Origin of the sequence: Mucilaginibacter angelicae (assembly GCF_042434235.1) — a bacterium.
Taxonomy (GTDB): Bacteria; Bacteroidota; Bacteroidia; order Sphingobacteriales; family Sphingobacteriaceae; genus Mucilaginibacter; species Mucilaginibacter angelicae.
The window spans coordinates 1-57,671 of the sequence record NZ_JBHLTS010000067.1 but is presented as its reverse complement, the minus strand read 5'-3'; the positions used below and the strand labels follow the sequence as shown (position 1 = coordinate 57,671).

The following is a 57,671-nucleotide window of genomic DNA, read 5'->3' as shown; positions in this document are numbered from 1 at the left end:
AGACGTGTACCATTTGGCAGCGAATAACAGCCGTTGCCCTCATCCTTGAAAACAACCTGTGCTTTGGTTAGTTCGGCTTTTACCAAATGATCATAACCGTTACGCACGCGGATAAACAGATCGGGCTGGCAAAAAAATGATTTCAGAAAAGCTTCTTTATCAATCCCCTCCGAAAGCTGGCTGCTCCATGGGAAAACATCTTCCAGTTTAAAATCGGGGTAGGCGGTTTTTACAAGGGCGAGTTTATCATCGTCATTAAAACCTACACATACGGCCCATTCAGGCTTAAAGTTTTGCAGGTAGGAGTTGGTTTGGGTATTACATAAAAACTCGGCAACCAGCAGGCGCTCATCCTCAGGCAAATTTGGCAACGCCCTGCCCAGGCGAAAGTAGTTATATACCAACCTGTTGGCAACCCGCCTGTCGGTTGAGCCCATTTGTTTGTTTTGCCGGTAAAAGCCGGGTAAAAATTTACTTAGTGGCGTATCGGCAGGGTATTCACCCAAAATTCGCTGAAACGTTTTAAGCTGGTTTATGGCCTTCATTCTACCTGTTTTAACTCAAAGTTAGTGTACATTAATATATTTACGTGGGTGTTTATCCAGCCCAGCCCCGGTTTTTTTATAAAATGAAAGCTGTTATGCAGGCCGGTAAAATCGGTTTCATTTAATGAGGATAAACCTTTGTCGGCAAAAAGCTGCCTGCCAAAGTATAAGCCCTCATCAAAACCCTTAATGGCGTATTCGGTCGGTTCAACGTGATAAGCCCGTCGATAGTTACGTAAAAATGTTATTGTTGCCCCAGCTTTGTAATTTATTTTTTCGGTTGAGGTGATATATGTATTCAGGCGCTGTAAAAGCTGCGGTTTCAGGAAGCTGAATTTGTCCCAGCTTGGGTGCCCAAACACCATAACGGGGTAATGTTTGTTAAGGGTATCTAACGAGCGCAGGGTTACACCTAAAAAGGCCTGGTCGGTAGCAGGGATCACAAAAACATTCTTTTCGGTTTTGGAAAGCTGCTGCAGCAGGCTGCTCAGTTTTCCGCGTATAACATATACGTTGATAACCTTTACCTTCTTTTTGCTTAAGCTGTCAATAGCTTTTTTAAAATTAACTGCGTAATCATTTTCCTGGTTAAAGCCCGAACGCAGAATGAAGACTTTTTTAGGCTTAATTATTCTGTTGATATACTCAGCGGCTCCCCATGCATGATATTCCAGCGGTGGGATAACAGTGATCAGGTTTTTACTGTTGATAGTAGCCGGGTTAGCAGGCGACAGAGGCGACAGAATAAGGCCTTTTGAATAGGACAGCGCGCCCGAAAATGCTTTTATCCCATCCGGGAAAACAGGGCCCACTATCAAATCGCTTGAGCGAACAAACGGGTTTAAAGCCAGATCATGCGCTTGCATAGCCTCATCCCTTGAGTCAAAGATCTGCAGCTTGTAATTATTTCCGTAAGCGGTAAGTGAGTCAAGTGCAAGTTTAAAGCCCAGGTAATATTCAACAGCCATATTAGCCTGGCTCAGCTGTACAGGGCTATATTTTTGAGCCGGATTTAAATGTTCAAGCCCAAAAGGCAGGATCATGGCAATAGTAGCCACCTTTTGTTCCGGGGCTTTTACAGGAGGTTTATCTGCGCTGTTATCTGGCTTTTTTACGGTATTATCAGTTGGCTTTTTTACAGTAGTTGCTACCGGCCGCGTTTTTGGTGAACACGCGGCCAGCAGCAAGGCTATGCAAAAAAACGCTAACCACTTATTCCCACTCAATGGTGGCCGGTGGTTTTGAACTGATATCATATACTACCCGGTTAATTCCTTTTACGTTGTTGATGATCTCGTTGCTGATCTTAGCCAGCAGGTCGTACGGTAAATGGCACCAGTCGGCGGTCATCCCGTCAACCGATTCAACGGCACGCAGGCAAATCACGTTTTCGTAAGTACGTTCATCGCCCATTACACCTACCGATTGCACCGGTAAAAATATAGCGCCGGCCTGCCAAACTTTATCGTAAACCCCGGCAGCACGTAAATTGTTTATATAAATTGCATCAGCTTCCTGTAATATCGCCACTTTTTCGGGTGTGATATCGCCCAGGATCCTGATAGCCAGCCCCGGGCCCGGGAAAGGGTGGCGACCTAAAATATTTGGATCGATGCCTAAAGCTTTACCTACTTTCCTTACCTCGTCTTTAAACAAAGTGTTAAGCGGCTCAACAACTTTAAGCTTCATAAAATCGGGCAAGCCACCAACGTTATGGTGCGATTTGATAGTAGCCGATGGGCCTTTAACCGATACCGACTCAATAACATCGGGATAGATAGTGCCCTGACCAAGCCATTTCACATCCTGAACCTCGTGCGCAGCATCATCAAATACTTCGATAAACACGCGGCCGATAGCTTTACGTTTCTTTTCGGGATCGGTTAAACCGGCAAGCGCGTCATAAAAACGTTGCTTGGCGTCGATACCTTTTATGTTTAAGCCCATGTGTTTGTATGAATCAAGCACCTGCTCAAATTCATCCTTACGCAAAAGGCCGTTATCAACAAATATACAGTGCAGGTTTTTGCCGATAGCATGGTGAAGCAATACCGCCGCAACCGATGAATCGACACCGCCCGATAAACCAAGCACAACTTTATCATCGCCCAGTTTTTCGTGAAGAGCGGCAACAGTGGTTTCAATGAACGAATCGGGTGTCCAATCCTGTTTGCAGCCGCAAATATCAACCAAAAAGTTTTGCAGCAATTGCTTGCCATCAATACTGTGGGTAACCTCCGGGTGAAACTGGATGCCGTAAGTTTGGGTGCCTGTTACCTGGTAAGCGGCAACTTTAACGCTATCGGTGCTGGCAATTACCTCAAAGTTATCACCAATGGTAGCAATGGTATCGCCATGCGACATCCACACCTGTGATCCCCCGGGAACATCTTTAAATAAAGGATTATCCTGGTTGATATATTCGAGATTGGCGCGACCGTATTCGCGGGTGCTTGATGGCAATACTTCGCCGCCATGAAAATGGGCAACGTACTGTGCGCCGTAGCAAACACCTAAAATTGGGCGGGTGGTATGGAATTTTTCAAAATCGAAATGAGGAGCATTTTCCTGCCTTACAGAATAAGGACTGCCTGAAAGGATGATACCTTTTACAGTGCTGTCAATTTCGGGATAATGATTGAAGGGGTGGATCTCACAATAAATATTGAGCTCCCTGACACGGCGCGCTATAAGTTGGGTGAATTGCGAGCCAAAGTCAAGAATGAGGATTTTTTCTTGCATGGGCAAAGATAGGATTTTGATACGAGATGTGGGATATGAGATTTGAGAAATTCTGAACCGGAATTTATTGAATTAGGTAATTGACAGCATGCTATGCAAATTCAATAAATTCTTTAATTCAATAAATTCGAGTTCAGACAATTTAACTTGCGCTCATCTGTGATGAGTGCTTAAAATGGTTTCGCATTTGTAATGTGAGTCGCGATGCAATCGCTGAACCAAGTTAAGCACTCGTTGCAAACGAGCGCAAGGCTAAAATTGAACTTATTCTGAAAATTCTTTAATTCTGAAAATTCTGATTCAGACATTCTGATAATTCAACATCCAGTTAATGCCGTACTTATCGGTAAGCTCTGCGAAGTACGCTCCAAAAAACATATCGCTTAACGGCATACTTACCTTCCCTCCGGCCGAAAGCTCTTTAAACAAACGCTCGGTTTCTTCACGGCTTTCGGGTTCAACGTTGATGTGCATGTTGTTACCGGTTTGCAATTTAAAGCCCATGCTTTCCGGCGCATCGGTTGCCATCAGCACGTGGCCGCCCATAATGGTAAGTTCGCCATGGATGATCAATTTCTTATCAGCTTCGTTCATCCGGATCTCAGCTGGTAACTCTATATCACTAAAACGTGTAAGTTTTTTGCCGGTGAACTCGCCCTTAAAAACCTCTTTATAAAAGTTTAAAGCCTCTTCGGTATTGCCCGGGAAGTTTAAGTAAGTGGTAACCCTTGCCGCGTTGTTTGGCTTCAGGTCTTTCCTGATCTTGAAACCAGTGCTCAGGTAATGATCCAGGTTGCTTAAGCCGGCAGTGAAACCTTCCTGGAAGCCCATGCCAACAATGGTTTGCATCTCCTCCACTTTATCAAAATAAATATCTATGTTAACGATGGTGTGCTCGCCATTCTCAACAAAATTTTTCTCCCAGTTCATGACAGGAAAACTTGTATTTGTTACACCGTTTTCATCACTAAATGAAACTGCATTGGCAATCTTTTGCGGAACTACGATAGTTTTATATTCTTCCTTGCACCATGTTGGGTGTTCTGTGTGTTCAGGGCCAACCATCTGATACAGCCAGTAACCGCCTTCCCTGAAGTCCATAAATTTAGTTTCAGCGCGATATGGCTTAGGGGCCCACCACTGATCCAGGATCTCGCTTTCGGTCCACGCCTGCCATACTAAATTGATCGGTGCGTCAAAAGTTCTTATCACATTTAGCTTTTTGTTTTGCAGGTCTTGAGTAAATACAGCTTCGTTGTTTGTCATGATTGTTTGTTTTTTAGGTTTTGTAATACGTTATCTAACTGGCTAAAACGGGTTTCCCACAGCGCGCGGAACTGATCCATCCAAACATCCACTTCTTTCATTTTTTGAGCGTTAAAATGATAATAAATTTCGCGGCCGGTTTGTTTCTGGTTAACCAACTGGCATTCGCTCAGGATCTGGATATGTTTGGATACAGCCTGACGGCTGCTTTGAAAATGTTCGGCAATTGCGTTGGGCGTCATAGCCTGCAAAGCCAGCAGACTGATAATGGCCCTGCGGGTAGGATCGGCAATGGCCTGGAATACATCTCTTCTCATAAATTTTCTATTTGCAACCGTTCAATTGCAAATATATGTGCAATTAATCGGTTGCGGAAATTTATTTTGAAAAAAGTTCTCTCACTGCGTCATTGCGAGGAGCGAAGCAATCCCCTATAAACAGGGTCGCTATGCAAGGCCGCTCTGTAAAGTAGGGGATTGCTTCGTTCCTCGCAATGACGGGTGAAGAAGCCTTGCACCTGCGAGACTTATCCCCGGTTCAGACAATAAAAAAAGCCGCCCTCATCAGGCGGCTCTTCTCATTAAATATAAAAACTATTAAACACTTTTCTCTGCTTTAACAACCATGTGGATGCTCATGGGTTGTTTATTCATCTCTTTTTGGATCCTCGCACTTGTCGCATCATTATGATGGTTCAGGTGAGGGGCAATAACCAATGAAACTATCGACATTAACTTAATAAGGATATTCATGGAAGGGCCTGAAGTATCTTTAAACGGATCGCCCACGGTATCGCCTGTTACTGATGCTTTGTGCGGTTCGGATTTTTTGTAGAAGATCTCGCCGTTGATCTCACATCCTTTTTCAAATGATTTTTTGGCATTGTCCCATGCACCACCGGCATTGCTTTGGAAAATGCCCATCAGTACACCTGATACGGTAACACCTGCCAATAAACCACCCAACACTTCGGGGCCAAAGGCAAAACCAATAATAATAGGGGTGATCAGCGCGATCAAACCAGGGGCAACCATTTCGCGGATAGAAGCTTTGGTTGAGATAGCCACGCATTTTTCATATTCGGGTTTACCCTCGTAGGTCATGATACCCGGAATTTCGCGGAACTGGCGGCGTACTTCTTCAACCATGGCCATAGCGGCACGGCCCACTGCCGAGATACACAAAGCCGAAAAGATGAAAGGGATCATCCCGCCAACAAACAGGCCCGCCAGTACGTCGGCCTTATAAATATCAATATGCTCAATGCCTGCAACGCCCACAAAGGCGGCAAACAGCGCTAATGAGGTTAACGCCGCCGAAGCAATGGCAAAACCTTTACCTGTAGCAGCGGTAGTATTACCAACGGCGTCCAGGTTATCGGTACGGTGACGAACTTCTTCGGGTAGGCGGCTCATTTCGGCAATACCACCGGCATTATCCGCAATCGGTCCGAAAGCGTCGATAGCCAGTTGCATAGCTGTTGTTGCCATCATGCCGGCAGCCGCAATGGCTACGCCGTATAAACCGGCAAAATGATATGAACCATAAATACCCGATGCCAAAACAAGGATAGGCAGCACGGTTGATTCCATACCTACCGATAAGCCACCTATAATATTGGTAGCATGCCCGGTTGACGACTGCCTGATAATGCTCAATACCGGGCGTTTACCCATAGCTGTATAATATTCGGTGATGATTGACATTAGGGTACCTACCACTAAGCCAACTACTATTGACCCAAAAACGCCATTTTTGGTGAAGGGTACTACAGTAGCTTTTACAACACCGTTAACTTCGTCACGCACCATGTGAAATTCGCCTGACGGCAACATCCATTGTACAACAAAATAAGTAGCAATAGCAGTTAATATAATTGACGCCCAGTTACCTATGTTCAGCGCATTTTGCACGCTGTCGGTTTCTTTTTTAATTTTTACAAGTGATGCGCCAACGATTGAAAATATCAATCCAAGACCGGCAATAACCATCGGTAACAATACCGGGGCTATACCGCCAAAATTATCGTGTGATACAATTTCGCGGCCCAGTACCATGGTAGCCAGCATGGTGGCTACATATGAGCCGAAAAGGTCGGCGCCCATACCTGCAACGTCGCCTACGTTATCTCCTACGTTATCGGCAATGGTAGCGGGGTTACGCACATCATCTTCAGGGATTCCTGCTTCAACTTTACCTACAAGGTCGGCACCTACGTCGGCCGCTTTGGTGTAAATACCGCCGCCAACACGGGCAAACAGCGCTATGGATTCGGCCCCTAACGAAAAGCCTGCAAGTACGTCAAGCGCTTTTGCCATAGCCTCGCCGTTAACGGTACTGCCTGCTACCTTAACAACATAAACCTGGTAAAAAACAATAAAAAGCGATCCCAAACCAATGATGGCCAAACCGGCAACACCCAGACCCATCACGGTACCGCCAGTAAAGGATACCCTTAGCGCTTGCGCCAAACTGGTACGCGCAGCTTGTGTGGTACGCACGTTAGCTTTGGTAGCAATACGCATCCCCAGGTAACCTGCAAAGGCCGATAGAAACGCGCCTATCACAAATGATATGGCTATAACCGGGCTTGAAGTGGCAACCGTTGTGCCCGACCATGCCAGTAATAACCCGGCAACAGCCACAAAGCCGCCAAGCACTTTCCATTCGGCACGTAAAAAGGCCATAGCGCCGTCGGCTATGTAACCGGCAAGTGTGGCCATATCGCCGTCACCAGCATCTTGTTTGGTAACCCAGGCCGCTTTAATGGCCATAACAAAGATCCCGATGAGCCCAAAAACAGGAATTAAATAAATTAAGTAATTGTTCAGAAAATCCATATCACAAATTTAGTTTAGTAAGTAGGTGCCATTTGGTTTTAACAGCGATTAATAATTGGTATTGCAAAATAGTAAATTTATTTATTTACAATGCTCAACCCTAATATTAAAGTTTTTTGAATAGTTTAGAGATTTAAACCCTAAAACAATATATGGCGAAAAACTCATCGCAACCCAAAATGAAACACGAGCTGAGCTTGCTGGATGGTACCATGCTGGTATCAGGCTCCATGATAGGCTCAGGTATATTTATTGTTAGTGCCGATATTACCCGTAACGTAGGCTCGGCCGGCTGGCTTATAGCTATCTGGATTATTACCGGCTTCATGACCCTTACCGCCGCCCTCAGTTATGGCGAATTAAGCGGTATGTACCCAAAAGCAGGCGGACAATATGTTTATTTAAAAGAGGCGTACAACAAGCTCGTTGCGTTTTTATACGGCTGGAGTTTTTTCGCGGTGATCCAAACCGGTACCATTGCTGCCGTAGGAGTTGCCTTTAGTAAATTCACGGCTTATTTAATACATCCGTTTAGCGAGGATAATATATTATGGAAGCTGCAAACGGGGGTAACATCAACCGGCGATCCAAAGTTTTTTACCATAAGCGCTGCACAGGTAGTATCTATTATATTGATCATTATCCTTACTTATGTAAACACACGTGGTGTAAAAGGCGGAAAGCTGATCCAGACCATTTTTACATTAACTAAGCTCATTAGCTTATTCGGGCTTATTGCCTTTGGCTTGCTGGCCTTTAAAGCTGATATATGGCACGCCAACTGGACAAACGCCTGGGATTTGCATAACCTTAATAAGGATGGCAGCATTACCTCCCTTACTACCGGTACCGCCCTTGGTGCTATAGCCGCAGCTATGGTAGGTTCTATCTTCAGCAGCGATGCGTGGAACAGCGTAACCTTTGTGGCCGGCGAAATGAAAAACCCAAAACGCGATGTGGCTTTAAGTATGATGTGGGGAACTATCATAGTAACCTTTATTTACGTTATGGCCAACGTGGTTTATACCGGCGTATTGTCGTTACATGAAATTACTATTGCCGACAAGGATAGGGTAGCTGTTGCTGCTTCGCACGTTATTTTTGGTAATATCGGCACTTATATAATTGCCATAATGATCATGATATCAACGTTTGGCTGTAATAACGGTTTGATCCTTTCGGGGGCAAGGGTTTATTATACTATGGCTAAGGATGGGCTGTTTTTTAAGCAAACCGGCAACCTCAATAAATTCGGCGTGCCGCAGTTTGGGCTGTGGATCCAGTGCGTAGTTGCTTCATTGCTGTGCCTGAGCGGCCGTTATGGCGATTTGCTGGATATGATCTCGTTTGTGGTAGTTGTATTTTATGTGTTAACCATATTGGGCATATTTATTTTACGTGCAAAAATGCCGAACGCCGAGCGACCTTATAAAGCGATAGGGTACCCCATTTTGCCTGCCCTGTATATTATTATGGGTATAGCATTTTGCATCCTGCTGCTTATTTATAAACAAAGCTTTACACTTATCGGGCTTGGAATTGTACTGATAGGTTTACCAATATATTATATTTCGCAACGGAACGTTAAACAAGAGGATGAGGCGCTTACTGGTAATTAGTTTTTTACTTATAGCAGGAACTGCCAGGGCACAAAACCTGCAGCAAAAAATATCAAATGCTTTTAACCGTTTGCAGGCCGATAGTCAGTGCAGTTATGCATCGGTATCATTAACCGTACTTGATGCTAAAACCGGCGAACAGGTATTTGGCGGCAATCCTAATATGGGTTTAGCCACGGCTTCAACGCTTAAAACCATCACCAGTATTACGGCATTTAATATTTTAGGTCCCGATTTTCAGTATCAAACACAATTAGGTTATACCGGTGAGATGGGTGCGGACGGCACCCTTACCGGCGATATCATTATTAAAGGCGCCGGCGACCCAACCCTGGGCAGCTGGCGCTATGAACAAACCCGGGAAAGCCATGTACTTTCCCTCATGAGCGCGGCATTGCAAAAGGCGGGCATCAAAAAAATAAACGGCCGCATCATTGGCGACGATAGTATCTTCGGTACACAATCTATCCCCGAAGGCTGGATCTGGCAGGATATCGGCAATTATTATGGGGCCGGCACATCGGGCCTTTGCTGGCGCGAAAACCAGTTTGATATTAAGCTTCGTACCGGTGTTGCTGGCAACCCGGTTGGTATAGCCCGTACCGTGCCGCTGATGCCGTATCTCAGCTTTAAAAGCGAGCTGATTAATGGTTCGGCAGGCTCGGGCGATAACGCTTATGCCTTTTTGCCGGTTGGCAGTAAGGTAATGTACCTGCGGGGCAGCTACGCCATTGATCAGGATAAAAAAAGTATTTCGGCTGCCTTGCCCGATGCTGCTTATGATGTAGCATTGCGGCTAAATGATACGCTCAGGAGCCTGGGCATCACCATCGGTAACGAACCTGAATCGGCCGCCACATTAAGTGCCAAAGGTTTGCCTTTACCGGTAATAGCCAAAAATCTGACTACTATTTTATCGCCGCCTTTAAGCAGGATAGTTTACTGGCTTAACCAAAAAAGTATTAACCTGTATGCCGAGCAATTGCTTAAAACCATAGCCTGGGAACAAGGCCGCAAGCCTACAACCGCCAACGGTGTAGATGAGGTGCAAAAGTTTTGGGCAGCCAAAGGGATAGATACGAGGAGCATAAATATTTATGATGGCAGCGGCCTTTCGCCCGGCGACAGGGTAACCACGCTAACGCTGGCCCGCATCCTGCAATCGGCAAAAAAGGAAACCTGGTTTGCTGATTTTTATACAAGCTTACCTGTTTATAACGATATGAAAATGAAAAGCGGCAGTATCAACAACGTGTTGTGTTATGCCGGTTATCAAACCAAAAACGGCAGGGAGCTTTGTTTTTCTATCATGGTTAATAATTTCAGCGGATCGGGCAGGACTATAAAAGAAAAAATGTTCAGGGTGCTGGATGAGCTTAAGTAGCCCCCTGAATGAGGAGTTTTAATATTTAAACCTAATTACTTATACAATTAATGAAAACCTGCTTTACAATACTGCTGATGCTATGTAGTGCTGCATTATTTGCGCAATCAGCCGAAAAGCTTTACGGTAATTGGATCAAGGTGCGTACCATTTATAAAGATGGCAGTGAACTTAATGATTACGACCTGATAAAGTATAACTATACAAAATTTAGCTTTAGTAAACCGGATAAATGCACCATAGCATTATCATATGATCAATGGGGCGAGCCTGTACATTTTATGCTTGGTTTTGATGAATTGTTTATAAAAAATGATAAGGAATTTGTATTAAACCAGCTTCATATAGTAAAATTTAGTGCTGATACCATGATACTGATGCAGCAAAATAACGGAAGCTGGGATGATCCGGCCTGTATCAAGTTTTATTATGTGCCCGAGAGCGCCTTTCAGAAAGCTAATCCATTAACTGCAGATGATATTGTATCGGTAAAAGGGACTGATACACTTTACAGGGCAAGTGAAAAATTATATGCCGGCTTTAATGGAGATGCATCTTTTCATATGCTGGAACAAAGCGCGCTCGGTGATTTGCATGGCGAAACACCTTTGAAAAACCACTTTTTGGCAACCTTTATCATCAACAAGGATGGTACAGCTGATAGCCTTAAAATTGTAGAAGGTATAAACCCCGATTTTGATAAACAGTACATAAAAACATTTTTAAAGTTAAAAAATCACTGGGTACATGCAACGCACAATGGTAAAGCTGTAAGTGTTCAGATGAAGGATGAGTTCAGGTACCTGTCATCGGCGCCTGATTTTTTTGAAAGGGCTAAACCCGGTATGCTGGCCGATGAGGAAATGAAAGCCGGTAACTACAGTTTGGCGATAATAAATTATACAAAAGCTATAAGAAATAGTCCCTATGCAGGTGAGTACTATTACAAAAGGGCATTTTGTTATTTGGCAACCGACGATGCTGCAGATGCATGCAGTGATCTTCAAAAAGCAAAGGAACTGGGAACTTATGCAGCCAACGGTTTAATTAAACGGTTTTGTCAATAACTAAAACAATGTACTTTATAATTTGGCGTTTTTATAGTTAGATTTACTGTTATAAGCCTAATTATGAAAATCTTAACCTTAACACCTCATAAGCCAATAAGTTATGCTCCCGGATTGATAAGCCTGGTATTATTACCTGTGTTTTGCATGCTGTTTTTGTATCAGCATAAAGTATTTACGCCGCGAAACTGTATAGATGTGGTAATGTTTGACCCTTCATGGCCCCAATTGTATCCCTCAAAATATCAGTTTAAATTTCCACCGGAAAGAAGTTATATCAACGTTAATTTAACAGGAAATACCGGAAGCGATAAATCCTTACTTGATTTTGCACGTTTGGAGATCAGGGGGATGCTTAAAGCAAAAAATACTACACTTGGTGTCCGCTTCCATTTCGGCAATAAATCGCAGTATTGGACTTTCGTGAACGCACTCGATATTTGTTATACCGAAAAGGCATTATCATGGATAGCTTACCAGGATAATATTTACGTTTTATATGTAAAACCCCGATATTAGTATCAGTTGAAGAATATATAAACCAATGAAAAAATTCAATGTCCCCCTGGTATTGCTTTTGATAGTATTAATGGTTGCCTGCAAAAGAAAAAACAGTTCAAATGATGATGTTCAATCTGTCAAATTCAAATTTACAGAGCTTGGCCGTGAAACCCAGTTCAGGATCACCTGCGATAAGTTTGACTATTATTTCCCCGAAGGGAAAGAAAAACACTTTGATAAAAAGCCGGGGATTGATAGTGTGATGCAGTTGCTAACAAGCATGAAAACGGTAAGCGACGGTACGGAGCCGGATGTAAGGGGAAAGATCTATATTACCCATGCCACTAAAGCTGTCGACACCGTATGTGTTGGCGTTAAAGCACTCAGTTACAAAGGTTCAATTTATGAAACACCACCGGAGTTGCTGGTGTTGATACAGAAGTAGGTTTTTTCTTATTGAGTTTTGAATGGAAAATGCTTTCAGTGACTGTAATGTTGAGTAGGTAAAATCCATGGCCTTTGAAGGGGGAAAATGACATTTAGCCCTTTGTCATGCTGAGTGTTTAAATCCATAAGGCTCTGTGCAATGACATCTCCATCCGTCATTGCGAGGAACGAAGCAATCCCCGACAGGCAGGTAAAAGGCTTTTTTCTATGGACTTAAATCGTCGCGCTCTTGGCCGCGCGGGGCCAGATACTTTTGTCTTGACACAAAAGTATCCAAAAAGTCAAGTCAGCAGGTAGGCTTCTTTGCCCACAAGCCTTTGCCCTGCAAACCGGGCAGAACCACGGGCTGCAATTATTTTGCCCTGCTGCGCTCACACTTTCCCAATGCTTCTGCAAAAACTTGCTATGCCCCTTCCTGCACACAAGGCCTCCATTGTTCTGCCCGCTTTCGCCCGAAGCTTACCTGCTGACAGGAACATTCTTTATTTATCATGTCATGGGTAGGTACGAAGCATCTTCTTCGCCCTGCATAGCGCCCATGCTTGTTGAAGAAGATTTTTCGTACCTTAGGATGACAAAGAATTATGGGTTCAATCAAATCCATAAATAAAATATTCCCTTTACTTTACCTCATCCAAAACAATACCCCTGCAGCCTTTAGCGCAAACACAGGCTTTACCTGCACATTTGTTTAATTGCCACAAGTCCAGGCAGCGAATAGTTTGATTGGCGGTTTCCTGTAATGCTTCGCTGATATGAGCGGCGTGTTGTGGAGGTGATGAGGGAACATTGGCCAGCTTAATACCAAACTGCGCTGCAGCTTCCTTATCAATATGATCGGTACCGGACGAACGGGTGACAATATATTTAATACCGGCTGCCGCAAGCTTTTCCATTACATCGGCAGGCACCTCGTCATTAACAGATATAATAGCTGCTGTTTTTCCCTGGGCAAATATGGCAGTGTCAGGATTGAGGTTGTTTGATATCAGCGTAATCTCATGTTTTTTACGGTTGGCTATCGCCAGGAATTCTTTTTCAAAGGGCTTAATGTTGTAGGCTATCGCTTTCATCCGTGATCTGTTAGTTGAACAAAGGCAAAGCTATCCTTAGGCCTCCATCCCGGGAATGAGCAGGATCAGCTAAAAAAGTGACGCCGGTCAGTTTTTCATTTTGGCAAGCCGTTCGGGCGAGAGTATCGTGATCTGGCTGCCTTTTTTATCAATGAGGCTTTCATCCTTAAAATCGGTAAGGGTACGGCTTACGGTTTCGGTTGCCACCCCGGCCATAGCTGCAAGGTCCTCGCGCGAAATTTTGAAATCCTCTCCCTGCTGTTTATGCAGGCGCATCAGCGTATCGGCCATTCTTTTCCGTACGGAGTTATAAGCAAGCTGCAATAGTTGTTCTTCCCTGTCGCGGATATGGTTGGAGAGCAGTTTGATAAACTCGCGGGCAACATCCGGATATAAATTGAGCAGGTTATCCAGCTGGTCTTTAGGGATCAGGCACAGCAGGCTATCCTCCATGGCTGTTGCCGTATCTGTATATGCCTCGTTCGAGAGCATGGCATTCACCCCCAGGTATTCTTCGGCCAAGTGGATGGCGGTCATCAGCTCACGGCTGTCGTTTGCCAGTTTAACGGTTTTAACCCTGCCTTTCAATATCAGGTACAAGCCATTCCCTTTATCACCATCATAATAAATAACCTGGTCTTTTTTAACCAGGCGTGCCTTGCGCTCACCAATAATGCGTTTCAATTCGGCGAGGCCGTTGCTTTTTGATACAATAGAACTCAAATTTTCAAGCGACTGGCTATAAAAGCTTTGTTGGGCGGTTTTTTTCCGGAGCCTGCTTTCAATAGCGCTCAGCAGTTCAATATCGTCAAAAGGCTTGGTGAGGTAATCATCGGCACCCATTTCCATGCCTTTGCGCTGGTCGATACGTTCGGCTTTGGCTGTTAAAAATATGAAAGGAATGGCGGCCGTTTCGGGATTTTTGTTTAGCATGAATAAAACTCCATAACCGTCAAGTTCGGGCATCATGATATCGCAAAGGATCACATCGGGCAGGTTTTTGACAGCCAGTTCAACACCCCTTTTGCCATTATCTGCCTCAAATACAGTATAACCGGCCAGCTCCAGTATTTCAACCACGTTTTCGCGGATGTCGTTATTATCTTCAATGATCAGGACTTTTTGGCTCATGAGGCAGGGAATAAAATGGTGAATAAAGCGCCCTCGTTTACGTTGCTCTGAAAATCGATCCGGCCGTTCATAAGGGCGGTATACCGGGCTACAATATTAAGCCCCAGGCCGGTACCGGGGATATTACCTGTATTGTGCGCCCTGAAAAAGGCCTCGAATAAATGCTTCTGATCGCTTTCCGGAATGCCTATGCCGTTGTCTTTTATGGTAACAGAACAGCCGGAAGCATTTATCTCGGTATTGAATTCAATAAAGCTGTTTTCGCCCGAATATTTGATGGCATTGGTAATGAGGTTGATAATGCAGTTTTTGAGCAGGTTAATATCAAGCTGCACCAAACTGTTTGTGCCGGTATGCTGATAAAGGATATTTTGATTTTGCTTGGCCATAAGCTGCATTTCTTCGGTTATTTCTTCGGCCAGCTTAACCAGGTCAAACGTAGTATATGATGGTTCAACACGCCCGGCTTCCAGTTTTTCGAGCGAAAGAAAATCGTTCAGAATAGTGGTGAGGTTACCAACCGCGTTTTTGATCTTATTAACATGCTTGCCTATTTGCGGGCTCTGTAAGGGCCCGGCATACTTATCAATAAGCGAAGCCGATAGTTGCACAGCACTCAGTGGTGTACGAAACTCATGCGAGGCCATGGATACAAAGCGGCTTTTCAACTGCCCCAGTTCTTTCTCTTTTTCGAGCGATTGGCTTACTTCCTCCTTTGCTTTTTGCAGCTCAAGAACAGATTGTTTTAATGACAGGGTGCGTTCTTCTACCACTTCTTCCAGGTGGGATGCATATTCCTTAAGTTTATCCTCGGCTTCTTTTTCACGGCTCAGATCATGTATAAAACCGGTATATATTTTACGGCCCGAAAAATTCACATCACTAACGCCAAGTCTGAACGGAAATTGGGTGCCGTCCTTGCGCAGGCCTGTTACTTCGCGCCCGATGCCGATGATATGCGCCTTGCCGGTAGTTTGATAACGATTGATATAATGATCATGTTCCTGCCTGTAAGGCTGAGGCATCAATATCGATACGTTTTTACCGATAACTTCCTGCGGATCGTACTGAAACAGTTTGCATGCCGATGGGTTGATGGATTCTATATTCCCCCGTTCGTCAATGGTAATAATACCATCGATGGCGTTTTCAATAATGGCTTTTAATAAGGCAGCATTTTCCATAAAAAATGTTTGGGGGAATTGTCAATTTTTACAAATATCAAAATTGATATGGACTATTTTGTCCTAAAGATTGCGTATCTTAATTTAAACCAAAAATAGACCTGTTTTGTAAGAGGAAAGTTACCAGCAGTTAACTTTGAGTTTATGTGCTAAGACGTTATTTGCGCCTTGTTAAAAAACAGCATATGAAAAAACTCCTGCTACTAACAATGCTCGGTTTAGGTGGTTTAAGTGCTTCTGCACAGGCCCCGGCCCCCGTCAAAAATACCACCCCCACTGATTATGTGAAAATTAAAAACTACGGCCTGCTTAGCCTGTTTGAGCAGGACGCCGAAGTAAGCACTTTACTTAAAAACGATCCCGAACTGGCACAGCTTACGCAGAAAAAGTTAAGTGCCCTTGGTACCTCCCTTACTGATTGTAAAGATGCATCATGCTTAACAGCTGCGGTGAAACTAACCGACGATGATATCAAAGCCGTGAGCGACCGTCTTACAACGTTATACAAAACAGGCACCGCGCTTGACCGGATGGTTAAATCAAAGCTGATCCCATCGGGTGCTTACAGCTTGTATAAAAAATTATCGCCCCAGCAATTGGTTATAAAAGCATGGGAGCAGGACGCAGGCAGCATCAATTATACCATCGCGGTTTATGCCGAAGGTAAAAAGCCTAATTACCCGCAAATAGATTCTATCGGCTATAACGTTAAAGCGAGAGCGTATTACACACTGATGTACGATGCTACTGCTACGCTGATAGGGGATGTTAAAGGAACAAAACTATTTTTTGAACCGGCCATGCAGGCGGCCTTGCTTTATCTGCAGATCAATGAAAGGCAGGATCCGGCCAATTATGAGCCGATGGAGCTAAATGCAAATAAAGCTGCTGTAACCCGTGCCAAAACTATTAAATGGGCCAATTATCCATACTCCAATATCCTGGTACCCGGAGCCGGCCCTGATAATTTAACATCGCCGCTGAGCGGGGAGGGGATGCTGCGCTGCAGGCTGGCCGTACAGGAATATAAGCTGGGTAAAGCGCCATTCATTATTGTATCGGGTGGTAAAGTGCATCCGTATAAAACAAAATACAACGAGGCGGAAGAAATGAAGGTTTATTTGATGAAAACCCTTCACATGCCCGAAAATGCGATCATTATTGAACCACACGCACGCCATACCACTACCAATATGCGCAACAGCGCCAGGCTTATTTATAAGTATGGGATTCCTGCTGATAAGCCGGGCATTGTGGTAACCGATAAATCACAAACTGATTTTATCATGAACATGGATTCCCGCTGCCAAAAGGAACTGAACTATGTGCCTTACAAACTGGCTAAGCGTAATTCTGAAACCGAAGTTGAATATTACCCGGTTGAAGAAGCCAAACAAATTGATCCGGACGAACCACTTGATCCCCGTTAATTATTATATAAAAGCTGAAAGCCGAATGCACAAAGCTTAAGGCTAATGGCTTGATTAATTACTTTATGTGGAATTAATAGAAAATCATGCAAAAACTTACTTTAATAACGATAGCTGCTGTTTTAGGTATTGGCAGCATTACCACCGGGACAATTGATCATAAACTTAACCGCGCCATAACTATCGATTCGTTAGGCGCCTGCCAGGGTATCTCCTACCAAAGCGGCCGGATATTTTTATATGGCGACAGAGAGGTAGGGATGATCCGCGAGTTTAAGCTGGAAAACGATAGCCTGGTATATCAGCATAAGGAATACAAGCTAACCCAAAACGGGGAGGATGTTATTAACCACCCAACAGGTATAGCCTATAATAACGATAAAGGTCCAACTTTTATAGGTAATTCAATCCGCCTTAATGCTGCGGGCAGCCAGTGGAGAGCCGTAATTTACAATGTAAACTGGAAAGGTTTACTTAAAACCGGCACGCTTGATGGCAATTTGATCAATACTATTGAGGACGACGCCTGCATTCAGGGTACCCGTCCGGAATATGTAAAATATAATAATAAGTGGTATGTAGCTACTGCAGATTATGGGGATCATGGCAACGAAGTGCGTTTATACGACCCCGAAAAGCTGGCCAAAGCCAAAAGCACTAAGGAGCCTGGCGTGCTTTACAAAAAGTTTACATGCACACCCTGGGTACAAAACCTGTTCTGGAAGGCTGATAAAGGCGTTTTAGTGCTTATCCAGAATAAGCTTGAAGGCAGGCAATGGCGGTTTACCTATGTTGATCTTAAAAAATCAATTGAAGCAGGTAAACAAGTGGTGTTGAGCCAGGTTGACGGAATAGACAGGGCTGATGAGCTGGAAGGTTTTTCATTACTCGATGGTGATGAAAAGGGAATAGCAGTAACCTCATCACGCAAAAATAACGTGAATTTTACCAGCACTTCATGGTAATATAGAAGAATTGACCAAAGTAAAAATGCCTGCAAACGGGCAGGCATTCTTCATTTTTTGTTAATGTAAATTTAACGCTAAAGTATCCTTTGGTTAAGATAACTGGTTTAGCTTTGCTGCCATTATTACAATATTAATAACTCTGTATTAATATTATTTAATGATAATGCAATGATAATTATTAAATTATTAATTTTTTGCTTACGTCTTTAAAAATAATCGCCTATGTAACATTAACTTCAACTTAACATCGAGCTCGGCGATAAAACTAAGAACCGGTGAATGCGCTAACACTCACGCGGTCCGGGATAATTGTCAAATAACTCAGAAGCGGTCCAAGGCTTTAAGTCATTTCTTTCAACAATCAATTTTAAAAGTATGAATAAAAAGATTAATCCAAATCTTTTAAGCAGGTTTTTTTTAATTCCTGTTTTATTTTTACTGGTTTTGCTAAAACCTTTTATCTCAAACGCTTCGGCAAAAAATATATTATATAACGCCGCAACGCAAATTACCGGTACTGTTACCGACGAAACTAACCTTCCTTTACCTGGTGTATCGGTTAGGATTAAAGGCTCTGACAAGGGCACTGCTACCAACACAAATGGTAAATATACCATCTCGGCCGAAGAAGGCGCTGTGTTGCTTTTTAACTTTATTGGTTATGAACAAACAGAAGTAACTGTTGGCAGCTCATCAACCATCAACGTAAAGATGAAGCCAAAGTCAAACATGCTTAACGAGGTTGTAGCCATCGGTTACCAAACCATCCGTAAAAGCGATGTTACCGGTTCTATCGCCAGTGTAAAAGCCAGCGATCTTAACCTTTCTGCCCCGTCATTAGGCCAGGCCCTTGCCGGTAAAGTGTCAGGTGTTCAGGTATCGCAAACCAGCGGTGCGCCTTATACAAGCACCAAGATCAGGGTAAGGGGTATCGGCTCGTTCAATGCCAGCTCTGATCCTTTATATGTAATTGATGGCTATCCTGCAGGTAATGATATTTTCATTAACCCTGATGATGTAGAAAGCATCGACATTTTGAAAGATGCTGCATCTGCTGCTATCTACGGTTCACGTGCATCGGGCGGTGTTGTGCTCATCACTACCAAAAAAGGTAAAGAAGGTAAAGGCCGTTTCGAGTATGATGTACAAACAGGGGTTGACCAGCTTGCGCACAAAGTAAAACTGCTTAATGCCGATCAGGCAGCCCTGTTGGTTATCGACGGTCGTAACAATGCTTACCATGACCTTTGGGTAAATTCAGGCCACACCTGGAACGATGCCATGTACTCTGATCCTAACACCACCCGTGTTGCCAATGTTGGTAATACAGGCAGCGTGAGTATCCCTGATGGTTTATATAACTTTGCTTCACAAACTCCAATCAAGCAATCTGTAAATACCGATTGGCAGGACGAATTGTACCATAACGTAATTTTCCAGAAACACACCTTATCGTTTTCGGGGGCTTCAAATGGTATTCGTTACTATGTAAGCGGTTCATATCAAAACAATCCGGGTATCATTGTATCAACAGGTCAGCAGCGTTATAACTTCCGTACTAATGTTGATGGTGATGTAAGCAAACGCATCCATATCGGCGCTAATATATCATATACTCAAAATACCAACCAGGAAACGCAGGAAGGCCGTTTTGACCATGGCCCTATATTAGGTGCATTGATCTACATGCCTTATTTGCCTGCTTATAATGCTGATGGTTCTTTACAAACAAACGTTGAAGCTGCCGGCTCTACTCAATATGGTTACCAGGGTATCGAAAACCCGGTTGCATTGGCCGAGCGCGTTAAAATTAACAGAAAAGGATACCGCAGCACTTATAACGCTAACGTAACGTACAATATATTGCCGGGCTTTGATTTTAAAACCAACCTGGGTACACAACAATATACCGAAAAGTACGATTATTATTATCCTACCACATTGAGCAGCGGTACTTTCGCCCCGGGCTCACAACAATCTATTTTAGCAGCCAACGCACAGGCATCAAACCTGATCACGCTTGACAGGCTTGCTGAGTTTACCCTAAACTATAAAAAGGATTTTGGTAAACATCATTTTGACGCCCTGGCCGGTTATACCGCACAACGCACCACTAACGATTATATCAGTGTAAAAGCAAACGGCTTCCAGAATGATAATATTCCTGAAATATCAAACAGGGGAGCTCTTGCTGCTAACTTTAGCTTAAACTCGGCATACAAAAATGCTTATACCTTGCTATCATACCTTGGCCGTGCCAACTATAACTATGCAGGTAAATATTTCTTAACTGCATCGTTCCGTGCCGATGGTTCTTCACGTTTCGGCCCTGCAAACAAATACGGTTATTTCCCTTCAGTTGCTGCAGGCTGGAACCTGTCTGACGAATCTTTTTACCATAACTTCTTAGGCGATCAATCAACAGTTAAGATCCGTGCAAGCTGGGGTAAAAGCGGTAACTTCAATATCGGTAACTACAATATTCAACAAACTTTGGCAAGCCCAACAGGTGTTGTACTTGATGGTAACAGTGCTGTAACGGCTACTTACCCGGGTGGTATTAAAGACAATACGCTGAGCTGGGAAACCACTTCACAGTACAATTTTGGTACTGATATCGGTTTGTTTAACGGTCGTTTACAAATTATTGCTAACTATTACCTGAGCTACTCATACAACTTGTTGTATAACCAGCCAATTTCGGCAATATCAGGCAGTACTACAATTTTAACCAACCTTCGCGACTCGAAGATCCGTAACACAGGTTTCGATTTACAATTGGATGGTAAAATAATAAACACTAAAGATTTCACTTTTGGTGCAAGCGGTAATATTTCACTAAACCGTAATAAGGTTGTGAAATTGCCTGCCAACAATACTTTGATCATTAACGGTGCCGAGCGTTCATATCTTACCAGCATAACTACCCAGGGCCAGCCTATAGGTATGTTTTACGGTTTACAGGTTGGTGGCATAATCAATGCATCTAACCTTGGTAAAACCGCTCCGTCGGCTTCACAAACCAACCCTGCCAAAATAGGCGATCTTTGGTTTGTTGATACCAATAAAGACGGTGTTGTGAACGATGCTGATAAAACCATCATCGGTTCGCCATATGCTAAATTTACCTACGGCTTTGCTTTAAACAGTACCTACAAACGTTTTGATTTTGGTGCATCGTTCAACGGTTCATACGGCAACCAGATCCTTGATGGCCAGGATTATTACCTGTACAATGGAGAAGGTTCCGGTAACCAGTATGCTAACGTTGCACAACGTTACCGTAACGAAGCTGACCCGGGAGACGGTTCATTTTACCGCGCTTCACGTGCCGGTACACAAAGTAACAGTACACGTTTATCAACCTTCTACCTGCAAAGCGGATCGTACCTGCGTTGTACCAACCTTACTTTAGGTTATACATTGCCTAACTTTTTACAGCAAACTTTAGGCCTGAGCAAAGCACGCGTTTTTGCCAGTGTAGTGAATGCATTTACTATTACAAAGTACAAAGGTTATAACCCTGATGTTGACTATAACTATTCAGGCGCTGCTTCAAACAGCACGCAACCTCCCAACCTTGCGCCAGGTATCGATTATGGTACTTACCCGCTGGTTAGGTCATACAACTTAGGTGTTAATGTTACTTTTTGATAGATTTTTTAACGAGATACAGAGATGAAGAAAAAATTTGTAGCCATTGCCTGCCTTGCTGCGGTTGTGGCAATAAGCCCGTCTTGTAAAAAAGACTTTTTAAATGAGAGCGATCCGAATGCCATTACGGTTGATGCCAGCTATAAATCGCCAAATGATGTGTTATTAGCTGTAAACGGCATATATCAATCGTTACGCAGCGGTAATAACGTTGGTGAAGGCAGCGACCTTTGGACGGATCAGCGTTCGGACGATACCGGTACACAGGATAACCAGTCGAACTCGGGCGAGCCGTTTCAGTTTGGTAACTTTTCAATATTGCCAAGTAACACTTACCTTAAAAGTCACTGGGTGTCATTGTATACTACAGTTAGTCGTGCTAATGTAGTTTTATCACATATTGACCAGGTTACCTTTCCTGATGCCAGTGTAAAACAAAAATATGCTGCTGAAGCAAAATTTTTACGCGCATTCACTTATTTTGAATTAGTACGTACCTGGGGCGATGTGCCTTTGGTAACTCAGCAATTATCATCGGCCGCCCAGGTTGCAGCGCAAACTACCCGTGTAAAACAAGCTGTTGTTTATCAGCAAATTGTTACCGACTTAACCGACGTTGTTAACAGCCCGCTTCCAAACCTGCAGGCTCCAACCGGTCGTGCGTCAAAAGCAGCGGCTAACTTTTTGTTAGGCCAGGTTTACCTTACAATGGCAACCACCCTTGATCAGGCTAACCGCACAGCTAATTTAAACAACGCTAAAACAGCTTTGATGGCTGCTTATAACATGCGTACTTTCGGTAATTTAAGTGCAATACCTTATACCGATGTTTTTGATGTTAGTAAGAAAACCACTTGCCCTGAGCTGATCTTCCAGATCGTAAACATCCAGGGTGATTTGAACTACAGTTCGTCAATAGCAGCCAATAACCAGGCTAAAGGCGAAACCATCAACTCGCAAAAAGTTGCTACCGGCGCTGGTTATAATGTTACTCATGATTTGATCAATGAGTACGAAACAACTGATCCACGAATGACCTTCTCTGTTAAATATGCTAATGACCCTATTGTAAAAGATTGGTTTGTTACCAAATTCAGAGATGTTAGCAATGCTGCTGGTATTAATGGTTACGGCGGTAACGACTGGATACTGATGCGTTACGCGGATGTGATCCTTTCATTGGCCGAAGTAAACAATTACCTTGGCGATGCTGCTACTGCTACAAGCTTTTTAGACCAGGTGCGCACACGTGCCGGTATGCCAACTTATGCGGTATCAATGACCAATAGTGATTATGCTACAAGGTACCCAACCCTTAAATTAGCTATTTTACACGAGCGCCGTGTTGAGCTTGCGTTTGAGCACCATCGCTGGTATGACTTATTGCGTACCTTTAATGACGCTGAATTGGTGGCTTATTTCCACGCTAAAAAACAAACCGACTTTGGTTTGGCTTCACTGGCAAACTTTACTACTAAAGACCGTTATTACCCAATTCCGTTTGACGAGTACAAGCTTGACCCTGTTAAGATGTACCAAAACCCGGGTTATTAATACCAATGTTACATAGAAAAGGAGGGGCCCGGCCCCTCCTTTTTTTATTTTATGCCATGAAAAATACGTTCATTATTCTATCTGTTTTTACCGCACTATTTACCAGCTTCAGGGTTTCTTCCCAAACAAAAAAGCCTGCCGAAACTGCTCCTGCAGAACTTGTAAATGTTTTTGTAGGTTCATCCGGCGATCATGGGCAAATGTCGCCCGCGGCATCGTATCCTTTCAGTATGCTGAGTATCGGGCCTCAAACTTACCCTAACCTGCACATGGGGTACGAGCATAAAGCTAAAGTGTTTTTGGGTTTTACGCATAACCGTTTTGAAGGGGTAGGTTGCCAGGGCAGCGGCGGCAATATTTTAATCAAGCCTTTTTTGGGCGATGATGAAAAAGCTTCCATCCTGAACAAAGTAACAGAACATGCCGGACCGGGATTTTACCAGGTAGCTTTCAGTAACCACATAGCAGCCAAAATAGCTGTGTATCAAAACGCGGGTGTTGAAAGCTATAGTTTCCCGCAGGGTAAAAAAGGTTTCTTTATTGATTTAAGCCACACCCTTGCCAACCGTTTTGTTGCCGAAGAGCATGAGCTTGGCAACAATGAAATAACCGGCTGGATCGACTCCCGCACCACCTGCAACGTGGGTACTTACCGGGTTTACTACTGTATTAAATTTAACCAGCCGGTAACTTTTGTTCCGGGTAATGAACATAAACTAACAGCCAATGTTGATGCCGGACAGGTACAGCTGAGTGTTGCTGTTTCATCGGTTGATGTTGCCCATGCCAAAGCTTCGGTTAAAACAACCGGTTTTGAGCAAATGAAGGCACAAAGCATCGGGGGCTGGAACAAAGTATTAAGCCGCGTTAAAGTAAAGGGCAACCCCGAACGCGAAAAGCTTTTTTATTCGATGCTCTACCGTACGGTGCAGTCGCCCTATGTGGTTTCTGAAACCGATGGCAGTTACCGTGCTGCAGATGGCAGTTTGCAAACTACAAAAGATAGCGTTTACAACGGCTGGGCCATCTGGGATAATTACCGTACCCAGCTGCCTTTGCTTTCTATCCTTTATCCTGATAAATATAAGTCGATCACAACTTCGCTTACTAATCTTTATCAATACGGCAAAAAGGATTATGCTACCAAACACGAGCCATCAAACACTGTACGTACCGAGCATGCTATTGTAGTATTGCTTGATGCGTACCGTAAGGGTTATAAAGTTGACTTTGGTAAAGTGATTGATTCGCTTAAGGCAGAGGTTGACAGGCTTGATTTTTCGCACCCGGATAAAGCGCTCGAATCAAGTTATGACTGCTGGGCTTTGTCGCAGATCATGGCTATAAACGGCAATCAGGAATTAAGCGAAAAGTACAAGCAAAAAGCTTTGGGTTACAAGGAGTACTGGAACAAGGATTTTAAGGATATAACCAAAAATGATGTCGATCGTATCCCTGCCCGCGGCCTTTACCAGGGTACAGTATGGCAATACCGCTGGTTTGTGCCTTTTGATATTAAAGGTTTGATCGGACTTATAGGTGGTCAAAAAGAGTACATCAGCCAGCTCGACCGCTTTTTTGATAACGATTATTATAACCACGCTAACGAACCTGATATCCAGGCTCCGCTGATGTATAATGCATCCGCACAACCCTGGAAATCGCAGGCTGCTGTACACAAATACGCTGCCGATACCGTAGTGCAATATTATTTTAATGATAATAGCCGTGGCATTGATCCTTTTGTTGGCGTTATTTACCAGAACAAGCCCGATACCTACGTGCGCACCATGGATGATGATGCCGGTGCTATGTCGGCATGGTTTGTTTTTGCGGCTACCGGTATTTCACCTGCTTGTGTGGGCTGGCCTGTTTATTACCTCAATGTACCATTGTTTAAGCAGGTGCAGTTTAGCTGGCCGGGAGGTAAAAGCTTTACTATCAATGTAACAAACTATGCTGAAGGCCGGAAATTTATCCAGTCGGTAGTATTGAATGGTATAAAGTTGAACCGCAACTGGCTTACCCACCAGGAAATTATGCAGGGAGGCACGTTGGTTATTACCGCTGCTGATAAGCCTAATGAGCAATTTGGGGTAAGTGATCAGTGGGTATCGGATGTGGAGATGAAGTAATGAAATAACAGCCACTCGTTAGGGTCTGCAGATTTTGATGATGGAGCTATATTAAAAACCATGTCATTGCGAGGAGCGGTATGGGGTAAAGCGTCAGGAGCGACGTGGCAATCTCGTTGCTCTACAGGGCGCACATGCATTGGCTACGAGATTGCCACGCTACGCTCGCAATGACATGGGGTTTTATTTTGGAAGCATTATTTTTTGTCAATTTAATCCCTGTGGATAGGTCGAGCGGTGGCGTATATATAATTTAACTAACCCAAACATATGAAACTAAAACTATTAATCCTGGCCTCAACCATTTCCCTGTCGGTGAGTGCCCAAAATAAAATCCAGGTAACTGCTCATCGCGGCGATTGGCGCAATGCCCCCGAAAATTCATTAAGAGCTTTTCAATACGCGGCTCAAATGGGTGTTGATATCGTTGAGCTCGACCTGAAGAAAACTAAAGATGGCGTAGTAGTGATCATGCATGATGGAACTATAGATCGCACAACCAACGGCAAAGGCAAACCTGCTGATTACACTTTTGATGAGATCAGGAAATTTGGCCTGAGGAATGGTATCGGGCGAGTAACCCAAAATCAGATTCCTACGCTTAAAGAGGTAATGCTGGCCCTGAAAGGCACAGGCGTAAAGGTTAATCTTGATAAAAGCTACGATTACTATCCCGAAGCCTTCGCGGTGCTAAAAGAAACAGGCACAATTAAGCAGGCTATTTTTAAATCGGAAGTGCCTTATGCTGATCTTAAAGCCCGCTATTCAAATCTTATAGATAGCATTATTTATATGCCTGTGGTTAACCTTGATAAGCCGGAAGCAAAACAGGTGATTGTTGATTACCTTAAAAATATGAAGCCTTATGCCTTTGAGCTCATCTTTACTAAAGATACTTCTGCAGTGTTAAAGGATAATAAATTTATTACCCAAACAGGATCAAAAGTATGGATCAACTCGCTTTGGGCTTCGCTTAATGGCGGACACGATGATGATACGGCTGTAGAAGATGATAACAAAAAAGACAGCTGGGACTGGATCATAGCCCACGGTGCTACCATCATCCAAACAGACCGGCCGCTATTAATGCTGGAGTATTTGCGCAAAAAGCATCTGCATAAATAATTGAAACATTATTTTGATGAAATTAACTGTCATGCTGAATTTGCGCAGCATGACAGTTGGTTTTTATTCTTCATTCTCCATAATCTTTGCACCAACCTTACCGGCTTGTTTCAGCAAAAATGCAGGTGCCAGCCTGCTCATGATCTTTATCATTTTGGCCAGGCCGGGGTAAATCTCAAAATTATCATTTTCTAATCCTTTAATAGCTGTATCTATCAGTTTGCCCGGGTCCATCATCATTTTTGGATCGAAACCATCAACGTTCATAAATTGATCGTTCAATGGCGTGCTTGATCCTGGTGCCACCAGTTCAAATACTTTTACACCAGTGTTTTTTAACTGTACCCTGAGCGATTTGGTGTAAGAACGTAACCCCGATTTAGTGGCTCCATAAATTGGCGAAATAGGGAATGGCATTAATGCAATGCCCGATGTTACATTGAGGATAGCAGCATTGCTTTGTTTTTTAAGATGAGGCAAAAATTGCTGTACCATACGGATAGGCCCCATCAGGTTAATCTCCACTTCACGGGTGATATCAGTAAGGTTAGTCGATGGATCATTTAAGCTGATTGTCCGCATTTCGCCGGCATTGTTAATGAGCATATTGAGTGTGGGAAATTGTGTGGTTACATCAGTATAAAGCTGTATGATAGCTTCGGGATCGCTTACGTCGCTTTGAAAAGTATGGATGCCGGGTAGTTTTTCCCGCATCTCATTTAGCTTGGCTAAGTTGCGGCCGGTTATTATTACGGTGTTGCCTAATGTCAATAGCTTTGAGGCGAATTCATAACCCAGGCCGCTTGTGCCGCCGGTTATTAATATAGTGTTGTTTTGCAGTTTCATTGTTTTAAGTTATAGCCGTAAAGGTAGGGGCCACTAAGGCGGATGGTTTACGCATTTCAATCTATCATTTATCAAATTCAAACAATGGTGTTGTTTTACAATGCAATGATGGGTGTTTATTTGTTTTTAAGGCTTTGATTACTAAACGGTTTTGGATGTATCGCATTGACAGCTATTTATCATATTCAATAATCCGGCTATATTATTTTCGTTTTATAATTAGCTTTGTTAACAGGGGTAAGCATATGAAAACAATAACTGTCGAGGATTTTTATAAAAATGCGGCCGAGCTCACACAAAGCACTGTCGAATCGTTGTTGCCTGAAGGCATTAACAAGGAGATAGGGCATTTTAATGTATTTAGCCTTGCTGATATCATAGCTAAAATAAAAAATGACCCATCACATGTACCTTACAATCGTAGATTGTATTATAAGATAAACCTGGTGAGGGGGCGAAATATTGCCGAATATGCAGATAAGGTAATTAATATCGAAAAGAACGCATTAGTGTTTGGTACTCCCAAAATTCCTTACAGCTGGAAACCACAGGATATGGATCAGTCAGGGTATTTCTGCATTTTTACCGATGATTTTTTAGTACAATCGAAAAGTGGCGTGGTACTGGATGCATTACCTATTTTTAGTCCGGGAGGTTGCCCTGTATTTATGCTTACCGATGAACAGGCCGACGAGCTCACCCTCATTTTTAAAAAGATGCAGCAGGAAATAGCATCCGACTACCTGTATAAGTATGATCTGATCAGGAATTATGTGCTGGAGATGATCCACTACGGTCAAAAATTGCAGCCCTTTACCAATTACAGCAATAACCATAATGCATCAACAAGGGTATCGTCGCTGTTTATTGAGCTGCTGGAAAGACAATTCCCGATAGCATCGCCCGATCAAAAGATCATCCTGCGTACGGCAAAAGATTATGCCGACAGGCTTGCCGTTCATAGTAACCACCTCAATAAGGTATTAAAAGAAAGCACCGGAAAAACCACCACCGAGCATATAGCCGGCCGGCTTATACAGGAGGCCCGCATCCTGCTCCGGCAAACCGACTGGAATATTTCAGAGATAGCCTATAGCCTGGGCTTTGAGCAATTATCGCACTTTTCCAACTTCTTTAAAAAGCAAACATCGCTATCGCCGGTTGAGGTTAGGAATTTGGTGGGGTGAGGGGGAAATATTAACTGTTTCTTTGAAGTTTCATCTGCTAATTTTCTTACATTTAAATATGGCAACACTTAAGCTTCAAGTTCCAAATAATCTTAATGAAGAGGAGCAAGATGAAATTGTACAGTTTATTGCTTCTAAGTTGTATGAAGATGGCAGGTTATCCTTAGGACAAGCGGCTGAAATGTGCTCTATGAAAAAGTGGGATTTTCCAGCTGTTTTAGTTAAATATAACGTAAGTTATTTTAGATATACGGTTGAGGATGTAATTGCTGAGTTTGAAAGAATAAAAGACTGGCGTTGAAGATTTATGATTATGGACGTCTAAAATATCTTCTAATACGCTCACAGGATTATCTACAAATCATCATCCTGCGTTAACAGAAAAAGCTTGTTGTAATTAACGATGCTGATTTTTTTGCCATTGGTACTGATCAGTTTTTCTTGCAATAATTCGTTAACCACCCTGAAAACGGTTTCGTAAGTAGCGCCAGCGTATGAGGCCAGGTCCTGCCGGGTAAGCTCCACATCAATATGTCCATCGGGATTTGTGCCAAACTGATCTTGCAGACTTATAAGCGCCTGGGCTACACGGCCCTTTACCGGCATGTGTGCAAGGTTGCGCATTTTACGTTCGGCTTCCTGCAATTCATCGGCAAAAAATAACATTAACTGGTAGGTGAACTGAGGGTTTACTTTTAAAGTAGCCTCAAAAAACTCCATGTCAATAAAGCATATGATACCGGCTTCCAAAGCTGTGGCCGAAATAGGGTAGTGGGTAGCATGTTTTCCCAGTACACGATGACCAAAAATAGCGCCCTTATTGGCAAAGCGAATGATGAGCTCCTTATCTGCTCCCCACTTTTTATGAACTTTTACATTGCCTTCATAAACAAAGTAAATTCCCTTCACCGGATCACCTTCACTGAAAATAACCTGTCCTTTTTTTACGCTGAAGTTTTTTTTGTTGGCCGCTATTGCCGGCAGCCATTCTTTTATACAGCCTTTACATAAAAAACAGGTTTCATTATCGCACTGGATATTTCTTTTCATTCAAATCTTTGTCAGTCAGTCAATGTTTGTTGTAAAAATATCAATGAAAATTGTATTTGTTGTTAAAATATTGAATTTTTATAATAAATTTTTACTGATTATTGATTTTAGGCATGTTTTAATTGATTGAAAAATGATTTTATTGAAATTTAAAGTTTGTAGTTTGATTTTTTTTACTGCTTAAATGTATCTGTCGTGAGTTTTTTTGTTTTTATTTAAAAAATAGGATACTATCTGTCAAATCAGGATATGCTTCAGTGAAAAACTGAGTTGTTGTATTGTTTTAGTGCTTATATTATCCCATTTTTTACTGCAAACATCACCAGTCCCGCGGTATTACGCACGCCCACTTTGTCTATCAGGCGCTGCCTGATCCCTTCAACCGAACGTGGACTAAGAAAAAGTTGTTTACCCATTTCGTTAGCTGTTTTTTCGGCACAGATCAATTTCAACACATCCTGTTCGCGTTCGGTAAGTTCAACTCCTTCTTTAAAGGATGGTTTGATATTACCCTTTATTACCAATTTCTTTAACAGGGCGTTACTTACAATATTGTTAAAGTAATAACCGGTTTCGTGTACTGAGTATATCGCTTTCCTGATCTCTTCGGCTTCAGCGTTTTTTAGCAGGTAGCCATTTGCGCCAATCTCCATTAAATGGATCACAAACTTTTCGTCATCATACATGGTTACAACTAAAATTTTCATATCAGGATATTTCTTTTTTATGAATTTGGTAGCTTCCATGCCATCCATAACAGGCATTTTAAGGTCCATGATAATCACATCGGGCATATTGGTTTCTATGCCCATTATTAGGTCTTCACCATCTGCAGCTTCAAGCATTACTTCCAGGTTCTCATCCTGGGTAAGGCCAATTTTCAGGCCGTCCCTGTATATGGTGTAGTCATCGGCTATGGCAATTTTTATAGGTTTCATCGCCTTATTTTTGATTGTTATAATAGTTAAATAGTAGTTGTCCGCGGGATATTGATGGTAATGTAATATCCCTCAGGTTTGTAATTAAACGATACCTCGCCTTTAAGCAAAATAATGCGGGTTTGGATCGCTTTCAATCCCAGGCCATTCTTGTTAAATTTCAGTTCTTCATATTGGGCGTGGCTTAATCCCTTTCCGTTATGAAAAATGCTGAGGCTTAAAGCATCCTGGTTATAAACTGATGTAATGTGTATTTTTTGAGGCCGGGCATGTTTAAGTATATTGTTCATTAACTCCTGCACCATACGGTATATACTGATATCATTTTCATTGGTTTGGGCGGTGTATGAATCATCCAGATCGGTTGTGATAAATATGAGGTCGTTATTGGTGATTTTTTCGGAAAAATGCCTGATGGCCTCATTTAATCCAAACTCTTTCAGAATGCTTGAATGCAGGTTATGCGATATACCGCGTACCTGTTTAATGGCCATGTCAAGCAGTTCCTGTCCTTTTTCATACCTCGGCTCATTGTTTTTATCAATAACGTTGATCTTTACTCCCTGTAAATGCAGTTTTGATGCCGATAAAATAGCACCTACCTCGTCATGCAGCTCTTCGGCAATACGGTGCCGTTCTGTTTCTTCACTGCGTACAGCCGCTTCAATTAACTGGTTTTGCTGGGTTTGATGCAGTTTTTGTATTTTTTGCTGGTACTGGTATTTCTTACGCTGAAAAAATATGAAAATGAGCAATATGCTTGCAAACAAGGAAAGCATAACCGCGATGCCCATAAAGAGCAGAAGCCTGATATCGTCATTCGTTTGTTTCATATAACCCTTTCGCTATAAATACACATAAAATGGTATACGTGAAATTGTGAATGTTCCACAGGTTTATGGCAAAATAGTGCAAACGTATCGTGAGTTCATTGTACAGCAAAAAAATGAAAAAATTTACCGTGTAGTAAATGCCCAGGCCGGTAACAATCCAAAAGTCGGGCTGTTTTTTGCCTGGTTCTTCATCTTCGGTTATTTTAAACAGGTAATACTGCATACAATAAAACATCATAATTACCGCCTCAAATGATAGCAGCCTGCTGCTCAATTGCCCGTAATCAAAAAAGTTTTGATAAAGGCCGAAATTAATCAGCACAAACCCTAAAAAAATATACGGCGCTACCCTTTTTGTTTTGGACAGAAACTGTTGGTTTAGCTTTATAAAAAATGAGCTGAACAATAGCAGCCTGATTATGGAATGTACATTATACAAATAATTATTGGTGTTATATGGACGCGGCAATACCGTTTTTAGTTTCCATATTACATCAATAATTACATTAATTGCCAATGCGGCCCATAAATAAGTAATAACAGGTTTATTAAAAGCCGGCTGTTTTTTCTTTAAACAGAGAATGGCCAAAGGAATGAGCAGTGCCCAAACCTCCGACCAGTCAGATATGCCTTTAATTAGCTGTTCCACTTTGCAACAGTTTTTTAACGCTATTACATTTTTGCCGGAGGTGATGGATTGGAATCGATATCCTGCGTATCAGCATCGGCATAATTAATAAGCTTATCATTTTTTACCAGGCCTATGGCATACACCAGGTGCTGGTTTGAGGCCAGGATTTTGGGGGTGAAAACCAGGTAATCGTAATCGCGTTTCTTGCCGCTATCGGTAGATATTACAGCTATTATTGCTTTTTTGGTTAGGTAAGTATTGCCTAAAACTACCGGGCCGGTTAAATTAACCAGGGTGTCTTTTGCAATAGCCAGTGTATCGGGGTGCAGCGGGTTAAGGTAGTTCCCGGCAGTATCAAGAATGTATGATACAAGCTGGTATGGCTTTTTAACATCATCAACCTGGGGGCTGTAAAACTGAAAAATGAAGCTATCGGTTGTTGACGAGTCGAGCCAGTGGTTAACCTGGGCAGCCGTGTACTTTACCTGTGCAAATTTGGTAGCCTGCTTGCATGATGTCATAGCAAAAAACAAGCAGATAGCGGTTGCAGCGGCAATAGGCCTAAATAAGTTAAGGGGTTGTTTTTTCATGATATTATAGGTTTAATATGTAGGTAATATAGTTGTATTATTTGTATTTTATGTTGGTAATAATAAATTATATAAGTGAGAAATTATTTATACTACTGTGAAAAAATTTCTCACTGATTATTTATTGTTGACTTCTGTTTTTGGTGATTTTCTTATAGCGCAAAGTTAGTATGTGTGAAATTGTGTGAAAGGGTGTTTTTATGGTTTGTATGCGTATAAATACTTATTTTTTTTATTCGGTATTTATTCTCTAATAAGGCGGTTTAAATAAGCGGAGGTTTGTATTGTGATAAGCAATTAAGAAAAACCGGTCAAGAAGCGCTTTGGTTCTTTTTTGCTTTGACAAAGGAGCTAACCCGAAAATCCTTTAAAGAGTAGGGGCATTTATTTATCCAAAAACCCTTTTAGTCATGGCAATTAACAGTGAATTTCTCTCCACTTCACAGGAGATCATCAACATCCAGGTAGTTATCGATACTGATGCTATCACTACCGATTATCCAAATCCAAGCCAGGATCCCGCCACTCCTACAGGCTTGCCACATAAATACATGTATATGGTTGCCACCCGCGGCAGTACCATTACAGGTTCGGGTGGCGCTGATTTGAATATCAGGGCTGACGTAGGCGACTCAATACGCTGGTATGCGGTATCAGAGTACGGTAACTTTGATTCGGCCGTAGTTATTTACAAGTTAGCATGGTATGCACAAGATGTTGTATTTGATGGGGAAACTTTCAATGTATACAACCGTATTGGTATTTTACCAACCAATGGTACCGCGCTTCCTGTTGGTTTTTCAGATCAAAATTTTTGGTTTAATCACGCCAATGTTATTAGAACAGGGACCGAACAATACAACGTTCAGTTTGCCCTTTATGTTCGCAAAAGAGGGGTTGCCAACCCGGTATTATTTGGGTACTATTACTGGGATCCAACAGTAACCGTACAAAGCTAACCCTGCATAAACCTGAATTTAAAAAAAACAGGCATAGACCCGGCTTATCATGAACTGATACCAGGGTTTGTGCCTGTTTTGCGTTTTATAAAATTGATTTGCATGGCAAATTAATGACAGGCGATGTAAATCATAATAAATGCTGTTATATTAGTTAAGCCAAAAAGTAAATAAAATGGAAGATACAGTACAGGTAATAGCGCTTAATGATCCTATTAAGCTTGTCGGAAAAGTATTCACAGGGAGCTATGCGGGTGCTTCATCATATGTTACAGCTGTGCAAAATGAACTGACCGCAGCTCAAATCCCTTTTATTCCATATAAAATTTGCGGCATTTATTATGATGATCCTGAGGTTACCCCAGCTGCCGAACAAAGGAGTTTTCAGGGCGTAGTTACAGAGGGTAATGCCGATCTGTCGGCCACTTCACTTACGGCTATTGATATGGCCGGGCTGTTTCTGTATACGAAAATTACCGGCGACCCGATGCAAGCCATTATGAAAGGTTATGGAGATTTGTTTGCTTATATCCAGGCCCATCAAGCCAAATTGAAGTCAAACGCCGGCTATCAGATACTAACCTTTAGCGAAGGGTTGGTAACAACGGAGATATACATGGAAATTTCGGAAGATTAATAAAAATTACGCGCCCGATTTTTTCCTGATCCTTAATAAACCATTAGCCGTTGTGGCATAAATAACACCTTTTGAATCCTGCACTATCTGGTAAATATTATAACCAGGCAGGGGAGAGTTGTTGTTATGGTAATTTTCCCAGCCATTGTTCAGGTCAAACCTAACTATGCCCGATTCATCTGTGCCCAGCCACAAAACGTGCTCAAACTTATCATACAGCATGGTATTAACATGATTAGCAGGCATGCCCGAGTTTTTATCGTTATAATGCAGCCAATTACCGTTTGCTCTTAATACCGCCATCCCTTCTTTGTCACTTTCGCCCGGTTGTTTGTTGCAATCAACCAATGAAAAATATACATTTCCTTTATCATCCTCTACCGCTCCGGAAATACTGGCATTTTTTAAAGGGGTGTTATTGAGACTGTTAAATGAGGTGATGACACTTTTGTCAATCATAATGGTGCCCTTTGCAGTACCTATCCAAAGTCGTTTCTGAATATCTACATATGCGAAAAGTACGTAGCTTGAAGGCATCTCGGGCATCGATTTTTTGTTCAGTACAACTACTTTGTCTTTTCTTTTTACAACAAGGCCGTTTGGCGTGGTAAATAATAATTCGCCATTGCGGCTGTTCAGGATCTGGTTAACCCCGCCTGCCAAAAATTGTTTGAAATCAAACAGCTGCCAGCCGCCGCTACCATACATGAATATTTTATTGTCCGAATAAACCCATTTATTATTGTCCCTGTCGATAGTTACTTCTTTTATGTTGGCATCTGACGGGAATGGCGAGTTATATTCATTAACCGGGATAAATGTTGTTCCTTCAAAGCGGGTCATACCTTTTTCGGTAGCATACCACAGCAGGTCCGATTGATCCATAGCAGCTGATTTACTGATGTTATCAACCAGTGGCGAGTTGTATTTTGTCCATACGGTAAAATCGTAGTTTTTTAACGACGGATTAGCGTAGGTTACATTTTTATTGTAGATGGTTGGGTCGCCGGGAGGTTTCATCTCCTCAAGGTCCATCCTTTGCACCTGGCCGTATACCGCGCCGCTGATAAAGCGAAAGACCACATTTACCGATGAGGCTACCGGTTTGCCATCTATTTTGGCCGGTTTCCAGATACAGCCATTCAGGTAAGTGATCAACTCGTTGGTGAGGGCGCTTTTTGTAGCATCGTTATGACTAAGCACACAGCTATAGCCACGCTCGTCAACCAAAACCTGGAATGTTATTGAGCCAACGGCTTCTTTTAACAGGTAGCGGTTATTGATCCTGGCCGAGACAAAATCAATGGCAAGCTGATCACAGCTGGCCTTGGGATCGCCGCAGTCCATGCAATAATTTGCAGTATTGCACATCTCTACCTTTTGCAAAAAAAGATTTTGCGCCGATAGGACGGAAGGTAAAATAAAGATAAACAGGCAGATCAATAATTGTCTGCGGATTTTAGTTGGGGATAACAATGCCAGCATTACGCTTATAAATAAAAGAAAGCAAACGCGAAACTCCAAGCGAATGATAGTTAAATAATGTTAAACAAAGATAAGCATCATAAATGAGGATAATATGAAGCAGTTTACATTTGGCTTGTTTGTTACAAAAAATATATTAAACCGTTTAAAAGTACGTTCAGCTTTCTTTTTGCCCGCTTCGGGTACAAATTGATACGGTGCTTATGCCGATTAGTTATCTTTGAACAATATGCCTTCGCCATTACCAATTAAAAGCCTCATCCGGCTTAACTGGCTTCTCGTATTCGCTTTTACTGCGATTATATCGTTGTATTTTATCTTTTTAATGGATGAAGTACCTGTATATAAGGTGTTTTATATGGTTATGACCGCGCTGGGGATTGGCCTGGTGGCATTTGTAAATGTGAGGATCCTGATTTTATTGGCACGTAAGTACAGTGCTAAAGGAAAAGTGTTCAGGCGGTACCGTTATTTCTTTACTTATATTGCAAGCGCTGCCATATACCTGATGCTGGCGCCGGTGTTTGATTCTTTTGAACACAAAAGCGCTTTATACCCTTTTCCTGTTTTCCTGCTGATATTTATTTTTTCCAGTGGCCTGGTTAATACGGTGATTATCCTGTTGCAGGATTTTGTAATTCTGCAGGCTGATAAATCATACGCTGATCTGGAGCTTTCCCAAATTAAAACCGCACATGCCGAAGCTACAAACCTGCTTTTAAAACAGCAGATCCATCCTCATTTTTTGTTTAATGCACTTAATACACTCAAAGCACTATACCGGAAAGATCCGGGCGCTGGAGATAATTACATTGTTCACCTTGCTAATTTTCTCAGGGCTTCTGTTTATCATCACGCTGCAAAAACTTCAAGCCTTGCCGATGAACTGGCACTGTTACTTGATTACCTTGAGATGCAAAAGATAAGGTTCGGTTCGGCGTTAAACTGTATTATTGATTTACCGGCCGAAATTTTGAATGACCATTATCTGCCGTCCTTTTCGCTGCAGCCGCTTCTCGAAAACGCCCTTAAGCATAATGAGCTAACCCAGGAGTCGCCGCTTGTTGTAAATATTTTTTGCTCGGATGGCAGGATAGTAGTATCTAACACCCTAAAAAAGAAAAACCTTAATGCTACTTCAACGTATCATGGGCTGGCCAATCTTGCCGAGCGGTACAACCTGCTATCGGGCGATGAAGTTATCATTAATGAAAATAAAACCGAATTTTCCGTTAGTATCAGATTATTGACCAATGAATATAGCGATCATAGAGGATGAACCGGTAGTAGCCGATGACCTGGAGCTGAGCATAACCCAGCTGATCAGTGAGCCTGTTTCTATTGTACAGCTTCATTCTGTAAAGGAAGCTATTACCTATTTCACCGGGACTAATAAAACTGATCTTATATTCAGTGATATTCAGCTGGGCGATGGTTTAAGTTTCGGGATCTTCGCGGCAGTTACTATTGATGTCCCGGTTATTTTTTGTACAGCTTATGATGAGTATGCGCTTGACGCATTTAAAGCAAACGGAATAGATTACATTTTAAAGCCATTTACAACGCATACCTTACAACAGGCGCTGGAACGATATAGTCAGTTAAAAAAAGTATTTCAGGCCAATCAGCCACCACAATATGAGATCCTTATGGAATTGCTGGCAAAAAAAGAAACGCTCAAACCTTCTTCGGTTTTGGTTTACCACCAGGATAAGATCATCCCGATAAAATTGGAAGATATTGCGCTGATTTACCTTGCAAATGAGGTTACTCATTTATTAACCTTTTCAGGCAGGACCTTTTATCCCAATAAAAACCTGGATGAACTGGAAAAGACAGGCGGCAACTACTTTTTCAGGGCCAATCGCCAATTTTTGGTTAGCAGAAAAGCTATCATTGATGTCTCCAGTTTTTTCTCCCGCAAACTGTCGCTCAACCTCAATATAACTTTTAGTGAAAAGATAGTAGTGAGCAAAGGCAAGGCCTCCCAGTTCCTTGCCTGGCTGGCAAAAGCCTGATAAATGAAAGCAAAATGCATAAAGCTAAAAGCCAATGATTTGATTTTTAATTAGAATTAGCTGGATGTGATTTGTTGATGAATGTTATGCGTTATCTCTCAATGACAGCGTTTTTCATGTTGACGGGTAATCTATTTTAATACTTTTTTTCCGCTTCCGGCGCCACTTTGCCCGCTTCGGTTACCTTTTCCTTTCCCGGGCCGCATCATAGGCCCACCTTTGCGCTAAATAAAAATAAATGCGCTTTCGGGCCGCAACAATTATCTCAAATATTGAAATTAAAATTTATGAAAAAGTTACTCATCATGTTTACTTGTTTAATCCTGGTATCAACTAAAGGCTTCAGCCAGGGCATCCTCTCGCGCCTTGAATTTGGACTTAAGGCAGGTGCAAACTATAGCAATTTTACGAACGCCAATTTTCCTACCGATCCGTTGGTTGGCTTTCATGCAGGCGCTACCGTTGCGTTTAAGGTAACCGATAATTTCCTGATACAGGAGGAATTTTTATTCTCGTCACAAGGGGCAAAAATTAAGGGCGGCTCACTTGGCGACCAAAACCTTAAGTTATCCTACATCTCGGTGCCTTTTCTGTTAAAATACCGTACCAACTCCGGGTTTTATATTGAAGCCGGTCCGCAGGTAGGTATGAAGGCCAAAGAAGATGTTTCGGGGCTAAGCGCAGGTGATTTTGCTAAAAAACTGGACCTGGCAGCTGCAGGCGGTATCGGCTTTCAGTCAAAACTGGGACTTGGTATCGGCGTAAGATATGTTTACGGGATCTCGAAAGTGGGCAACTTCAATATCTCCAATATCAACAATGATTTTAAAAACAATAACGTACAAGCCAGTTTATTCTATGTGTTTTAGACAAAACTGAAATATAGTAAAGAGTAAAGATTTAAGCCTAAAATGCCCGGTACGCAAATGCCGGGTGTTTTAGGTTATCTTGCAATTATTTAATTGCAAAATGAAGCCAGTAAACCTAAAAAACTAAACTATTTATTTAATCCTTTTGGGAGAGAGGGATTTACTCTCAAAATAGAATCAGCTTTATTTTTATTTTCTATTATTGTTTTCTCATTAATGTCTTTTTGATTCGTGCGAATCGAAAAGACAAAGAAAGTCACTATCCATAATGCAATAATTACGATTGCGTAAAATATACTCTTGGAAAATCTATCCGCAAAGTCAAATTCATGACATAAGGTAAAAATTACAAAAAGAAAAGCTATAATAATTTCGAGTTCTCCACTGATCGTGAATAGATTGATAAATGCAATAATGAATAATGGTTGAACTCCCCAGATAACAAGTTCTTCAAAAAAGTTTATTTTCCTAAAATCATAAGAGTCATTTAATTTGGCTTCTATATCACCAACTTCTTCTGGATTATTCATGGCCAAATCTTTTAGTCGGGTACGCTCAAAAGACCTTTTCAACGCCTGCTTTACCCAAACTATTGTAACCGCAAATAATAGAGACATTAATCCGCCTAAGTATAGCTGAAGCACTAAATCATTAAAAACCTTCATATTTAGAATCTATTATTTATCCAATAGCGGATACGAAAATCTCTGTCTTCTAAAATACTTTTCCATAATTCATAGGTAATTGAGCCATTGAGGTCAAATTCATTTCCCTTAAATAAGTCTCTCGTGACTCCTGGTTTTATAAATGGAATAAAAAAGCTTTCATATTGCCCTTTATCATAATTAAAAGTAATTGAATTTAGAAGATTAAGCGCTTTAAGTCTTAAAATATGAGGGCGATTTTTTGTAGTCAAATACTTTTCGCTAATAAAATATATATCTTTTTGAGGTTCAGGTCTTCCTGTATAATCAATAATGAATTCATTGTAGATACTTTTCTTTAAACCTTCAAGATTTGTGCTGGTTAGGTAGTTCTCGATCCAACTATAAATTGAAAAGAGAGATTTTAACAAACCTAATTCCAAAGAGTTTTTGATCAGAAAATTTTCAGAGAATCCTTGATCTTTACTTAAAAACTGAAATTCTAATGCCAACCGTTCCATGGAAAGACCGCGGACTTTTTGACTGAAATTGAAAAAATCATTAATGTTATTCCAGTCATATTTTTGAGATAGTCCATAATATAATCTAATGGGACTTTTATTATTGCTCGAAGTTGAAAAATTGCCTTCTAAAATAATTTTTAAATTTTGCAACTTCTGTGAGAGTTGGTATGATTCTATATTTCCTTCTACAATTATTTCCATAACCTATTTTCAAAGATAAGTTTATTTTTTTTAGCTAATTCTTCTAATCGTTCTATAACAAAACAATCAATAATATTAAATTAACTCCGACAGAAGATCACGAAAGTATTTCAGTGAGTTTTAACTTGTTGTTCTTACTGCTATGGTTATAAAGTTTGGCCTATGCTTCTTAAGTTTCAATGAAAAAATACAAAGTTTCATCATCCTTTTAAAATCTTTTACCTTTGCATCATGAGCTACGAAGAATTGAGTGAATACTTTAGTAATGTTACTTTACCCGAAGAATTAAGGTTGGACCGTGCTTCAACTCAGCTCTATGTTGCCGATTTTGTTAAGCAACTATTGAAAAACATGAAAAACTATCCCGAAAACTGGAGGCACCAATACCAGTTAATGAGGATCAAGCACGCTCTCGAAAACCCGTATAACGGCCCCGCCATCCCACGATTTTAGATTAAGGCCTTAAGCAAACAAGTCATTTTCGCCTAAATAGCTTCTGATCAGTTTCAGGATGGGTTCGCCCAGGTCTGTTGCTTTGGCATCTCCAAAACTTTTTAACTGCGAAAGCTGGTTTAACGACCGCGGTAGTTTTGAAGTGATATCCCGCAGCATGTTTTCTGATACCAGCGTATGTTCAGGGATCTTGCGTTCAAGACTGGTTACTTTACGCCAGTTAAGCAATTGTTTATATAGCTCGGGATTAACAATTTCCTTTTCCTTTGGCAGGGTCTTAGGGTTCCAGTTTTTATATACCGGTTTGTAACTGATCCCGGCTTCCTGTACCGATGATAAAACATCCCTACCCGATGTGGCAATTGGCAGGCGTACAAATGCTGCTGTTTTTGCCTTTAGGTTTACCAGTAAGTGATTTAAGCTGTCGTAAAATTCTGCCGGAGGATTGGTATTGTTTTTTGCGGTGTAGAACGCGTTGATTGCTTCCGAGAAGGCATTTAACTTAGGTAGAAAATAGTTGGCGGCATTTTTTAGCCTGCCGATGAAAGGGGCATTGTCCCAGATAAGCTGATCATCGGGCAGGGCAGCCATTTCCTTCCGGATAAAGCGGTCACCGATACTTTTAATTTCCGTGTCCCAGCTTTGATCTGTTTTATTGATCTGCTCGGATAAGAGGCTGTTTTTAACTTCACCGGCCAGCATAATGGTTTTAAGCTGTTTCCAGGCACCGGTAAGCATCGAAAAATCAAAAACGTCCTTCATTTCTTCCAGTGCTATTTGCCTGATGGTGCTGTCCAGCAGTTGTTCATCGGGCATAGAGATTGCAGCATTTTGCATAAAGTTGATGATCTCAGGATCGGTGCGGATATTTTCGGGCCGTACCGGCGATTTCAGGATCATGCCTTCAAGCGAGCGGCAGCGGCTTAGTGCAACATAAGCCTGCCCGAAGGCGAAGGCAGCATCAACATCAATAACTGCTTTTTCAAAAGTAAGCCCCTGACTTTTATGTATGGTGATGGCCCAGGCCAGCCTCAATGGGTATTGGCTAAACGAACCGTTGTTTTGTTCATTTACCTTTTGCTCATCTTCGGCAAGAGCGTATTTTACATTTTGCCAACTCTCGGGAATCACTTCAAACTCAGTGCCATCATCAAGGAAACTCAAACGGATATTGCCCGGCCCCATGGCCGTGATGCGACCTGTACGGCCGTTATAATATTGCTTTTTACCCGAGCTGTCATTTTTAATGAACATTACCTGTGCACCAACTTTCAACACCAGTTCTTCTTCGGCCGGGTAGGCTTCTTTAGGGAAATCGCCGCTTATAGTAGCTTTAAAGGTATGCGCTTCGCCATCCAGCTCCGTTAAACGTTGCTGGTTAATTTCGTTAACCAGTTGGTTATGGGTTGATAGGGTTACGTAATCCTTAAGCCAGTTGGCATTGAGGTTAGGGTTATAATGTGCGTTTAACTTTTCCAGCATTTCGCCATTGGCATAGCCGTTCCGGATACTATTCAGGATCTCCACAAATACCGGGTCTTTTTGGCGGTAAACCTGGGTAAGTTCAAACGTTAATACCGGGAATTTTTGAAAGGCGAGGCTATCGAAGAAATAGGGGCCTTTGTAAAAGTTCCTGAGCACGGGCCAATCCTTTTCATAAACCGGAGGTAACTGGAACAGGTCGCCTATCATCAATAGCTGAACACCGCCGAAAGGCCGTGCCGATCCTTTAGCCTGGCGCAATACGGTATCGATATAGTCGAGCGTATCTGCCCGCACCATACTGATCTCATCGATGATGAGCAGATCGAGGCATTTTAATATGTTTGATTTTTCGAGGCTTACCTGCCTGAGCAGGGTGCTGTGATTGTTATGATCGGTTACCGGTGCCTGCGGACCAAAAGGCACCTGGAAAAAGGAATGGATTGTTACACCACCGGCGTTAATGGCGGCTACTGCCGTTGGTGCCACAACAGCCAGGTTTTTAGAAACATTTGCCCTGATCCAGCGGAGAAAAGTAGTTTTACCGGTACCTGCCTTGCCGGTTAAAAATATAGGCCGGTTTGTATTTTCAATAAATTTAAGGACGAGTTCATGAAAAGGCTCCAGCACCATACACTTGTTATTATATCTCCGCTTCCCAATTAGGAAATTACTTCAAATTTAATAATTAGGTATGAGAGTAGGGGATTGGGTTATCAACAGTGTTCGCTTTGTGCTTTAAAAAATGAATATAAGAAAAGACGTCATTGTTGTAAGGTACGAAGCAATCCCCAATTAGCAGAGCAGCTATGCAAGTGTCTCTGTAAAGTTTGGGATTGCTTCGTACCTCGCAATGACGCCGTTTTTGTTTTTAATGAATTTTCAGAGATATTTTATTCCTTTACAGTAATCGTTTTGGTAAAATAAATATTATCCGAGGCGCTACCTACCTGGATTTCAAATTCGCCGGGCTCAACTACATACTGCATTTTATCATTATATAAACCCAGTTCTGAAACAGGTACTTCAAGCGTTACAGTTGCACGTTTACCTGCTTTGATCAATACCTTACTGAAAGCTTTAAGCTGTTTTACAGGCGTTGCAACCGAACTGAATTTGTCGTGAATATAAAGCTGCACTACTTCCTTGCCATCCCTGGCACCGGTGTTTTCTACATCAACAGATACCTTGATGGTTCCCCCTGCTGGAGTAAAAACAGAATCGGCCAAGGTACAATTGAGGTATTTAAAATTGGTGTAACTCAAGCCATAACCAAAATTCCAAACCGGCTCCGGCTTATCAAAAATGTAATGCATTTTAGGGTCTTCGGGCGTACCCGGCTGATCAAATGGTTCTTCCCTGTCGGTTACAAAGTGGTTGTAAAAACATGGGGTGTTGCCCGTACTGCGAGGGAAAGATACGTTTAACCTGCCCGATGGGTTTACCGCCCCGGTAAGAATGTCGGCCAGGGTACGTCCCTGCTTTTCGCCACCGTACCATTGTACAAGCACCGCATCGGCATTGTCCTTAACCCATGGCAAGGCCAGCGGCTTGCCGGCAATAAATACTACTATCATAGGCTTACCGGTAGCTTTTATAGCTTTCAGTAAATCCAGCTGCACGCCCGGAAGATCAAGCGATGAAAGATCAAAGCCCTCACCCGAGGTTGAGTATTTAGGGCTGCGGCCAAGGAAAGTGCTGCGTGTGCCAATGGCAACTATAGCGATATCGCTGGCTTGCACAGCTTTAACGGCATCCTGGATGTGGGTTTTATCCTGGCTCCACCAGTCGCATCCCTCGGCATTGTTTATGGTAACTTTGTTGCCGATAACTTCTTTAAGTCCCTGCAGTAAAGTTACCCCTTCCTTAGGGTCACGCTGTGTCCAGGAGTAATCGCCAAAAATGGTTTGATTGCTGTTAGGGCCAACAACCGCAATCGATTTGTATTTAGATAAATTTAAGGGCAAAATATTGTTGCTGTTTTTAACAAGCACTGCGCTTTCATCAGCAACCTCTTTTGATACTGCTATGTTTGCAGCGCTGTGTACTACCTTATCAACCTTTGCCGGATTGCCGTAAGGGGCATCAAACAAACCTAAGGTGAATTTAACGGTTAAAACCCGGCGAACTGCCAGATCAATATATTTCTGATCGAGTTTACCGCTTTCAACCATTTTTTGCAGGGTTTGATAAGCGCCGTCAATATCAAGGTCGATACCGGCTATGAGGGCCATTTTTGCGGCATCTTCCTGGGTTGCAACGGCATGGTGGAAAGTCTGCAGGCGGTCTACCGATCCCCAGTCTGAGTATACGTAGCCTTTAAAGCCGAGTTCATCGCGCAGTATATCTGTCATGTAATAATGGGAACCGCTAAGCGCAATACCATCGTATGAGCTATAGCATGACATCACCGCCAGCGGGTTTGTTTCGGCGATAACCCTTTTAAAGGGGTACATGTACAGGCTGCGCAGTTCGCGCTCGCCGCCGCTTACATTGGCGCAATTTAAACCACCCGAAGGGGAGCCGTGGGCCATGAAATGTTTAGGGGTACAGGTGATATTATATTTTTGGTAGCCGTTTACAAAGGCAATCCCCATTTGGGCTATCAGGTAAGGGTCTTCGCCGTAAGTTTCTTCAACACGCCCCCATCTTAGTTCGCGGGCAATATCCAATACCGGCGAAAGGATCTGGTGGATGCCGATCACATCGGCCTCGGCGCCTGCAGCTTCCGTCATTTTGCGGATCAGGGCAGGGTTAAAAGTACTGCCTTGGGCAAGTTCCTGCGGGAATAGGGTACAACCGTTTTGCAGGATGCCCTCAATCCCTTCGGCCGCGGTAAGTATCGGGATGCCCAGCCTGGTTTTAGTTAGCATGTAGGTTTGCAGCTTTTGGTACATATCGGCGCAGTCGGCTGCTTTCATGTTCATTTCATGGGTACAGCCATAGCTTTCGCCTTTAAAAATGCCTTCAATTTCATCGGCCCGGCCCGATGCCCTGTTCTGTAACTGCTGGATTTTTTCTTTCAGCGTCATGCGTTGCAGCAGGTCTTCAACCCGGGCATTTACTGTAGCTTTTTTGTTTTTGTATAATGGGGTATCGGTTGTTGTGCGTAAAGTGCCAAAGCTTTTGATGCCAACCAGGAGCAGTAGGGAAATTAAAAGTGATGTTCTTTTCATTGAATGTTAATTAGGAAATAGGCGTATGTCGGTTTTGGATTTTTGAATGATAATATAGGGACTAATGCTTGCAATCGATTGCGAACGTAATTGCGAAGATAAAACGTTTAACCAATTGAACAAAATGACTTAGTGTTAATTTATGATTACAGAAGTAGGGGTAGTACTTATCATTATTTCATGAGTATAAGCAACGCAAAATAATTCATTAACCTGGTTTTAAAAATGGACAAACCTTAATAAAATGATGGATTAAAATATCGGCTTAAGCCCGTTAAAGATCGCGGAATAAGAAAGTGCGGTATGGTTTTTTGCAGATATCTTTTGCTGAACGAGCATACAAAAATGGACTGCGAGGTGATGGGACAAGTTTTTTCAGCGCCTTTTTTCAAGCCTGTTTTAAGTAAAACCAAAGATTTGCGCCCTTGTTAGCTGTAATTAGGAATGTAAATATCTGATTAAAAGTATGTTAAATTTAATATTCAAAATTTCAAAAAATATTTTGTCCGCACCTGTATGAAGTTATATATTTGCGGCCACCAACGCGAAAGTAGCTCAGTTGGTAGAGCACGACCTTGCCAAGGTCGGGGTCGCGAGTTCGAATCTCGTCTTTCGCTCAAAAGCCTTTCCCTGTTCAGGGAAAGGCTTTTTCTTTTATAAATCCTGGGGTTCCTACTATCCATTCAGGCTGGTTGGCGAATAGCTGAAATGCTTTTTAAATGCATAAGTAAAATGGGAAAGGTTTTCAAAACCTACTTCGGCATATACTTCCGATGGTCGCCTGTTTTGTTCCCTGATTTGGTAATGCGCCAGTTCAAGGCGTTTTTGAGTGAGCCATTTTTGCGGGGTAGTATCAAAGCTTTTCTTAAAATCCCTCTTAAATGTAGTAAGGCTTCGCCCGGTTAGGTAGCCAAATTTTTCCATCGGCATATTAAACATGAAATTCCGCTCCATGAAATTGGTAAGGTCAATTTTACCAGGTTCCTGGAAATTGGCCAGGATCCCGTCAATATCACTGTCAATCGTCCGGAGAATGTTAATCGCTTCTTCAATTTTAAGTGAAGCCAGGTTTTCGGGCAGTCCATCTTTCAGTTCAAAGTATGGGATCAACGAGGCCAGGCAGCTTTCCAGCAAGGGGTGCTTGCCAAAATTGCGGATCCCAGGCGAATGCGATATCCTTGCTTTTGGTGTGTTTTTAGCATAAAACTCCTTTAGCATTGGCATTGTGAGGTGCATGGCTACCGTTTTATGAGGCAACCCATCCTTTGGATAGTTGATAACGGTAGTCAGCTGATTCCGGGGGATCAGGAAAATATCACCGGCACCAAAAATATACATGGAATCGGCCTGTACTATTTTGGTCTCGCCCGAAATAAACCAGATGAGCATGTGATGTTCAAACAGCACCTCCGTACGGAATGGCTTATCTTCAAAGTACGACAGTTTAATATCGGGGCTTAAATAATGTGTTTGAAATTCCATATTTAACTATACCAATTTACAGGAGACGCAATTATGCGTCTCTATATATAAATGTAAAATATTCATTGCCGTTGGTTTTAACCAACGGTAAAAAAAGATGAAAAGTCTTGGCTTTAGCCCAATTAGGCAAGCGGATTTGGGCTGAAGCCCTCTTATCGCAACTCATTATTCCGTTGGTTAAAACCAACGGCAATGAAGTTTTATCTACCTGTAAACTATATTCATCATTTTTAAACAGCTTCTTAATTTGCCGCAAATTTTACACCTGTCATTTCTTCGCTCAATGTCCACAGTTTCTTGGCGTTTTCCGCGTCAAGTGAATAAGGCTTTACACCATAGAGTGTAAGTGGTTCATCGTATTTATGCTCAATATCCCCGAGGTCCAGGATGGCAACTTCGGCATTTTCGCAATATACGCCGCCAATGTTGTTAAGTTGCGGACTGGTAGCGCACCATACCGAAGTTGCAGCGCCTTGTGGCACAGTTTTAAGCCTGGCCGCCACTTCCGGAAAAATGTTTCCATCAGCATCAAACATGCCCATTTGCTGAAACAATTCTACCGGTGCACCCCGGCCAAGATCGGTACCATTTACAGATCCCGGATGTAGTGAAAAGGAACGAACTCCGAAATCTTTACCGCGGTGGTCTAATTCAACCGAAAAAAGATTATTGGCTGTTTTTGACTGGCCATAGGCTGATAGGGTTTCATAATCGCGATGGAGGAAATTGGGATCGTCAAAATCAAAAGGCGAGATCTGGTGACCATAAGAAGAAACGTTGATCACCCTTGCGCCATGAGCCTTTTTGAGGGCAGGCCAAAGGCGTGCTGTAAGCTGGAAATGCCCGAGATGATTGGTTGCCAGTTGCGATTCATAACCCCGTGCATCGCGCTGAAGCGGTACCCACATAATACCTGCATTATTGATCAGCAGGTGCAGCGGTCCCGCAGTTTTCAGGAAGTCGACCGCAAAGGCATCTATAGAAGCGGGATCCATCAAATCCATCACTTTAATAACCACATTTGGAATTCCCTCAAGGTTATTTGTGGCTTTATTAAAATCGCGCGCAGGTACAATAACCCGGGCTCCTGCGGATGCCAGTGTTTTTACTGTTTCCAAACCGATGCCCGCATAACCACCGGTTACTATGACTGTTTTGCCGGTAAGGTCAATTCCTTTAATAACATCGGCAGTGGTTGATTTGGCTGTAAAACCTGAATTGAGCGGCTTTTGCAGCGCGCCGTTATAATTATCTGTTGCTTGTTCCATTTTTTTAATGTTTTGATGGAACAAAAGTAGGGGCGATACGCTTTGCCGGTTTTGTTTTAAAGGCCGATGTTTTTTGTTTTAAAGACCATTTTAATAAAGGTCGATATGTAACAATCTTAATACAGGAAGGATCGATGATATGGGGCGGGGAGGCAGGCTATGTACAGGGTTAATTCTTCCCCGGTTCGGGAAAGATTATGTACGGCGGTTTACCTGTTAGCAGGTATGAAAATTGATTTGCAGGGCATGAATTCCTGTGATGTTTTCAGGAAAAAGTTTTGCGGTAACTGTACCAGCGGATAACTTTCAGTAGTTCATCCTCTGAAATGCTATTGTTGCCGGTTGGCTGAAAAGCCAGTTCTTTATCCAGTATTGTAGCGAGCATTGGTTGTGCTAAGTCCGGACTGGTTTGTGTTTCCGGTTCAAATACGCAAACGTAACTCCCTGAACCGGGAATTAAGATAACGTCGACCCCATCTATGGAGTTCAGTAAATAATTTTGATCCATGCTATACCGGTTGCAAAAAGCATACCTGTTAATCGTATAGATACACCGGTAATCGGTCAGGTGATAACATAATGGTTAAAACCATCCATATTCTTCCCACTGCCTCACATTTATTTTGGAAGCACCACATTGAAGCAATACCTTTTTTATGGTATGGCCTTCTAATTCCCAATCCATTGGGAATGCGATGAAATCTTCAGTAACTGGTAATGCTCCCTTTAAACGGGACGCTGTTAATAATTTTGCCGTTTCTATAAGCATTTTCCGACCAGTATTCCAGTTATTTTTGGTTTCTATACGGTTGTAAAACTCAACGTATAATTTATCCAGGTTGTCGGGTATGTTTGTTGTGTAAATAAATTCACCGTTTATAAATATATTTTGGCCGCCGGCAGCAATCACTTCATTTTTTTTCCTCGCTGTGAGAACTACAAGATGCGGAACGTAATTATCACACTGCCTGTAAGATAATTCAACACTAAAAAGGGGACTGTCGAAACTCTGCTCTTTTAATGTGCTGATCAAAACGTCGCAAAATAATTCTGAAAGTTCTTTAATTATCACTTGAAGGCTCTGGGCTGATGGGGCTACGTACGAAAATGAACAGCGGCCATCCTCATAAATGGTTTTTATGTTAGCCAGTTTTTTGACCTCGTAATTGTATTGGTTTTCATAAAAATATTGGCCTATCCCGGGCATGATATTTAAACCATATGCTCTGCTGATAAATTCATTAGCGTATTCATACTGTTCAATTGTACATACTGCCGTATATCCACCATTAAAGGCCACAGATACTTTTTCTTTAAGTGTTGTACCGCTTTCAAAATAAAGACCGCTCCTGCCGTTGGAGAAAACAGATTGTAACATAGTTTTTTTGCCATTTTCAAAAAAAAACCGCTGGAAGGATGAAGGGACGTTTTTGGGGAGATAAAACTCAATATATTCAATGAGATGTGCTGTTTTTTTAAAGAAACCTATGTGGCTTAACTCATGCTTGTTGTAGATTTCGGCAGTGGTTAAAAAGCCATCCCTGTTAAACCCGTATTTTCCATAGCTGGAATCGTCTGCATGTGGTTCATCAAATAAGCTGCTTCCCGGCGGTATTTTTCCGTTTTTATAACCACTTAGGTTGTAGCTAAATGCCTGTGCATATTTGGTAGTAACTGTTTGTGCTGCGTATGTTTCAAATCCGGTTTGTTCATCAAAAGCGGCAACCCATCTTTCAATAAGTTCTTCTTTCGCAATTAATAAGTTTTCTCTCATTCGGTTTAGGGATAGGCTTAGATTTCTAAGGTAGAAAATAAATTGAATTTACCATGCCGTATTAACGGGGCCGGCCAAAAAAGAGGAGATATCCGTCGGCATCTTCCAGCTCAAAGCCGCGCAGGCCATCATGTGTATCCTGCAGAGGGGAAGTGAAAGCAGTACCTCTCGATATAAATTCAGCGGCTAACTTATCCGGATCAGGAGTGCCGACATAGGCATCCCAACGGGCATCCGGAGCACGTTTACGGTTGGGAACAGGGTCTGCGTTTACAGCCTTGAGGAAGATCATCGCCCCATCGCGCTGTACAATGGCGAAAAATGGATCATGGGCAGGCTCTTTAAAAACTGTTTCAAAACCAAGTTTTTCACCATAAAAGGCAAGCGCTACGGTAACATTCCGAACGATGAAGAATGGTGCAATGCAGGCTATTGATGGCTGATTCATACGTTAAATATTGGGGTTGCTTATATAAAGGTATGAAGCAGATGGGTGATTGGCAACAGGGTGGATTTAGGTTTTATGAAGGCTGGTCTATTAAAAATAGCTCATAGTCGGTTCTCTTCCTGTCATGGTCGATTTATCTGCTAAAGCTTAGCAGGTTAAGTATATTTGTTTATAGGGAATTCATTTCTTATGATCGAAATTAATTATAAACCTGTTTGTTTCTCCAATCTACAAACCGTATGGACAAAGTCGTAAACAACCCCATTTTTAAAGCTATAAAGTTCGGTACTATCAAATTGCTTGCTGTAAGTTTTTTATGGATACTGATAGCTTTTACCGCAACCCAATGCCGGGCACAGGCTACACCACCACGTTCCTTGCTTGCACTTTCAAAAAGCGATCATATCCTCGCGATTATTAACCCGGTTACACTGAAGGTTATTGCACGTATTCCGGTAGGTTCCGATCCGCATGAGGTTATTGCATCGGCTGATGGAAAGGTTGCTTATGTTTCGATCTGCGGTGGTGGGAGCCTGCACGAGCTTAGTGTGGTTGACCTGGTGGCACAAAAGCCTTTACCTGCTATTGATACCAGGCCATTGATGGGGCCGCACGGGTTAACATTTGTTGGCGGTAAGGTGTGGTTCTCGGCAGAGGGCGCTAAAGCCGTTGGCCGCTATGACCCGGCAACAGGAAAATTTGACTGGGCCATGGGAACAGGTCAGGACAGAACGCATATGATCTATGTAACCGATGATGGAAAAAAGGTTTACACCACAAACGTTTCATCAGCAACGGTAAGTATTTTGGTAGATAGCCTGGTCAAACCCGCAGGCCCTCCGGGAGGGTTTGTACCCCCTGCACGCCAGGACTGGGTGCAGACCGTTATCCCGGTAGCAAAGGGCTCGGAAGGTTTTGATGTATCGCCCGATGGCCGTGAATTGTGGGCTGCCGGTGCTGACGAAGGAACGATCTCCATTATTGATATTGCCGCAAAAAAGGTAACCGCTACAATTGATGCGAAGGCTGTGGGTGCCAACCGCCTTAAGTTTACGCCGGATGGTAAGCGGGTGCTGATCACCAGCCTGAGAACCGGCGATCTGTTCATTTATGATGCCGTATCACACCAGCAATTGAAACGTTTGAATACGGGACATGGCGCTGCTGGCATCCTGATAGACGATGATGGGGCGCGTGCTTTTATCGGCTGCACCGGCGATAATTATGTGGCAGTAATAGACCTCAAGAAGTTAGAAGTGACCGGGCATATTGATATACGCGGGGCCGATGGTTTGGCCTGGGCGGTGAGGCGATGATATTGGCTATAGTTGAGATCTAAATAATAAATATAAAGCCTTTCCTGATTTTTCGGAGAGGTTTGTATACCAAGCAGGATTATTGCCCAGCATTTTTATAGAAGATTTAAAGAAATTGTATTATTGCTTACCGAGAGGTAGTTTTCTATATTATAAACCGTATTTTGTAGAATAAAAGCTGAAATCAAATGATCGTTTGCTACGAACTCTCCGGATGGGATAACAACAGCCATATGACGGGAAGTTGTGAAAAAATATTTCCAGAGTTGATCGATATTCCCAAATGTGAAGTTTGCGGTTACAGGACAGATTACAGATATCATAATCCTAACTTTAAATTGCGTAGAAAGGCATTTGATTACTCATCAACTTATGATAATATTACGATTGTAAGTAACGCTTTTAAAAAGTTCTGCGAAGAAAACCAATATGACAACCTCGAATTTATTCCATTGGCTAAGGCACCAGGTTTTTTTCAGTTTTATATAAAAGGGAATATTATTGAATATACTGCCCATAGGCAAGAAAACTTATGCTCGGCTTGTGGTTTATATGAAAGTGTAATAGGGCCGGGGATTGATTTGGAAAAGATCAGTGAACCACTTAAAGATGGCTTCTATCAGTCTGATCTCTGGTTTGCAAGTGGTAATGAAAAAAGTCCCGTAGAAATAATAGCCCCAGAGACTTTTATGAAATTAAAGGAAAAAAAGTTCAAAGGAACTGGTGGCGCTCGAAGCATTGAGAAGTAAATAAAAGTTTCCCATAACCAAAAAACCGTAAGTCAAACATACATTTAACTTACGGTCAATTCATTTGGTACTCCGATATGGAAGTCAAACCATAAAAAGCGAGGATTTATCAAAACTGATAGCTAATCCCTCCCTGGAATATAAATGAATTTTGGTTATAAGATACATTCGCTACCCGGTCATTAAGTTTACCAAATCCTTCAAATGGCACTTTCTGATCCATGTTAAATGTTTCCAGTCTTTGCATAAATGTATGGCCGGCTACTAAAGTGAATTTCCACCTTCTGCTAAGGGTGAGGTCGTAAAGCAAACCGGCGCTGTTTTGGCGCAAATGAATGTATTGAGGTTGATTGGTTGTGTTAAGCCGGTACATACTGCCATCCAATCCGACAGTGAGACCCAGCGATTGTGAATTGGATAGCCTGCGTTTTAAAGAGGCCCTGGAAGGCAAAACAGCGGTAAGGCTCCAGTTGTCATTGATGGTCCAGTCAAAATCAGGCAGTGGTAAAAGGAACTTGCCCGAATAGTTACGGGTATATATCAGCGTAACACCCCATTTAAAAGATTTGCTTCCCCGGAACCCCAGGCGCACACCAAGTGTATACAGGATGTCGTTGGCTTCAATGCCGCGTTTAAAATCTGAACCTGCAGTGGCTAAACCTATAAAGGAAATTGTTTTGGTTCGGGAAAGCGAGTAATTCAGTAATAACGGAATAGTAACGGAATGAAAGGCATTTTCGCCGATTTTTTCCTCATTTGACAGGAACAGGCCCCGGTAGCGGATCCCGGTTTTTATCAAAACAGAATTTACAGTCGAGAAATCCTTATAAACAGGAATACCGATATCTGCTATTGGCTGCTGCATGGTTATGGTATTGTTGTTTACTTTAATAGGGGTAACAATATCGGTTACGCTGACGCCGCCCAGAAAGGGTGATGTAGTCAGCAGTTTTTTATGTTTTGCAGTGTCGGGGCTTTGGCAATAGGATAGTACAGGCAATAAAAGTCCTGTCAGCAGAAAAAGGCATTTTTTCATATCTGTTATTTGTTTTAAAATTTTATGGAAGATGCTGTTGATTGATTACATAGGGGTAACTACCGAAATTAGTTTCTTCATCAGGTTGTCGAACTGTTTTCTTTCTTCGTCTGTAAGCTCTGCAGATAATGCTGCATCAAACTTTTCAAGAACAGCATTAGCCTGTATGGAAAGTTTTTGACCATATTCTGTTAGCTCAACACGGGTTTTCCGTTTGTCGTTAATGTCCTGTTCTACCTTTACAATATCGTTCTTGAGCAAAAAGGCGACTGTTCTGTTAACAGAAGCTTTGTCGCGTTGCTGTCTCAAGCAGATCTCCTGCTGAGAAGTAGGCCCGGAGTAATACAGACTAAGTAAAACCTGTAGTTGATCCATCTCCAGTGGAAAGCCCTGGTCGCGAAAAGCTTTGTCACATTCCCGGCGTAACCTGTATGAAACCGCACCAATCCGGGCGATTATAAACGGAGGTATTGGATGTTTATCATTCGGATCCATAAAACAAAGATAAATAAATGGTTGATATATCAACCATTTATTAAAAATATAATTTTATTGCAGGTTGTAAATCAAAGGGGGGTAGGTAGGGGACAGTTAAGCGTTATTTAATATGCATATTGCAGTATACCAGTTATTTTTACTGTAAACCCAATTATGATTAAAAATTACGCCCTTGCAGCCAAGCCGGCTGCCCTTGCTTTGCTGCTATTATTTTTATGTACACAAATTAACCTGTATGGCGCCATAAAGGGTACCCGGATAGTGAACCTGCAGGTGGAGTATACAGATAAGCCCATTGGTATTGATGTTAAACTGCCCCGGTTTAGCTGGCAGATGCTGGCTCCTGAAGGGACAAGAGGGTATAGCCAGGTTGCTTATCAGATCACCGTAAAAGATCCGCAGGGAAAAATAGTATGGAACAGCACCAAAGTAAAAAGCGGAACGGCCCTGGCCGTAGTTTATGCAGGCTCAAAGCTTAAAGCCGCAACCCGCTATAGCTGGACGGTAAATGTTTGGGATCAAACCGGCAGTGTTTCTTCCGCAGGTTCCTGGTTTGAAACCGGACTGATGGATACGGGTATGTCGGCCTGGGACGGTGCGCAATGGATAGGTGGGGGGGATAACGATCTGGTGCTTTATGCACATTACCTGCCCTTGTATAACCTGAAATATAAGGTGGCTATTGCCCCGGGCAGCTCGAGGGCAAGCATGATCTTCGCTGCTAATGACCCCCGCTTGATGGACGTTAACAAGAACGTTTTTCAGTTGGGCAATAAAAAAAATCAATCCTATTTTAAAGTTGAGTTGGATATTTCAGGCCTGGAGCAGGGAGGTAATGCAAGGATCAATGTATACCGGGCAGGCTATTCGGATAAAGACACACTTGGGCGGGTATTTAAAAGCTTTCCTGTAAAAACAGATCTGATCGGCAATGGCAATAAAAATAAACCACACCTCATCCTGATCCATAACGAGTTTGGTACGCTGACATTTACTTTTGATGATGATAAAACATTTCTTGCAGATGAAAAGAATGCCAATCCGGCAAACCATGGGGCAGTAGTTACCCTGAACCCGCTTGGCCCGGGTCATGACGTAATCTCATACGGGATGCTGGGTGAGATAGGTTTTTCTGCCGATGCTGGAGAGAAAGCTGAATTTTCCGACCTCTCTGTTTCCAATATAAGGTCACCGGGTAATACCTTATTTGGCGAAAAGCCTGATGCTAATAATTACAAGGGGATTTTCAGGGAAGCTGCTGCCGCTCCATCATCGGGGTTGGTTATAAAGGATGGAAAATACGAAGTAAGCGGAGGAAATGCAGGAGCTTTTATCCTTGCCGATCCAAGTCATAATGCCATGCCAATGCTGCGATCAGTGTTTAATGCGGATAAAACTGTTTCCCGTGCAAGGCTTTATGTAACCGCAAGGGGGATTTATGAAATTTATCTGAACGGTAAACGGATAGGGAACGATTATTACAATCCCGGCCTTACCCAATATAATAAAACCCACCTGTATCAAACCTATGACGTAACTACCATGATAGGCAAAGGTAAAAACGCCATCGGGACTATGCTTGGCGAAGGCTGGTGGAGTGGTTTGCTGAGCTACGGCTCGGTCTGGAACCATTTTGGCGACAGGCAATCTTTACTGGCTAAACTGGTAATAACTTATGCGGATGGTTCGGAGGAGGTGATCAAAACCAACGATAAAAGCTGGAAATATTATAACCATGGCCCAGTTGTTTACAGCAGCCTGGATATGGGCGAGGTTGATGATGCAACCCACGATGCAGCTGTTAAAAACTGGAATACAGTAGCCTATGATGATAGCAACTGGAAAAAAGCAGAAGAGATATCTTTAAAAGGAACAACATATACAGGGGATGAGGTTGATTACTTCGGAAAAAAGATCCCCCTTGATTTTGATCATACGGAGATGACCGGGCAGATTGGTACTTCGGCAGGGATCTATAAAACCCTCACTGCAAAAGCAGTGAAAGAGGTAAGAAAAGGTGTTTATGTTTATGATATGGGGCAGAATTTTGTAGGCGTACCCAGGATCAGCATCAAAAACGGTATAGCCGGGAAAAAGCTGACCCTGCGTTATGCCGAGATCTTGTATCCCGATCTGAAAGAATCCGGCAAAAATGTAGGTATGATTATGACCGAAAATTACCGCGCAGCTTTAAGCCAGGACATTTATATTATGAATGATGGCGACCAGGTACTTCAACCGCATTTTACTTCGCATGGGTATCAGTATATCGAAATTACAGGTATTAACAGTCCGCTGCCCCTTGGTGATGTGCAGGGATTGGCAATCAGTTCTGTAAAAAAACTTACGGCCGATTATGTAACCTCCAATCCAAAGGTGAACAAGCTATGGTCAAACCTTACCTGGTCAAACATCGATAACTTCCTCACCATACCAACAGATTGCCCTCAAAGGAACGAGCGTATGGGCTGGTCGGGCGATATCAGTATTTTTTCGCGTACTGCCACCTACGTATCCAATGCCGACCAGTTTTTGCGCAGGCATATGCTGGCCATGCGCGATTTGCAAACTGAACATGGCCGGTTTACCGATATTGCACCTGTTGGCGGTGGATTTGGCGGGGTGATTTGGGGAAGTGCAGGGATTACCGTAGCCTGGGAAGCTTATCAGCAATATAATGACGTATCACTGCTTGCCGAGCATTACGGTGCTATGTGTAAGTATATGGATTATATAGAATCGACAATTGATCCTAAAACCGGCTTTAGTACAGACGGTGTACTTGGCGACTGGCTTGGGCCCCAATATATGCAGTTGGGCACTGCCTTCCCGGTTACAGCTTACCATGTTTATGATTTGGGTATTATGGCTAAGGTTGCTGGTATTTTAGGTAAAAAGGATGATGCTGAAAAGTTTAAGCATAAATATGAAGAGCGTAAAGCTTTCTTCAATAAAACATTTGTTAACGCCGATAAAAAGGCAGTAGGCCTTATTGGCGGCGGGATGTTTGGCGAACCGGGTAACAAGGAGTTTAAAGTTTCGGATACGCAAACTGCTTACGCAACAGGCTTGTCACTGGGTATATTCAGCGACGAAAACGTAAGTTATATGGCAAAAAACCTTGAAGCTGCCGTTGGGCGGGAAAATAAAGACGACCAGGGGATTGTGCGCCCTGCTTATTCGCTCATGACCGGGTTTGTTGGTACGGCCGGCATCAGCAAGGCGCTTTCTGATCATGGGCATTCAGACCTTGCCTATAAACTGTTGCAGAACGAGCATTACCCTTCATGGCTGTATGCAATTGACCAGGGTGCTACGACCATTTGGGAAAGGCTGAACGGTTACACTGTGGAAAACGGTTTTGGCGGAAATAACAGCATGAACTCGTTTAACCACTATTCCTTTGGCGCTATTGGCCAATGGATGCTTGCTTATTCTATCGGTATTCAGCGTGATGAACCTGGCTTTAAGAAGTTTATTCTGCAACCCGAGCCCGATCCTACAGGAAAGATGACCTGGGCCAAAGGATCATATGATTCGCCTTACGGTAGAATAAACAGCAGCTGGTCGGTAAACGGCAAAACATTAACCTATAACGCAACCGTGCCGGCAAATACTTCGGCAACGTTATTTCTTCCGGCAAGTTCGGTTAAACAAGTTATGGAAGGCGGTAAGCCTGTTGCCGGGGCAAAGGGGATCAGTTTTATCAGGTTTGAAGGAAGCAAAGCTGTTTATCGTTTGGCGTCCGGGGATTATCAGTTTAAATCGAATCTGTAAAGAATGTTCCCTCAGGGTCTCTCGCAGATTTAAGTTAACCCATAAAATTGCTTTGTCGTTTAATCAGCAAGGCGTTTTGTTTTGCCCCTCTGGGGCAAAGGGTATTTCTATAATTTTTTATGCTACAAACCTTTT

General features: G+C 42.5%; 49 protein-coding genes and 1 tRNA gene (1 of these 50 running past the window's edge). 23 read left to right on the top strand and 27 right to left on the bottom strand.

Features of this window, described 5'->3' with window-relative positions:
• The 6 genes from ACFFGT_RS21540 to ACFFGT_RS21515 all read right to left on the bottom strand — a co-directional run.
• Positions 1-545: the beginning of an RsmB/NOP family class I SAM-dependent RNA methyltransferase gene (locus ACFFGT_RS21540; protein ID WP_377024578.1), read on the bottom strand. The gene continues 625 nt to the left of window position 1, outside the view; the window shows 545 of its 1,170 coding nt (coding positions 1-545); its start codon is at positions 543-545; the stop codon falls past the left edge of the window.
• The gene (locus ACFFGT_RS21535; protein ID WP_377024577.1) at positions 542-1,801 is read right to left on the bottom strand and encodes an ABC transporter substrate-binding protein; all 1,260 of its coding nucleotides are present in this window, start codon (positions 1,799-1,801) and stop codon (positions 542-544) included. The genes ACFFGT_RS21540 and ACFFGT_RS21535 overlap by 4 nt, the downstream gene beginning before the upstream one ends.
• Positions 1,758-3,287, bottom strand: a complete 1,530-nt coding sequence (gene guaA, locus ACFFGT_RS21530; protein WP_377024576.1) for a glutamine-hydrolyzing GMP synthase — start codon at positions 3,285-3,287, stop codon at positions 1,758-1,760. The genes ACFFGT_RS21535 and guaA overlap by 44 nt, the downstream gene beginning before the upstream one ends.
• Before the next feature lie 300 nt (positions 3,288-3,587).
• Positions 3,588-4,553 carry an SRPBCC domain-containing protein gene (locus ACFFGT_RS21525; protein ID WP_377024575.1) on the bottom strand — a complete coding sequence of 322 codons (966 nt, stop codon included), beginning with the start codon at positions 4,551-4,553 and terminating at the stop codon, positions 3,588-3,590.
• The gene (locus ACFFGT_RS21520; RefSeq protein WP_090528388.1) at positions 4,550-4,870 is read right to left on the bottom strand and encodes an ArsR/SmtB family transcription factor; all 321 of its coding nucleotides are present in this window, start codon (positions 4,868-4,870) and stop codon (positions 4,550-4,552) included. Before ACFFGT_RS21520 ends, ACFFGT_RS21525 begins: the two co-directional genes overlap by 4 nt.
• A 279-nt stretch (positions 4,871-5,149) precedes the next feature.
• A complete protein-coding gene (locus ACFFGT_RS21515; RefSeq protein WP_377024574.1) occupies positions 5,150-7,393 on the bottom strand; it encodes a sodium-translocating pyrophosphatase in 2,244 nt (747 codons plus the stop codon).
• A 152-nt stretch (positions 7,394-7,545) separates the two neighbouring features.
• Here ACFFGT_RS21515 and ACFFGT_RS21510 point away from each other — a divergent pair, with 152 nt between their 5' ends.
• The 5 genes from ACFFGT_RS21510 (at position 7,546) to ACFFGT_RS21490 (ending at position 12,409) form a co-directional block, all read left to right on the top strand.
• Positions 7,546-9,012, top strand: coding sequence for an APC family permease (locus tag ACFFGT_RS21510; RefSeq protein ID WP_377024573.1), 1,467 nt, complete (start codon positions 7,546-7,548; stop codon positions 9,010-9,012).
• Positions 8,990-10,396 carry a D-alanyl-D-alanine carboxypeptidase/D-alanyl-D-alanine endopeptidase gene (gene dacB, locus ACFFGT_RS21505; protein ID WP_377024572.1) on the top strand — a complete coding sequence of 469 codons (1,407 nt, stop codon included), beginning with the start codon at positions 8,990-8,992 and terminating at the stop codon, positions 10,394-10,396. The genes ACFFGT_RS21510 and dacB overlap by 23 nt, the downstream gene beginning before the upstream one ends.
• Positions 10,397-10,446: 50 nt before the next feature.
• Positions 10,447-11,463: a hypothetical protein gene (locus tag ACFFGT_RS21500; protein ID WP_377024571.1), complete on the top strand. Its 1,017-nt coding sequence runs from the start codon at positions 10,447-10,449 to the stop codon at positions 11,461-11,463.
• Between the two features lie 63 nt (positions 11,464-11,526).
• Positions 11,527-11,982 (top strand): hypothetical protein, encoded by a 456-nt coding sequence (locus tag ACFFGT_RS21495; RefSeq protein WP_377024570.1) that lies wholly within the window; start codon positions 11,527-11,529, stop codon positions 11,980-11,982.
• A 25-nt stretch (positions 11,983-12,007) separates the two neighbouring features.
• Positions 12,008-12,409, top strand: coding sequence for a hypothetical protein (locus ACFFGT_RS21490; protein WP_377024569.1), 402 nt, complete (start codon positions 12,008-12,010; stop codon positions 12,407-12,409).
• Positions 12,410-13,031: 622 nt separating this feature from the next.
• Here ACFFGT_RS21490 and ACFFGT_RS21485 read toward each other — a convergent pair.
• The 3 genes from ACFFGT_RS21485 to ACFFGT_RS21475 form a co-directional block, all read right to left on the bottom strand.
• Positions 13,032-13,484 (bottom strand): Rossmann-fold NAD(P)-binding domain-containing protein, encoded by a 453-nt coding sequence (locus tag ACFFGT_RS21485; protein ID WP_377024568.1) that lies wholly within the window; start codon positions 13,482-13,484, stop codon positions 13,032-13,034.
• An 87-nt stretch (positions 13,485-13,571) separates the two neighbouring features.
• A complete protein-coding gene (locus tag ACFFGT_RS21480; RefSeq protein WP_377024567.1) occupies positions 13,572-14,615 on the bottom strand; it encodes a response regulator in 1,044 nt (347 codons plus the stop codon).
• Positions 14,612-15,799: a PAS domain-containing sensor histidine kinase gene (locus tag ACFFGT_RS21475; RefSeq protein ID WP_377024566.1), complete on the bottom strand. Its 1,188-nt coding sequence runs from the start codon at positions 15,797-15,799 to the stop codon at positions 14,612-14,614. Before ACFFGT_RS21475 ends, ACFFGT_RS21480 begins: the two co-directional genes overlap by 4 nt.
• 185 nt (positions 15,800-15,984) lie before the next feature.
• Here ACFFGT_RS21475 and ACFFGT_RS21470 point away from each other — a divergent pair, with 185 nt between their 5' ends.
• The 6 genes from ACFFGT_RS21470 (at position 15,985) to ACFFGT_RS21445 (ending at position 26,665) form a co-directional block, all read left to right on the top strand.
• On the top strand, positions 15,985-17,229 hold the full coding sequence (locus ACFFGT_RS21470; protein ID WP_377024565.1) for a YdcF family protein: 1,245 nt from the start codon (positions 15,985-15,987) through the stop codon (positions 17,227-17,229).
• Positions 17,230-17,315: 86 nt separating this feature from the next.
• Positions 17,316-18,194, top strand: a complete 879-nt coding sequence (locus ACFFGT_RS21465; RefSeq protein WP_377024564.1) for a hypothetical protein — start codon at positions 17,316-17,318, stop codon at positions 18,192-18,194.
• A 378-nt stretch (positions 18,195-18,572) separates the two neighbouring features.
• On the top strand, positions 18,573-21,851 hold the full coding sequence (locus tag ACFFGT_RS21460; protein WP_377024563.1) for a SusC/RagA family TonB-linked outer membrane protein: 3,279 nt from the start codon (positions 18,573-18,575) through the stop codon (positions 21,849-21,851).
• Between the two features lie 24 nt (positions 21,852-21,875).
• Entirely contained in the window at positions 21,876-23,405 is a 1,530-nt protein-coding gene (locus ACFFGT_RS21455; RefSeq protein WP_377024562.1) for a RagB/SusD family nutrient uptake outer membrane protein, read from the top strand.
• A 56-nt stretch (positions 23,406-23,461) separates the two neighbouring features.
• Positions 23,462-25,540 carry a glycoside hydrolase domain-containing protein gene (locus ACFFGT_RS21450; protein WP_377024561.1) on the top strand — a complete coding sequence of 693 codons (2,079 nt, stop codon included), beginning with the start codon at positions 23,462-23,464 and terminating at the stop codon, positions 25,538-25,540.
• A gap of 270 nt (positions 25,541-25,810) precedes the next feature.
• On the top strand, positions 25,811-26,665 hold the full coding sequence (locus ACFFGT_RS21445) for a glycerophosphodiester phosphodiesterase family protein (RefSeq protein WP_377024560.1): 855 nt from the start codon (positions 25,811-25,813) through the stop codon (positions 26,663-26,665).
• 63 nt (positions 26,666-26,728) lie between these two features.
• On the opposite strand, the gene ACFFGT_RS21440 is transcribed toward ACFFGT_RS21445, so the two are convergent.
• Positions 26,729-27,511 carry an SDR family oxidoreductase gene (locus ACFFGT_RS21440; RefSeq protein WP_377024559.1) on the bottom strand — a complete coding sequence of 261 codons (783 nt, stop codon included), beginning with the start codon at positions 27,509-27,511 and terminating at the stop codon, positions 26,729-26,731.
• A 245-nt stretch (positions 27,512-27,756) separates the two neighbouring features.
• Between ACFFGT_RS21440 and ACFFGT_RS21435 the strand changes: the two genes are divergently transcribed.
• Both ACFFGT_RS21435 and ACFFGT_RS21430 read left to right on the top strand, forming a co-directional pair.
• Positions 27,757-28,698 (top strand): helix-turn-helix domain-containing protein, encoded by a 942-nt coding sequence (locus ACFFGT_RS21435; protein WP_377024558.1) that lies wholly within the window; start codon positions 27,757-27,759, stop codon positions 28,696-28,698.
• Positions 28,699-28,756: 58 nt separating this feature from the next.
• Positions 28,757-28,999, top strand: a complete 243-nt coding sequence (locus ACFFGT_RS21430) for a UPF0175 family protein (RefSeq protein ID WP_377024557.1) — start codon at positions 28,757-28,759, stop codon at positions 28,997-28,999.
• Positions 29,000-29,052: 53 nt separating this feature from the next.
• Here the strand turns inward: ACFFGT_RS21430 and ACFFGT_RS21425 are convergent, their stop codons facing one another.
• The 5 genes from ACFFGT_RS21425 to ACFFGT_RS21405 form a co-directional block, all read right to left on the bottom strand.
• The gene (locus ACFFGT_RS21425) at positions 29,053-29,748 is read right to left on the bottom strand and encodes a Crp/Fnr family transcriptional regulator (RefSeq protein WP_377024556.1); all 696 of its coding nucleotides are present in this window, start codon (positions 29,746-29,748) and stop codon (positions 29,053-29,055) included.
• Between the two features lie 290 nt (positions 29,749-30,038).
• A complete protein-coding gene (locus tag ACFFGT_RS21420; RefSeq protein ID WP_377024555.1) occupies positions 30,039-30,686 on the bottom strand; it encodes a response regulator in 648 nt (215 codons plus the stop codon).
• Between the two features lie 26 nt (positions 30,687-30,712).
• Complete coding sequence (locus ACFFGT_RS21415) at positions 30,713-31,519, bottom strand: sensor histidine kinase (RefSeq protein ID WP_377024554.1); 807 nt, start codon at positions 31,517-31,519, stop codon at positions 30,713-30,715.
• Entirely contained in the window at positions 31,503-32,168 is a 666-nt protein-coding gene (locus ACFFGT_RS21410; protein WP_377024553.1) for a hypothetical protein, read from the bottom strand. Before ACFFGT_RS21410 ends, ACFFGT_RS21415 begins: the two co-directional genes overlap by 17 nt.
• 23 nt (positions 32,169-32,191) lie before the next feature.
• A complete protein-coding gene (locus ACFFGT_RS21405) occupies positions 32,192-32,740 on the bottom strand; it encodes a hypothetical protein (RefSeq protein WP_377024552.1) in 549 nt (182 codons plus the stop codon).
• Positions 32,741-33,150: 410 nt separating this feature from the next.
• Here ACFFGT_RS21405 and ACFFGT_RS21400 point away from each other — a divergent pair, with 410 nt between their 5' ends.
• Positions 33,151-33,699, top strand: coding sequence for an inclusion body family protein (locus ACFFGT_RS21400; RefSeq protein ID WP_377024551.1), 549 nt, complete (start codon positions 33,151-33,153; stop codon positions 33,697-33,699).
• 175 nt (positions 33,700-33,874) lie between these two features.
• Positions 33,875-34,336: a hypothetical protein gene (locus ACFFGT_RS21395; protein ID WP_377024550.1), complete on the top strand. Its 462-nt coding sequence runs from the start codon at positions 33,875-33,877 to the stop codon at positions 34,334-34,336.
• A gap of 6 nt (positions 34,337-34,342) precedes the next feature.
• On the opposite strand, the gene ACFFGT_RS21390 is transcribed toward ACFFGT_RS21395, so the two are convergent.
• Positions 34,343-35,707: a ligand-binding sensor domain-containing protein gene (locus tag ACFFGT_RS21390; protein ID WP_377024549.1), complete on the bottom strand. Its 1,365-nt coding sequence runs from the start codon at positions 35,705-35,707 to the stop codon at positions 34,343-34,345.
• A 439-nt stretch (positions 35,708-36,146) separates the two neighbouring features.
• On the opposite strand from ACFFGT_RS21390, the gene ACFFGT_RS21385 reads away from it, so the two are divergent.
• The 3 genes from ACFFGT_RS21385 (at position 36,147) to ACFFGT_RS21375 (ending at position 38,708) form a co-directional block, all read left to right on the top strand.
• Positions 36,147-37,100: a sensor histidine kinase gene (locus ACFFGT_RS21385; RefSeq protein WP_377024548.1), complete on the top strand. Its 954-nt coding sequence runs from the start codon at positions 36,147-36,149 to the stop codon at positions 37,098-37,100.
• A complete protein-coding gene (locus tag ACFFGT_RS21380; RefSeq protein WP_377024547.1) occupies positions 37,075-37,839 on the top strand; it encodes a LytR/AlgR family response regulator transcription factor in 765 nt (254 codons plus the stop codon). Before ACFFGT_RS21385 ends, ACFFGT_RS21380 begins: the two co-directional genes overlap by 26 nt.
• Before the next feature lie 287 nt (positions 37,840-38,126).
• On the top strand, positions 38,127-38,708 hold the full coding sequence (locus ACFFGT_RS21375) for a porin family protein (protein WP_377024546.1): 582 nt from the start codon (positions 38,127-38,129) through the stop codon (positions 38,706-38,708).
• A gap of 128 nt (positions 38,709-38,836) precedes the next feature.
• Here the strand turns inward: ACFFGT_RS21375 and ACFFGT_RS21370 are convergent, their stop codons facing one another.
• Positions 38,837-39,373: a hypothetical protein gene (locus ACFFGT_RS21370; RefSeq protein WP_377024545.1), complete on the bottom strand. Its 537-nt coding sequence runs from the start codon at positions 39,371-39,373 to the stop codon at positions 38,837-38,839.
• Positions 39,374-39,375: 2 nt separating this feature from the next.
• Positions 39,376-40,077 carry a hypothetical protein gene (locus ACFFGT_RS21365; protein WP_377024544.1) on the bottom strand — a complete coding sequence of 234 codons (702 nt, stop codon included), beginning with the start codon at positions 40,075-40,077 and terminating at the stop codon, positions 39,376-39,378.
• Between the two features lie 231 nt (positions 40,078-40,308).
• Between ACFFGT_RS21365 and ACFFGT_RS21360 the strand changes: the two genes are divergently transcribed.
• On the top strand, positions 40,309-40,530 hold the full coding sequence (locus ACFFGT_RS21360) for a DUF6965 family protein (RefSeq protein ID WP_377024543.1): 222 nt from the start codon (positions 40,309-40,311) through the stop codon (positions 40,528-40,530).
• Positions 40,531-40,539: 9 nt separating this feature from the next.
• Here ACFFGT_RS21360 and ACFFGT_RS21355 read toward each other — a convergent pair whose 3' ends face one another.
• Together ACFFGT_RS21355 and ACFFGT_RS21350 are read right to left on the bottom strand one after the other, a co-directional pair.
• The gene (locus tag ACFFGT_RS21355; RefSeq protein ID WP_377024542.1) at positions 40,540-42,645 is read right to left on the bottom strand and encodes an AAA family ATPase; all 2,106 of its coding nucleotides are present in this window, start codon (positions 42,643-42,645) and stop codon (positions 40,540-40,542) included.
• Between the two features lie 260 nt (positions 42,646-42,905).
• Positions 42,906-45,188 carry a glycoside hydrolase family 3 N-terminal domain-containing protein gene (locus ACFFGT_RS21350; RefSeq protein WP_377024541.1) on the bottom strand — a complete coding sequence of 761 codons (2,283 nt, stop codon included), beginning with the start codon at positions 45,186-45,188 and terminating at the stop codon, positions 42,906-42,908.
• Positions 45,189-45,732: 544 nt separating this feature from the next.
• On the opposite strand from ACFFGT_RS21350, the gene ACFFGT_RS21345 reads away from it, so the two are divergent.
• Positions 45,733-45,805, top strand: a tRNA-Gly gene (locus tag ACFFGT_RS21345).
• A 58-nt stretch (positions 45,806-45,863) separates the two neighbouring features.
• Here the strand turns inward: ACFFGT_RS21345 and ACFFGT_RS21340 are convergent.
• The 5 genes from ACFFGT_RS21340 to ACFFGT_RS21320 form a co-directional block, all read right to left on the bottom strand.
• Entirely contained in the window at positions 45,864-46,670 is an 807-nt protein-coding gene (locus ACFFGT_RS21340) for a helix-turn-helix domain-containing protein (protein ID WP_377024540.1), read from the bottom strand.
• A gap of 242 nt (positions 46,671-46,912) precedes the next feature.
• Positions 46,913-47,938 carry an SDR family NAD(P)-dependent oxidoreductase gene (locus ACFFGT_RS21335; RefSeq protein ID WP_377024539.1) on the bottom strand — a complete coding sequence of 342 codons (1,026 nt, stop codon included), beginning with the start codon at positions 47,936-47,938 and terminating at the stop codon, positions 46,913-46,915.
• 265 nt (positions 47,939-48,203) lie between these two features.
• Entirely contained in the window at positions 48,204-48,446 is a 243-nt protein-coding gene (locus ACFFGT_RS21330) for a hypothetical protein (RefSeq protein WP_377024538.1), read from the bottom strand.
• A gap of 75 nt (positions 48,447-48,521) precedes the next feature.
• Positions 48,522-49,712 carry a hypothetical protein gene (locus ACFFGT_RS21325; RefSeq protein ID WP_377024537.1) on the bottom strand — a complete coding sequence of 397 codons (1,191 nt, stop codon included), beginning with the start codon at positions 49,710-49,712 and terminating at the stop codon, positions 48,522-48,524.
• Positions 49,713-49,773: 61 nt separating this feature from the next.
• Entirely contained in the window at positions 49,774-50,160 is a 387-nt protein-coding gene (locus tag ACFFGT_RS21320; RefSeq protein ID WP_377024536.1) for a VOC family protein, read from the bottom strand.
• A 239-nt stretch (positions 50,161-50,399) separates the two neighbouring features.
• Between ACFFGT_RS21320 and ACFFGT_RS21315 the strand changes: the two genes are divergently transcribed.
• Positions 50,400-51,476 (top strand): YncE family protein, encoded by a 1,077-nt coding sequence (locus tag ACFFGT_RS21315; protein ID WP_377024535.1) that lies wholly within the window; start codon positions 50,400-50,402, stop codon positions 51,474-51,476.
• A gap of 188 nt (positions 51,477-51,664) precedes the next feature.
• Positions 51,665-52,225 carry a hypothetical protein gene (locus ACFFGT_RS21310; RefSeq protein ID WP_377024534.1) on the top strand — a complete coding sequence of 187 codons (561 nt, stop codon included), beginning with the start codon at positions 51,665-51,667 and terminating at the stop codon, positions 52,223-52,225.
• A gap of 109 nt (positions 52,226-52,334) precedes the next feature.
• Here the strand turns inward: ACFFGT_RS21310 and ACFFGT_RS21305 are convergent, their stop codons facing one another.
• Positions 52,335-53,261, bottom strand: a complete 927-nt coding sequence (locus tag ACFFGT_RS21305; RefSeq protein ID WP_377024533.1) for a DUF6268 family outer membrane beta-barrel protein — start codon at positions 53,259-53,261, stop codon at positions 52,335-52,337.
• 45 nt (positions 53,262-53,306) lie between these two features.
• Positions 53,307-53,756 (bottom strand): MarR family winged helix-turn-helix transcriptional regulator, encoded by a 450-nt coding sequence (locus ACFFGT_RS21300; protein ID WP_377024532.1) that lies wholly within the window; start codon positions 53,754-53,756, stop codon positions 53,307-53,309.
• Between the two features lie 156 nt (positions 53,757-53,912).
• Between ACFFGT_RS21300 and ACFFGT_RS21295 the strand changes: the two genes are divergently transcribed.
• Positions 53,913-57,536, top strand: coding sequence for a family 78 glycoside hydrolase catalytic domain (locus ACFFGT_RS21295; protein WP_377024531.1), 3,624 nt, complete (start codon positions 53,913-53,915; stop codon positions 57,534-57,536).
• The last annotated feature ends 135 nt before the right edge of the window (positions 57,537-57,671 follow it).

Coding starts and splice junctions, on each gene's coding strand:
- ACFFGT_RS21535 (WP_377024577.1), bottom strand. CDS start 1,801: ATGATATCAGTTCAAAACCACCGGCCACCATTGAGTGGGAATAAGTGG.
- guaA (WP_377024576.1), bottom strand. CDS start 3,287: ATGCAAGAAAAAATCCTCATTCTTGACTTTGGCTCGCAATTCACCCAA.
- ACFFGT_RS21525 (WP_377024575.1), bottom strand. CDS start 4,553: ATGACAAACAACGAAGCTGTATTTACTCAAGACCTGCAAAACAAAAAG.
- ACFFGT_RS21520 (WP_090528388.1), bottom strand. CDS start 4,870: ATGAGAAGAGATGTATTCCAGGCCATTGCCGATCCTACCCGCAGGGCC.
- ACFFGT_RS21515 (WP_377024574.1), bottom strand. CDS start 7,393: ATGGATTTTCTGAACAATTACTTAATTTATTTAATTCCTGTTTTTGGG.
- ACFFGT_RS21510 (WP_377024573.1), top strand. CDS start 7,546: ATGGCGAAAAACTCATCGCAACCCAAAATGAAACACGAGCTGAGCTTG.
- dacB (WP_377024572.1), top strand. CDS start 8,990: ATGAGGCGCTTACTGGTAATTAGTTTTTTACTTATAGCAGGAACTGCC.
- ACFFGT_RS21500 (WP_377024571.1), top strand. CDS start 10,447: ATGAAAACCTGCTTTACAATACTGCTGATGCTATGTAGTGCTGCATTA.
- ACFFGT_RS21495 (WP_377024570.1), top strand. CDS start 11,527: ATGAAAATCTTAACCTTAACACCTCATAAGCCAATAAGTTATGCTCCC.
- ACFFGT_RS21490 (WP_377024569.1), top strand. CDS start 12,008: ATGAAAAAATTCAATGTCCCCCTGGTATTGCTTTTGATAGTATTAATG.
- ACFFGT_RS21485 (WP_377024568.1), bottom strand. CDS start 13,484: ATGAAAGCGATAGCCTACAACATTAAGCCCTTTGAAAAAGAATTCCTG.
- ACFFGT_RS21480 (WP_377024567.1), bottom strand. CDS start 14,615: ATGAGCCAAAAAGTCCTGATCATTGAAGATAATAACGACATCCGCGAA.
- ACFFGT_RS21475 (WP_377024566.1), bottom strand. CDS start 15,799: ATGGAAAATGCTGCCTTATTAAAAGCCATTATTGAAAACGCCATCGAT.
- ACFFGT_RS21470 (WP_377024565.1), top strand. CDS start 15,985: ATGAAAAAACTCCTGCTACTAACAATGCTCGGTTTAGGTGGTTTAAGT.
- ACFFGT_RS21465 (WP_377024564.1), top strand. CDS start 17,316: ATGCAAAAACTTACTTTAATAACGATAGCTGCTGTTTTAGGTATTGGC.
- ACFFGT_RS21460 (WP_377024563.1), top strand. CDS start 18,573: ATGAATAAAAAGATTAATCCAAATCTTTTAAGCAGGTTTTTTTTAATT.
- ACFFGT_RS21455 (WP_377024562.1), top strand. CDS start 21,876: ATGAAGAAAAAATTTGTAGCCATTGCCTGCCTTGCTGCGGTTGTGGCA.
- ACFFGT_RS21450 (WP_377024561.1), top strand. CDS start 23,462: ATGAAAAATACGTTCATTATTCTATCTGTTTTTACCGCACTATTTACC.
- ACFFGT_RS21445 (WP_377024560.1), top strand. CDS start 25,811: ATGAAACTAAAACTATTAATCCTGGCCTCAACCATTTCCCTGTCGGTG.
- ACFFGT_RS21440 (WP_377024559.1), bottom strand. CDS start 27,511: ATGAAACTGCAAAACAACACTATATTAATAACCGGCGGCACAAGCGGC.
- ACFFGT_RS21435 (WP_377024558.1), top strand. CDS start 27,757: ATGAAAACAATAACTGTCGAGGATTTTTATAAAAATGCGGCCGAGCTC.
- ACFFGT_RS21430 (WP_377024557.1), top strand. CDS start 28,757: ATGGCAACACTTAAGCTTCAAGTTCCAAATAATCTTAATGAAGAGGAG.
- ACFFGT_RS21425 (WP_377024556.1), bottom strand. CDS start 29,748: ATGAAAAGAAATATCCAGTGCGATAATGAAACCTGTTTTTTATGTAAA.
- ACFFGT_RS21420 (WP_377024555.1), bottom strand. CDS start 30,686: ATGAAACCTATAAAAATTGCCATAGCCGATGACTACACCATATACAGG.
- ACFFGT_RS21415 (WP_377024554.1), bottom strand. CDS start 31,519: ATGAAACAAACGAATGACGATATCAGGCTTCTGCTCTTTATGGGCATC.
- ACFFGT_RS21405 (WP_377024552.1), bottom strand. CDS start 32,740: ATGAAAAAACAACCCCTTAACTTATTTAGGCCTATTGCCGCTGCAACC.
- ACFFGT_RS21400 (WP_377024551.1), top strand. CDS start 33,151: ATGGCAATTAACAGTGAATTTCTCTCCACTTCACAGGAGATCATCAAC.
- ACFFGT_RS21395 (WP_377024550.1), top strand. CDS start 33,875: ATGGAAGATACAGTACAGGTAATAGCGCTTAATGATCCTATTAAGCTT.
- ACFFGT_RS21390 (WP_377024549.1), bottom strand. CDS start 35,707: ATGTGCAATACTGCAAATTATTGCATGGACTGCGGCGATCCCAAGGCC.
- ACFFGT_RS21385 (WP_377024548.1), top strand. CDS start 36,147: ATGGATGAAGTACCTGTATATAAGGTGTTTTATATGGTTATGACCGCG.
- ACFFGT_RS21380 (WP_377024547.1), top strand. CDS start 37,075: ATGAATATAGCGATCATAGAGGATGAACCGGTAGTAGCCGATGACCTG.
- ACFFGT_RS21375 (WP_377024546.1), top strand. CDS start 38,127: ATGAAAAAGTTACTCATCATGTTTACTTGTTTAATCCTGGTATCAACT.
- ACFFGT_RS21370 (WP_377024545.1), bottom strand. CDS start 39,373: ATGAAGGTTTTTAATGATTTAGTGCTTCAGCTATACTTAGGCGGATTA.
- ACFFGT_RS21365 (WP_377024544.1), bottom strand. CDS start 40,077: ATGGAAATAATTGTAGAAGGAAATATAGAATCATACCAACTCTCACAG.
- ACFFGT_RS21360 (WP_377024543.1), top strand. CDS start 40,309: ATGAGCTACGAAGAATTGAGTGAATACTTTAGTAATGTTACTTTACCC.
- ACFFGT_RS21355 (WP_377024542.1), bottom strand. CDS start 42,645: ATGGTGCTGGAGCCTTTTCATGAACTCGTCCTTAAATTTATTGAAAAT.
- ACFFGT_RS21350 (WP_377024541.1), bottom strand. CDS start 45,188: ATGAAAAGAACATCACTTTTAATTTCCCTACTGCTCCTGGTTGGCATC.
- ACFFGT_RS21340 (WP_377024540.1), bottom strand. CDS start 46,670: ATGGAATTTCAAACACATTATTTAAGCCCCGATATTAAACTGTCGTAC.
- ACFFGT_RS21335 (WP_377024539.1), bottom strand. CDS start 47,938: ATGGAACAAGCAACAGATAATTATAACGGCGCGCTGCAAAAGCCGCTC.
- ACFFGT_RS21330 (WP_377024538.1), bottom strand. CDS start 48,446: ATGGATCAAAATTATTTACTGAACTCCATAGATGGGGTCGACGTTATC.
- ACFFGT_RS21325 (WP_377024537.1), bottom strand. CDS start 49,712: ATGAGAGAAAACTTATTAATTGCGAAAGAAGAACTTATTGAAAGATGG.
- ACFFGT_RS21320 (WP_377024536.1), bottom strand. CDS start 50,160: ATGAATCAGCCATCAATAGCCTGCATTGCACCATTCTTCATCGTTCGG.
- ACFFGT_RS21315 (WP_377024535.1), top strand. CDS start 50,400: ATGGACAAAGTCGTAAACAACCCCATTTTTAAAGCTATAAAGTTCGGT.
- ACFFGT_RS21310 (WP_377024534.1), top strand. CDS start 51,665: ATGATCGTTTGCTACGAACTCTCCGGATGGGATAACAACAGCCATATG.
- ACFFGT_RS21305 (WP_377024533.1), bottom strand. CDS start 53,261: ATGAAAAAATGCCTTTTTCTGCTGACAGGACTTTTATTGCCTGTACTA.
- ACFFGT_RS21300 (WP_377024532.1), bottom strand. CDS start 53,756: ATGGATCCGAATGATAAACATCCAATACCTCCGTTTATAATCGCCCGG.
- ACFFGT_RS21295 (WP_377024531.1), top strand. CDS start 53,913: ATGATTAAAAATTACGCCCTTGCAGCCAAGCCGGCTGCCCTTGCTTTG.